The following is a 44,784-nucleotide window of genomic DNA, read 5'->3' on the forward strand; positions in this document are numbered from 1 at the left end:
TTTGCGATCCGTGAAGGTGGCCGTACAGTAGGTGCTGGTGTTGTTGCTAAGATCTTCGAATAATTCTTAGGAATTGTCGAAGATTGCTGAAAATCTTTGAATAAGATTTGACGAACCAGCAGCAAAAAGGGCATCATTTGATGCCCTTTTTCTGCGCTCAGCATAATGTTTGTTTGTTTCTTCTACAAGTGAACATTAAGTAAGCTCTTACTTTGAATCGTAAGTTATTGAGTCATAAAAAGAGCATACCAACCTAATACGTTGGTATTTCATGGATTTGCCCTGCAGCAGCGGGGTTGTTGTCGTCTATATTAAGACTTTTGACAGGTTGGTTTTATGAAAGCAAATAATGCTGAAACTCCTGATAGCTCAAATGGCGCAGATATCTTTAAGTGGATTGTCACTTTTGTTCTGCTAGCTGCCGCTGTTGTGGGTAATTACCTGTATGGTGAATTGTCTGTAGTGTTTCGCGTTGCCGGTGTTGTGGTATTAATTGCAGCAGCGCTAGGTGTGGCAGCTACAACAGTAAAGGGTAAAGCAGCGATTGATTTCGCTAAAGAATCTCGCATGGAAGTTCGCAAAGTTGTTTGGCCTACACGCCAAGAGACTATGCAAACTACCTTGATCGTTTTAGCTGTAAGTATTGTAATGGCTCTAGCACTTTGGGGCATCGACGGCATTATGGTCCGTCTTGTCAACTTTGTGACTGGGGTATAGAGGGTTTTAATTCATGAGTGAAGCTCCTAAAAAACGCTGGTATGTGGTTCAAGCCTTCTCTGGGTTTGAAGGCCGTGTCGCTCAGTCTCTTCGCGAGCATATTAAAATGCATAGCATGGAAGAGCTGTTTGGTGAAGTTCTTGTTCCTACTGAAGAAGTAGTAGAAATGCGTGCGGGTCAACGTCGTAAATCTGAACGCAAGTTCTTTCCCGGTTACGTCCTTGTTCAGATGATTATGAATGATGAATCATGGCACCTAGTACGCAGCGTACCTCGTGTCATGGGCTTCATTGGTGGTACCTCTGATCGTCCTGCGCCGATCACAGATAAAGAGGCTGACGCTATTCTTAATCGTCTTGAGAAAGCGAGTGAGTCACCTCGTCCACGTACTATGTACGAAGCAGGAGAGGTTGTACGTGTTACTGATGGTCCATTTGCAGACTTTAACGGTACCGTTGAAGAAGTGGATTATGAGAAAAGCCGCATGAAGGTGTCTGTTTCCATTTTTGGTCGAGCAACACCTGTGGAACTTGAATTTGGTCAGGTTGAAAAGCAGGACTAAACCTCGAGTTTACAGAGTATAAAAAAACACCTTTTTAGGCTTGTATGAGGCGCGAATTATGATTATAATTTCGCGCCTTTTTACTTCGATGAAAGTAGAAAGTTATTTATATGAACGGGGAGCTGATCGGCCGATTAGCGCTAGTACCCAAAATTAGGAAAAATCATGGCTAAGAAAGTTGAAGCTTATATCAAGCTACAAGTTGCTGCTGGTATGGCAAACCCAAGTCCACCAGTTGGTCCTGCTCTAGGTCAACACGGTGTTAACATCATGGAATTCTGTAAAGCATTTAACGCAAAAACAGAATCGATGGAGAAAGGTCTACCCACTCCAGTTGTTATCACTGTATACAGTGACCGCTCTTTCACTTTTGTTACTAAGACTCCACCTGCTGCAGTTCTTCTTAAGAAAGCGGCTGGCGTTAAGTCTGGTTCAGGTCGTCCAAACACTGAAAAAGTGGGTACGGTAACTGACGCTCAAATCCAAGAAATCGCAGAAACTAAAGCTGCAGATATGACTGGTGCTGACATCGAAGCAATGAAGCGTTCAATCGCTGGTACTGCTCGTTCAATGGGCCTAGTGGTAGAGGGTTAAGATCATGGCAAAACTAACTAAGCGCATGCGCGTAATCCGCGAAAAAGTTGACGTAACTAAAGAATACGAAATCAACGAAGCTGTTGCTCTTCTTCAAGAATTAGCGACTGCTAAGTTTGTTGAGTCTGTAGATGTTGCTGTTAATCTAGGCATCGATGCTCGTAAATCTGATCAGAACGTACGTGGTGCAACTGTACTGCCTCACGGTACTGGCCGCGAGATCCGCGTTGCAGTGTTCACTCAAGGTGCAAACGCTGAAGCAGCTAAAGAAGCTGGCGCAGACATCGTTGGTATGGAAGATCTTGCTGAGCAAGTGAAGAAAGGCGAAATGAACTTTGACGTAGTGGTTGCTTCTCCTGATGCAATGCGCGTTGTAGGTCAATTGGGTACTATCCTTGGTCCTCGCGGTCTAATGCCAAACCCTAAAGTTGGTACTGTAACTCCTAACGTTGCTGAAGCTGTTAAGAACGCTAAAGCAGGTCAGGTTCGTTACCGTAACGACAAAAACGGCATCATCCACACTACTATCGGTAAAGCAAACTTCTCTGCAGAGCAGATCAAAGAGAACCTAGAAGCACTTCTAGTGGCTCTGAAGAAAGCTAAGCCATCTTCTGCTAAAGGTACATTCCTGCAGAAAGTAAGCATCTCTACTACTATGGGTGCTGGTGTTGCTGTTGATCAGGCTAGCCTGAACACTCAAGCATAATATATTTGCTTAGGCGTGAAATTTATGTATAATTTTGCGCCTAATATTTGTGGTTGGGGCTGAACTTTGGTTCTACAAGAATTAAGACCCAGTCTCCGTCCAAGACCGTAGGTGTCTGTTTTAATGGACTTAATCTTCCTACGTAGATGGTGCCCGAACTGACAGAAAGCTCTATGTAAATAGTTACCTTTCTTCTGGGAAGCACCTCAATAGCTCTCACTGTTGTGATAATAGTGAGTGGTGTAACGACAACCAGGAGTAAATCCAAGATGGCTTTAAACCTTCAAGACAAAAAAGCAATTGTTGCTGAAGTCAACGAAGCTGCCAGTGGTGCACTTTCTGCAGTTGTAGCTGATTCTCGTGGCGTTGAAGTGGGCGCGATGACTTCTCTACGTAAACAGGCTCGTGAAGCTGGTGTTTATGTACGAGTGGTTCGTAACACTCTAATGCGTCGTGCGGTTGAAGGTACAGATTACGAGTGTCTAACAGACACTTTCACTGGTCCTACTCTAATCGCATTCTCTAACGAGCACCCAGGTGCTGCAGCGCGTCTTTTCAAAGACTTCGCTAAAGAGAACAAAGACTTCGAGATCAAAGCTGCTGCATTTGAAGGCGCGCTAACTGACGCTGAAGTACTAGCGACACTACCAACTTACGACGAAGCAATCGCACGCCTAATGATGTGCATGAAAGAAGCTTCTGCTGGCAAGCTGGTACGTACCTTCGCTGCTATCCGCGATCAAAAAGAAGAAGCTGCGGCATAAGCCTTGCTTTTTTCTGGTTGCTTAATAAACTTATTGTTGATTTAAAAGAGAATTGTTATGTCTATTACTAACGAGCAAATCCTAGATGCAGTTGCAGAAATGTCTGTAATGCAAGTTGTTGAACTAATCGAAGCAATGGAAGAGAAATTTGGTGTTTCTGCTGCTGCTGCTGTTGTTGCTGGCGGCGCTGCTGCAGGCGAAGCGGCTGCTGAGCAAACTGAATTTGACGTAATCCTAGAATCTGCTGGCGGTAACAAAGTTGCTGTAATCAAAGCGGTACGTGGTGCGACTGGCCTAGGTCTTAAAGAAGCTAAAGCCCTAGTTGACGGCGCTCCTGCACCTCTTAAAGAAGGCGTAGAGAAAGCTGAAGCTGAAGCTCTTAAAGCTCAGCTAGAAGAAGCTGGTGCAAGTGTTACTGTTAAGTAATTATTGCATAGTTTCTTAGCCTAACGGCTAATGGCTGGTGGTTTTATAACCACCGGCCTTTTTGCGCTGTAGGGGTTGGGTGATTTTTCCGCTGTTTGAGCACCCAAGTTCCTAGCAAAAAACATTTCATGACAGCTTTATGAAATGTCACTACAGTCAAACAGTTGTTAGTCACTGTCTAAGAATACTTCTAGACAGTTTGGGTCACTTATCAGCGAGCTGAGGAACCCCATGGTTTACTCTTATACCGAGAAAAAGCGCATCCGTAAGGACTTTGGTACTCGTCCACAAGTGTTGGACATTCCATACCTGCTATCGATCCAGCTCGATTCGTTCGAAAAATTTATCGATCAGGATCCTGAAGGTCAATACGGTCTTGAAGCTGCTTTCCGTTCTGTATTTCCAATTCAGAGCTATAACGGCAATTCCGAGCTGCAATACGTTAGCTACCGTCTTGGTGAGCCAGTTTTTGATGTTAAAGAATGTCAAATTCGCGGCGTAACTTACTCAAAACCACTACGCGTAAAACTACGCTTAGTTATCTTTGATAAAGACGCGCCAGCAGGTACTGTAAAAGACATTAAAGAACAAGAAGTCTACATGGGCGAAATACCGCTTATGACAGACAATGGTACCTTCGTTATCAATGGTACCGAGAGGGTTATCGTATCCCAGCTGCACAGAAGCCCAGGTGTATTCTTCGACAGCGATAAGGGTAAGACCCACTCTTCAGGGAAAGTTCTGTACAATGCACGTATCATTCCTTACCGTGGTTCATGGCTTGATTTCGAGTTTGATCCTAAGGATAACTTATACGTACGCATTGACCGTCGTCGTAAACTTCCTGCATCGATTATTCTTCGTGCATTGGGTAAGACAACAGAAGAAATTCTCGACATCTTCTTTGAGAAGGTGAATTTCGAGGTTAAAGATCAGACTCTACTTATGGAGTTGGTCCCTGATCGTCTACGTGGTGAAACCGCTTCATTCGATATTGAAGCCAACGGAAAAGTCTACATTGAGACGGGTCGTCGCGTAACTGCACGTCATATTCGTCAGCTTGAGAAAGACGGTATTGACCACATTGAAGTGCCAGTTGAATACATTGTAGGTCGAGTTGCTTCAAAAGATTATATCAATGAAGCAACGGGAGAAGTTATCGTTTCTGCTAACCAAGAAATTAGTCTTGAAGCACTAGCGAACCTATCTCAGGCGGGACACAAAGCGTTAGAAGTTCTATTTACGAACGATCTGGACCATGGTCCATTCATGTCAGATACACTGCGTATCGACAGTACGGTTGATCGTATTTCTGCTTTGGTAGAGATCTACCGCATGATGCGCCCTGGTGAGCCACCAACGAAAGAAGCTGCAGAAGCTTTATTTGATAGCTTATTCTTCTCAGAAGAGCGCTATGATCTTTCGACCGTTGGCCGCATGAAGTTCAATAGCTCGATCGAGCGTGAAGATGCCCAAGAGCAAGGCACGCTTGATGAGCAAGACATCATTGAGGTGATGAAGAAACTCATTGCGATTCGTAACGGTATTGGAGAAGTCGACGATATTGACCACTTGGGCAACCGTCGTATCCGTAGCGTTGGCGAAATGGCTGAGAACCAGTTCCGTGTTGGCCTTGTCCGTGTAGAACGTGCAGTGAAAGAGCGTCTAAGCTTGGGTGATCTTGATGCGGTTATGCCACAAGATCTCATTAACGCTAAGCCAATTTCTGCAGCCGTAAAAGAATTTTTCGGTTCTTCTCAGTTGTCTCAGTTTATGGACCAAAACAACCCACTATCAGAAGTTACGCACAAACGTCGTATTTCTGCATTGGGTCCTGGTGGTTTAACACGTGAGCGTGCGGGCTTCGAAGTTCGAGACGTGCACGTTACTCACTACGGCCGTCTATGTCCGATTGAAACACCAGAAGGTCCAAACATCGGCCTAATTAACTCTCTGTCTGCGTTCGCACGTTGTAATGAATATGGTTTCCTTGAGACACCCTATCGCCGCGTTGTAGATGGGGTTGTTACTGATGAAGTGGATTACTTATCTGCTATTCAAGAAGGTCAATATGTTATCGCTCAGGCAAATACAGTATTGACTGAAGAAGGCACATTCGCTGAAGAACTCATCACTGCTCGTCAGAAAGGTGAATCGGGTCTTCACCCACGTGATCATGTTGATTACATGGACGTTGCAACAAACCAGGTTGTATCTATTGCTGCTTCGCTTATTCCGTTCCTAGAACACGACGATGCGAACCGTGCATTGATGGGTGCAAACATGCAACGTCAGGCTGTTCCAACACTCAGAGCTGATAAACCTCTGGTTGGTACTGGTATTGAGCGTAATATTGCGGTTGATTCCGGTGTAACCGCGGTTGCCAAACGTGGTGGTACTGTTCAGTCAGTCGATGCGTCTCGTATCGTTGTTAAAGTCAACGAAGACGAATTGATTCCAGGCGAAGCGGGTATCGATATCTACAACCTCACTAAATACACTCGTTCGAACCAAAATACGTGTATCAACCAGCGTCCAACTGTGATGCCAGGTGAGCCTGTGGCACGTGGTGACGTGCTTGCTGATGGTCCTTCAACAGACCTAGGTGAGCTTGCACTTGGTCAGAACATGCGTATCGCGTTTATGCCTTGGAACGGCTACAACTTCGAGGACTCGATCCTTGTTTCTGAACGTGTGGTTCAAGAAGACCGTTTCACAACGATTCACATTCAAGAACTTTCTTGTGTGGCACGAGATACTAAACTTGGTGCTGAGGAAATCACGGCTGATATTCCAAACGTAGGTGAGTCTGCCCTCTCTAAATTGGACGAGTCAGGTATCGTTTACATAGGTGCTGAAGTGAAGGGTGGTGACATCCTTGTTGGTAAAGTGACACCAAAAGGTGAAACACAGCTAACTCCTGAAGAGAAGTTGCTACGTGCTATCTTTGGTGAAAAAGCATCAGATGTTAAAGACACTTCACTACGTGTACCAAACTCAGTTTCAGGTACTATCATCGATGTTCAAGTATTCACTCGTGACGGTGTTGAAAAAGACAAACGTGCGCTTGAAATTGAGCAGATGCAGCTTAAAGAAGCGAAGAAAGACCTTACGGAAGAATTCCAGATTCTCGAAGGTGGTCTTCTAAACCGCGTTAAAGCTGTGCTTGTCGACGGTGGCTACACTGAAGCTAAGCTTGATACCATTGAACGTAAGAAATGGTTGGAGCTAACGCTAGACGACGATGCTCAGCAGACTCAGCTTGAGCAACTTGCCGAGCAGTATGATGAGCTGAAAGCCGACTTCGATAAGAAGTTCGAAACTAAGCGTCGTAAGATCACTCAAGGTGATGACTTAGCCCCAGGTGTATTGAAGATCGTTAAAGTTTATCTTGCGGTTAAACGTCGTATTCAGCCTGGTGATAAGATGGCAGGTCGCCATGGTAACAAGGGTGTAATCTCTAAGATCAACCCTGTGGAAGACATGCCTTACGATGAGAAAGGTCAGCCGGTTGACATCGTGCTTAACCCGCTAGGTGTACCATCTCGTATGAACATTGGTCAGATCCTCGAGGTACACTTGGGTCTTGCAGCTAAAGGCATTGGTGACAAGATTAACCAGATGCTAAAAGAGCAGCAAGAACTGGCTAAGTTCCGCGACTTCCTGCAGAAGGTTTATGATCTTGGTGAGACTCGCCAGGTAGTAGATGTGGCTTCTTTGACTGATGACGAAGTGCGTACTTTGGTTAACAACCTTCGTGGTGGTCTACCAATCGCAACTCCAGTCTTTGACGGTGCATCTGAGCAATCCATCAAAGAACTACTGAAATTGGGTGAATTGCCAGAATCTGGTCAGCTAACTCTTTATGATGGTCGCACTGGTGATGCGTTTGAGCGTCCTGTAACCGTTGGTTACATGTATATGCTCAAACTGAACCACCTTGTTGATGATAAGATGCACGCGCGTTCTACAGGTTCATACAGCCTAGTCACTCAGCAACCATTGGGTGGTAAAGCTCAATTCGGTGGTCAGCGTTTTGGTGAGATGGAAGTATGGGCACTGGAAGCATACGGTGCCGCTTATACCCTACAAGAAATGCTAACCGTTAAGTCTGATGACGTTAACGGCCGTACCAAGATGTATAAGAACATCGTGGATGGCAACCATAGCATGGAACCTGGTATGCCAGAATCGTTCAACGTATTGTTGAAAGAGATCCGCTCGCTAGGTATCAACATCGAGCTAGAAGACGAAGAGTAATCCCCACGGGGTTATTTGGTTGAAGGTGCTCACTTTTGCGGGTGGGCTCCTTTTAACTCCTTACAGGAGCTGATTGTGAAAGACTTATTAAACTTTCTAAAAGCACAGCATAAGACCGAAGAATTTGATGCAATCAAAATCGGTCTATCTTCACCAGACATGATTCGTTCATGGTCTTTTGGTGAAGTTAAAAAACCTGAAACGATCAACTATCGTACGTTCAAACCTGAACGTGATGGTCTGTTCTGTGCGCGTATTTTTGGTCCAGTCAAAGACTACGAATGTCTTTGTGGCAAATATAAGCGTCTGAAACACCGTGGTGTTATCTGTGAGAAGTGTGGCGTTGAAGTTACACAAACTAAAGTTCGTCGTGACCGTATGGGCCACATCGAGCTTGCATCACCAGTTGCTCACATCTGGTTCCTAAAATCATTACCGTCTCGTATCGGTCTACTGATGGATATCCCTCTACGTGATATCGAACGTGTTCTTTACTTCGAAATGTACGTAGTAACAGAGCCAGGTATGACTGATCTAGAAAAGTCTCAGATGCTGACTGAAGAAGAGTATCTGGATCGTCTAGAAGAGTGGGGTGATGAATTCACGGCTAAGATGGGTGCGGAAGCGATCAAAGACCTACTTGCGTCTATGAATCTGCCTGCCGAAATCGAAGAAATGCGTGAAGAGCTTCAGTCTACTAATTCAGAGACTAAGCGCAAGAAGATCACTAAACGCTTGAAGCTCGTTGAAGCTTTTGTTCAATCTGGTAACAATCCAGAGTGGATGATCTTAACTGTGCTTCCGGTACTGCCGCCAGATCTACGTCCTCTAGTTCCACTAGACGGTGGTCGCTTTGCGACTTCAGATCTGAACGATTTATACCGCCGCGTGATCAACCGTAACAACCGTTTGAAGCGTCTATTAGAGCTTGCTGCTCCGGACATCATTGTGCGCAACGAAAAACGTATGCTGCAAGAGTCTGTTGATGCGCTGCTAGACAATGGTCGTCGTGGTCGTGCAATTACGGGTTCAAACAAACGTCCTCTAAAATCTCTTGCTGATATGATCAAGGGTAAACAAGGTCGTTTCCGTCAGAACCTTCTAGGTAAACGTGTAGACTATTCTGGTCGTTCTGTAATCACAGTTGGTCCATACCTTCGTCTACACCAGTGTGGTCTTCCGAAGAAGATGGCACTAGAGCTATTCAAACCATTTATCTATAGCAAGCTTGAGACTCGTGGTCTAGCGACAACGATCAAAGCTGCGAAGAAGATGGTAGAGCGTGAAGAAGCTGTCGTATGGGATATTCTTGATGAAGTGATTCGTGAGCATCCAGTGTTATTGAACCGTGCACCGACACTTCACCGTCTTGGTATTCAGGCGTTCGAACCTGTACTCATCGAAGGTAAAGCGATTCAGTTACACCCACTTGTCTGTGCGGCGTACAACGCGGACTTCGACGGTGACCAAATGGCGGTTCACGTGCCGCTAACTCTAGAGGCGCAGCTTGAAGCTCGCACATTGATGATGTCGACAAACAACATTCTGTCGCCAGCATCAGGTGACCCTATCATCGTACCTTCACAGGACGTTGTATTGGGTCTTTACTACATGACTCGTGAGAAGATTAACGTTAAAGGCGAAGGTATGTACCTTGCTAGCCCAGCAGAAGCTGAAAAAGCATATCGTACTAAGTCTGCAGAGCTACATGCTCGCGTTAAAGTTCGTATCACCGAGACGGTTAAAGATGAAGATGGCCACAGCACAACTGAGACCAAACTGGTTGATACTACGATTGGTCGTGCAATGCTATGGCAAATTGTCCCAGCAGGTCTACCTTACAGCATCGTTAACCAAAAATTAGGTAAGAAGCAAATATCTCACCTATTGAACGAGGCTTATCGTAAGCTGGGTCTTAAAGATACAGTTATCTTTGCTGACCAAATCATGTACACAGGCTTTGCTTATGCCGCACTTTCTGGTGTTTCTGTTGGTATCGACGACATGGTTGTGCCAGACGCGAAATACACTGAAATCGAAGAAGCAGAAGCGGAAGTTCGTGAAATTCAAGAGCAGTATCAATCTGGTCTTGTTACTGCGGGTGAGCGCTACAACAAAGTTATCGATATTTGGGCTTCAACCAACGATCGCGTTGCAAAATTGATGATGGAAAATCTGTCATCAGAAACCGTGATGAATCGTGATGGTGAAGATGAACAACAAGAGTCGTTTAACAGCATCTACATGATGGCTGACTCAGGAGCTCGTGGTTCTGCCGCTCAGATTCGTCAGCTTGCGGGTATGCGTGGTCTGATGGCGCGTCCAGATGGTTCTATCATAGAAACGCCAATCACTGCGAACTTTAAAGAAGGTCTGAACGTACTTCAGTACTTTATCTCTACGCACGGTGCTCGTAAGGGTCTTGCGGATACAGCACTGAAAACAGCGAACTCTGGTTATCTAACTCGTCGTCTAGTAGACGTTGCTCAAGACGTTGTTGTTCACGAGCACGATTGTGGTACCCATGAAGGTATTGACATGATGCCTCATATTGAAGGTGGTGATGTTAAAGTCGCGCTTTCTGAGCTAGCTCTGGGCCGTGTTGTTGCAGAAGATGTTCTAAAGCCAGGCACTGAAGATGTGCTGATCCCACGTAATACTCTGATTGATGAGAAGTGGTGTCAGATCATGGAAGACAACTCGGTGGATAAGATTCGAGTTCGTTCAGTGGTCACTTGTGACGCAGACTTTGGCTGCTGTGCTCAATGTTACGGCCGTGATCTTGCTCGTGGTCACCTCGTCAACCAAGGTGAAGCGGTTGGTGTTATTGCCGCTCAGTCTATCGGTGAACCTGGTACACAGCTAACCATGCGTACGTTCCACATTGGTGGTGCAGCATCGACAGCAGCAGCAGAAAACAGCATCCAAGTGAAAACGACAGGTACTGTGAAACTGCATAACGCTAAGTTCGTGACTAACAAACAAGGCAAGCTTGTGATCACATCTCGTGCGTCTGAGCTGACCATTATTGACGAGTTTGGCCGCACGAAAGAGAAGCACAAACTGCCATACGGTTCACTACTTAGCAAAGGCGACAACGAGGGTGTTGACGCTGGCGAAACAGTGGCGAACTGGGAAGCGCACACCATGCCAATCATTACCGAAGTGGCAGGTCGTATCCAGTTTGTAGATATGATTGATGGTGTAACGGTTTCTCGTCAAACTGATGATCTAACAGGTCTTTCTTCTAGTGAAGTGACGGAAGCTGCAGCTAGACCAGCGGCTGGTAAAGACATGCGTCCAGCTATTAAGTTGATTGATGCAGCAGGTAAAGATGTGATGATTCCTGGCACAGATATGCCAGCACATTACTTCTTGCCGGGCAAAGCGATTGTCAACATTGAAGATGGCGCAGAGGTCGGTGTGGGTGAAACACTTGCTCGTATTCCTCAGAAATCCGGCGGAAACCGAGACATCACCGGTGGTCTTCCACGAGTTGCTGACTTGTTTGAAGCTCGTAAGCCGAAAGAGCCTGCAATCCTTGCTGAGCACACAGGTACTGTGAGCTTTGGTAAAGAGACTAAAGGTAAACGTCGCCTAGTGATCACTCGTGAGGGTGGCGATACGTATGAAGAGATGATTCCTAAGCATCGTCAACTTAACGTATTCGAAGGTGAGAAGGTTGAACGTGGCGATGTGATTGCCGATGGTCCTGAGTCTCCACACGATATCTTACGCTTGCGTGGTATTCATGCTGTGACTCAGTACATTGCGAATGAAGTTCAAGAAGTATACCGTCTACAAGGCGTTAAGATTAACGATAAGCACATAGAGACTATCGTTCGTCAAATGCTTCGTAAGTGTACGATTACTTTCGCTGGAGACTCTGAGTTCCTTGCTGGTGAGCAAGTTGAGTATGCAAACGTTAAGATTGCAAATCGTCAACTAGAAGCAGAAGGCAAAGAGCCTGCTCGCTTTGAACGTGAGCTACTGGGTATTACCAAAGCGTCTCTTGCAACGGAATCTTTCATTTCTGCGGCATCATTCCAAGAGACAACTCGAGTACTAACAGAAGCAGCCGTTTCTGGTAAGCGTGATGAACTTCGTGGTCTGAAAGAAAACGTCATTGTTGGTCGACTCATTCCAGCAGGTACAGGTTTCGCATACCACCAAGAGCGCCAAGCTAAGCGTGTCGAAGAGCAAGAAGGTCCATCTGTTGAACAAGCAACGGATAATTTGGCAGCCTTGCTTAATGCAGGTTTCTCAGTTGATGAGTAATCAAAGCTAAAAGACGCTAAAAAGGCACCCTAGGGTGCCTTTTTTATACTATATTGGATCGTATTATTTTGAACAGCGCGCCCTTTCTTTGGGGTCATGCGCCAGGAGGTACGGCTAAACTGTCTGCAATCAACTGGATTAATTGGTCTTCTACCTCGAAGCGAGCCTCTAATATCTCACCAATCAATGACAAGTCACTATCGAAAGATTCAAGAGGGTCATCCTCTGCTACAGCAGCATACTTGTCGGTAAAATTAAGTAGAGGGTCCGTAGTTAGAACGATTCGCCCATAGGTGGTATTGATTTCTTCTGTCGCTTCAAAGCCTGTTGAGCGCCATTTGTCCATCACCATATCATAAATCTTGAAATGTCCTTCAGAGATATAATCAACCAAGTGTTGGCAGAATACTTGGAGCTCGTCAGGTGTAGGAAGTGAAGAAAGTGGCATTTTTACCGAGGTGGGTTGAAGTGCTGCGAGTTTACAATATTCGACTATGAGTGACTGTCTTGTTTCGAGCCAGTGATCAATGACTTCACTCGAGCCACCCCATTGTGCATGTGTTTGTTTGAATTTTTTCAGCATGACCATATCCTCATGATCGAGCCACTTTTGCAGTGACAATTACGCTTTGACTCCCAAAGCACGTGCAGAGCAAAACTTTCCGTTCTTACTAAAGTTTATAGCTAGAAATTTGCTCTACTACAAACTCTGGTATGAATTAAGATTGCCAGTAAAATGAATGAACTGCAAGTAAAGAGGGTCGGTAATGTTAAATGACAATGATAGAAAAAGCATCGACATTGCTTATTGGTGCCTTGTATCGAGAAGTGAAGTATGGTTAGTGAACAATGCGTTACCTTGTGGTAGTGCAAAAGAATTATCGCTTCCCCAAGCAATGGGAATAAAAATTGGTGAGTATCAAAATTTTCCTGTTGTGTGGTTAAATTCGGATGAAGTCGATCAGGACTTACCCATGACGTCCCTACGTGATTGCTTATTTTTGCCTGAGCCACTGTTTTTGCTCATTAGTAAAGCGATTCAATATGATCATATGACACAAACGCTTAGATTTTGCTCTATCTGTGGTGGTCGAAATCATCACAATAACAACCAGTTAGCAATGCAATGTGGTGATTGTCGCACTCTGCATTATCCACGAATATTTCCCTGTATCATAGTTGCAGTACGTAGAGATAAACAGATTCTATTGGCTCAGCATTCCCGTCATCGTAGTGGTATGTATACAGTGATTGCGGGTTTTGTGGAAGTCGGAGAGACGCTTGAGCAATGTGTCGCTCGTGAGGTGAAGGAAGAAACGGGTATTGATATTACTAATATTCGTTATTTTTCCAGCCAACCATGGGCTTTTCCTTCCAGTCTAATGGTTGGATTTCTGGCCGATTACCAAAAAGGTGATCTTAAACCGGATCATACAGAGCTTGATAGCCTTGGTTGGTTTTGTGCCGATACGTTACCACAGGTTGCGCCACATGGAACGATAGCAAGAGCCTTGATTGAGCAGACAATTAAAGACATTAACTTGGAAAAATGATGGTTTCACTTTTTATATCTGTTTGATAAGGCAGTGTATTATTTGGGAGTCAAAAAAAACCCTCCGAGAGGGAGGGGGTAAGTAAGATGTCGTTATGAGATGCTGAGTTACAGGTACTCAGTTTATAGTTATTATTTTCGCTAGCGGAGAGATTTTTAACATTGTTATGCATTGGGCGCAAATTAAGCGCTGATTTAAACGTTAATAACTTGATCCAGATTGCAAAGCATGCCGCTTTTGTTGGTCAAACAGTGTTAGAATAGCAGCGCTAAATAGAAGCTCAATAGTTGGAAATACGGAATGACTGAACTTAAAAATGATCGTTATCTGCGCGCGCTTTTAAAGCAACCAGTAGATTACACACCAGTGTGGATGATGCGCCAAGCAGGGCGTTATTTACCAGAATATAAAGCAACTCGAGCTGATGCTGGCGACTTCATGTCTTTGTGTAAAAATGCAGAGCTCGCTTCTGAAGTCACCTTACAACCACTGCGCCGTTTTCCACTTGATGCTGCGATTTTATTTTCAGATATTCTAACCATTCCAGATGCGATGGGGCTAGAACTGCGTTTTGCCGCGGGCGAAGGACCTGTTTTTGATCAGCCGATAACCTGTAAAGCTGATGTAGAAAAAATTGGTATCCCAGACCCTGAATGTGAGTTGCAATATGTGATGAACGCAGTACGTCAAATCCGTAAGGACTTAAATGGTGACGTGCCTTTGATTGGTTTCTCAGGGAGTCCATGGACACTGGCGACCTATATGATTGAAGGCGGGAGTTCAAAAGCATTTACCAAAATTAAAAAAATGATGTACGCCGAACCACAAACGCTACATCTTCTATTGGATAAACTGGCTGATAGCGTTATTGAATATTTGAATGCTCAAATAAAAGCAGGGGCACAATCTGTCATGGTGTTTGATACATGGGGTAGTGTGTTAACTCCAAGGGATTACAATTTATTTTCACTTCAATACATGGCGAAAATTGTTGATGGATTGATTCGAGAAAATGATGGACGTCGAGTTCCTGTTACCTTGTTTACCAAAAATGGCGGTATGTGGTTAGAAAAAATTGCGGCGACCGGCTGTGATGCTGTTGGTTTAGATTGGACCATTGACATTGAAGATGCCGTGAAGCGTGTTGGCGATAAGGTTGCATTACAAGGTAATATGGATCCTTCTATTTTGTATGCCGCACCGCAAAGAATTCGTCAAGAAGTTGCGGATATTCTGGCTGGGTTTGGAAATGCAGGGACTGGTCATGTGTTTAATTTAGGTCATGGGATCCATCTTGATGTACCACCGGAAAACGCAGGCGTATTTGTTGATGCAGTACATCAGTTATCTAAACCATATCATCAATGACAATATTCAAGTGTCTGGTCCAATCAGGCACTTATAGTTTTTGCTTAGCATAGTGATATGATTTTCTTATCTATCATTGTGTTATGCTTAAAATTTGTGATTTCTTAGTGTTGTGTATTGGTTTAATCTTGTACAGTGATGGCGTTAAATAACCAGAGTGATTTGTGTAAAGAATAGCTCAAAGGCCCAGTCAAGATAGGCTTAAAAGATCGAAAGTATACTGACATTACTATTTGCAGAGGATACGGGGAACGTATGAAGACACGCGACAAAATAGTGCTTGCCGCATTGAATCTTTTTAATGAACACGGTGAACGTAATATTACTACCAACCACATCGCTGCACACATTGATATAAGTCCTGGTAATCTTTATTACCATTTTCGTAATAAGCAAGAAATTGTGCGTGAAATCTTTGCACTATATTCCAATGAGCTCTTGGAGCGCTTTTCGCCTATTCATGGGCAACAAGAAAGTTTGGTTTTACTCAAACACTACCTTGATTCGATTTTTAAGTTGATGTGGAAATACCGTTTTTTTTACGCCAATCTGCCAGAGATTCTGCAAAGAGATGAGCAATTGCATGAGAGCTATATCCAAGTTCAAGAAAAATTGCAGGCTAATTTGGTCAACATTATGCGATCTTTCGTTGAGCTTGAGTTACTCGCGGTAGAAGAGCATGAAATGAAACCTCTAGTCACTACGCTACATCTGATCGCTTCTAGTTGGCTTAGTTACCGTTCCGCTATGTCACCCAAGACACAGATTACGGAGCAAATCATTCATCAAGGCATGTTGCAAATGATTACAGTGGTAAAACCTAGGGCAACTGAGCAAGGTCTTGAACAACTTCAGCTTTTAGAAGATGGTGTTAAAGCAATTCATGCTTAGCCATAACTAAATGTGATTGTTTCAGTTTGGTAAACCCCTTAAAGTGCCATAATGTTCTTTAAGGGGATTTTTATGCATTATGACGTGTTTAACGGTGATGCGGATGGCATCCTATCACTGCTGCAACTTAGGCTAGCTGAACCTAAGCAATCCACCTTAGTTACAGGCCTGAAACGAGATATAAAGCTTTTAGAAACTTTAGATTGCCAGTCAGGAGATACATTAACGGTATTGGATATCTCGATGCGAAGTAACATGGCTGGGCTAAAGCGAGTACTGGCTAGCGGCGCTTATGTGTTTTATGCCGATCATCATCAAGCAGGAGATATCCCCCAAGAGGTAACGTTGGATGCACATATAGATCTGGACGCCAACATATGTACAGCGTTGATCATTGACAGATTGCTTGGCGGGAAATTTCATCATTGGGCTATCGTGGCGGCCTTTGGTGACAACTTATTTGCTAAGGCTGAAGCGCTCGCTTTGGCTTGTGGGCTTACGCAGAAAGAAACAGCGCAGCTCAACGAACTGGGAAGCCTGATTAACTACAATGGCTACGGGGAAACATTGGCGGATTTAAATTTTGCTCCAGATGAGCTTTATTTGAGGCTATTGAACTACGATGATCCATTTGCTGTTATCCGCGATCCTGGCTCGCCTTATCCAGTCCTGCGGGCTTCGTACGAGCAAGATATGAATCAAGTGCTGGCCATTGAACCTTTGTATCTTAGCAATTACATTGCGCTCTTTGAGCTGCCAGATAAGGCCAGCTCGAGACGTATCAGTGGTGTATATGGTAATTGGCTTGCTAATCAAAGCCCTGATTTAGCTCACGCGGTACTGACGAAAAATCACGATGGCAGTTATAAAGTGTCACTACGTGCCCCAATTAACCATAAACATGGGGCTGGGGAGTTGTGCTCACAGTTTATTTCTGGAGGTGGTCGAGAAGCGTCTGGAGGAATCAATACTCTGGATAGAGATATGTTACCTGACTTCCTATCAAAGGTTGAAAATTATTATCGCCAATTTATCGATGCCGCCTATTGAGTCAGCCAGCTCTTAGGGTTTTGAGCTTTGCTGTTGCGTCTTATCTCAAAGTAGAGGGATGCTTTTGGCTGGCCACCCGTATCACCGGCTAGTGCAATCGTTTCTCCCGAGGACACTTTATCCCCCTCATTTTTAAGCAAACTTTGATTAAAGCCATACAAGGTCATGTCACCTTTGCCGTGGTCGAGCAAAATAACCAAACCATAACCCCTCAAATAGTCAGAAAATACTACGGTTCCTGAGTAAACGGCTTTGACTGCTTGACCATATTTGGCATCAATGACCATACCTTTCCAGTTAATTTGCCCAGTCTGACGAGAACCATAGTTATGTAAAATTCCCCCTTTTAGCGGCCAAGGAAGGCGCCCCTTGTGTTGAGCCAAACCATCCATTGGGATGGTAGCATTTCGTTTGGCTGCTTTGGCAATTTCCGCTTTCAGCCTAGTTTCATTACGCTGCAACTCTGTCAGATAGACTTGGTCATCGGAGATACTCTTTTTAATAGTGCTGAGCGTGCCCTTGCGCTGGGATTGTTGTTTAGTTAAGCGTTTGCGTGTTTGTTCTTGTTCATTCAGTAAACTGGTAATCTGCTGCTGTTCGAGTTTTAGTTGTGTTTCACTTTTGGTCAACTCGCTGACGGTTTTCTCAAGTTGCTCTATGGTTCTTGCTCTCTGCTTTGCTAAGTGTTGGAAGTATTGGCTTATTCGGTCTTCTTCGACACCTTGATTGAGCAAATTTGTTGAAGACTTTGCTCTTTGTGTCGCATAGTAAGTTTGTAAAAGTTCTGCAAGGACTTGAGTTTGTTGCTGTTTTTGTTTTTCTAATGAAGTGATTCGTTTCTCCAATGCGGAGATACTTTGGTTAGTCTTGTGCAGAGATGCTTTTGCTTGCTTAATCTCTTTTTCCAGTCGAACGATGCTCAGCTCTTGTTTCTTTAGTGATTCTTTAAGAGTGTCGAGTTTCTTTTGTTGAGAGCTTAATGCTTGTTTCTGTCTTGATATTTCATTGCTGACGCCCTTGAGTTCATTGGGCGATGAAGACCAAGATGGAAATGCTAAAGTAGCCAAAAGGACGCATACCAATCCAGCAAGTTTAGGTAAGGCTAATGTTGGTCTTGATTGCTGTATTGCCATGTGAAGAGTTGATCCTCAATCCTTGTTTGATGGTCAGTATAACTAAACACATTCCCATGAAGAAAGAGTAATGTCAAAACTTGTTTAACGAGAGATAAAAACGAATGTAGGGTCTGAGATAGCAGTGAATTTTCTGTGTGGTAATCGCAAAATTTTAGTGATGCAAAATAAGGTCGTTATAGCCTACACATAAGCACTATGCCTGCTGGGTCAATCATCACCGTGCACAGGCATTGTGCTTTGGCTGTTGGGTCTTATTTAACTAATACTTCCCCTGTCATTTCTTCAGGAATAGGCAGACCCGAAAGAGATAGCATAGTCGGTGCCAAATCAGAGAGTTTACCACCTTCTTTAAACTCAATGTGCTTTTCGCCGACATAAATGAGTGGTACTGGCAGGTTGGTGTGCGCGGTGTGTGTACCACCTGTTTCTGGATCAACCATCATTTCAGCATTACCGTGATCGGCGGTAATTAACATTTGTCCGCCGACTTCGCGTATTGCATCAACCACTTTGCCGACACTTACATCGAGTGCTTCAATAGCGGATTTGGCAGCATCGTAAACTCCAGTATGACCAACCATATCGGCGTTAGGGTAGTTACAAATAATGGTATCGTACTGGCCGGATTTGATCGCTGCGACCATTTTTTCAGTGAGTTCTTCTGAGCTCATTTCTGGTTGCAGATCATAGGTGGCTACTTTGGGAGATGCGACCAACTGGCGCTCTTCACCTTTGAATTCGGTTTCCACACCGCCATTAAAGAAAAACGTCACATGCGCATATTTTTCTGTTTCTGAAATACGCAATTGTGTATGTCCCTGTTTAGACAACCATTCGCCATATGTATTTTCTAGAGAGGCTGGTGGAAAAGCGATCGAAAGCGGTATATCCGCTGCGTATTGGGTCAGCATGACAAAGTTAAGGGTCGGGAACGCAGCACGAGTGAAGCCCGTAAATTCAGCAACGAAGGCTCGAGTGATTTGTCTAGCGCGATCCGCTCGGTAATTCATAAAGATAACAGAGTCACCGTCTTGCATGATGGCATCTGTTTGTGAATCGGTTTTTATCACCGTAGCTTTGACAAACTCATCGTTTTCGCCTCTTTCGTATGCGGCTTGTAAGCCAGACACTGCCGAAGTGGCATGGAAATCAGCTTTCGCTTGAGTTAACAAGTCATAAGCAACTTGCACGCGTTCCCAGTTGTTATCACGGTCCATCGCATAATAACGGCCCACAAGTGAGGCAATTCGTCCTTTACCTAGCTTTTCAAATAGTTCATCAAAACGCTTGAGAGAATTTTCTGCACTTCGAGGCGGTGTGTCACGTCCGTCTAAGAAACAATGCAGATAGATTTTGTCTGCGCCTCTGTTTGCTGCCATTTCAATCGCTGCATAGATATGATCTTCATGAGAATGAACACCACCTGGCGACATTAGCCCCATGATATGGACGGCTTTATCGGCCTTTACTGCGCTATCAATTGCTTCAACAAGTGCTGGTGTATGGGCAAATTCGCCGTCTGCAATAGACTTGGTAATTCGCGTGAGATCTTGGTACACCACTCGTCCTGCGCCAATGTTGGTGTGGCCGACTTCAGAGTTACCCATCTGTCCATCCGGTAGGCCGACATCAAGACCTGAAGCCGAGATTAAGGTGTTGGGGCTGTTTGCAATCAGATTGTCGATAACAGGTGTGTGAGCATTTGCAATCGCGTTGCTGTCGGTATCTTCTCGATGACCATAACCGTCAAGAATTACAAGAGCTAATGGTTTCTTTGCTGACATAGCAATGTCCTCGTCAAATTCGTAGTAACTTAGGAAACAAAATTAGCGTAATTTTACTACACTTTTAAGCCAAAACTGTAGGTAAAGATCAAAGATTAGTCGGGAAGAGGTGTTGTTATCTTTCATTTCTTCGCCTGTTTGTCTTTTTGTCAGCTATGGTTTCCTGTTTATTTATCTATTGTCGCCAAATGAGAGTAAATATAAAGCGGTAATTAACGATTATTCTGATAGTCAGTGACTAAGGAACTCATTAGCCTTGTTTGGATAGCGCTGCAGATCTTCTTGGGCTGCCGACTAGTTAGATCCCAAGAGAATAACACCAATATAGGTCATCAATAACCCCAGAGTACCAAGAAGAGCCCCTGTTTTGGCCATATCTTTACTCTCTATTAGCCCAGTTGAATACGCCAGTGAATTTGGTGGTGTTGATACCGGAAGAATCATGCCAAGAGATGCGGAGAAAGCCACCACAATCATGAGTCCTTGTAGACCGCCGACAGATGAGAGGTTAGTCATTGAGGTGCCAATAGCGGCGGCAATCGGCATAAGCAAATTGGCGGTTGCTGTATTGGACATAAAGTTAGCCATAAGCCAGCATACGATAGATATTGTTATAGTGAGGCCGATAGGCGAGAGTGATTGATAATCTATCGCATTGGCGAGCACGACTGCGAGCCCTGTTCTCTCAAGCGCCATACCGATAGCTATCCCCCCTGCAACTAACCAAAGTACATCCCAGTTAATCTGCTGCAGTTCCGTCTTGCCTATAATACCCGTCAACGTAAATACGACCAGAGGAACCATAGCCACGACGTAGGTATTCATCCCGTGTAGCTGGGTTGTCATCCAAAGTATTATTGTGCTGGCGAAGGTGATGTAGACGACGGTTGCCTGCCAACCGCGCTGAAACTGGCCCTCAAGTTCAAGGATCAGAAAATTGACTCGGGATGGAAATAGCTTTTGCAATAAAAACCAAGCAGCAATAAGTTGAAGAATCACAAAAGGCAATCCAATCATCATCCAATTGAGGAAGCTAATACTATTTTCTCCGGTCAAATATTGCAGGGCAATCGCATTTGGTGGTGAGCCTATTGGAGTCGCGATCCCTCCGGTGTTGGCTGCCACTGGAATGCATAAAATGAGTGCTTTTATCCCTACTTGCTCTTTTTGCGCTAGGCTGATGATGGGGCCAACTAAGGCGAGCATCATAACAGTGGTTGCTGTATTTGACATAAACATCGAAAAAACAGCAGTAATGAGCATCAAACCTAGCATTATAAATTTAGGTTGGGTTCCGAATGGACGAAGTAAAACCCGTGCTAGATTTTTGTCTAGATCGTACTTTGAAGCGGCAATGGCAAGCGTAAATCCGCCCATAAAGAGGATAATAATTGGTGAGGAAAATGTATTTAAGATATCCGTATAGTGAATTAGGCTGCCTAAGTTCTGACTGGCTTCACTGATACGAAAAACGTGCAATCCCTTGTCAGAGAGCATAATAAGTTCAAGAGCAATGATCAGTACTGAGGTCGCAAAAACAGGAACAGGTTCTAATATCCAGAGTAATGCTGCTAATAAGAAAATAGCCAAAAGCCGATGTTGCACAAGAGTCAGGCTCTCTATTGGCATGTGCTTGGCGGGGATAAGCAAAATTAATAGGGGAAGTACGAGGCAAAATATCAGCTTAGCAGTCAGTACTCGGGCGTGTTTGGGCATACAAAGGTAACCGCAAAAAATCAACATGCGTTTAGAATAAAGAATCTAAAGATTTCAGTTTTAGACTTAGCTAGAAATTTAGACACACCAGAGTCGGGTTTGGTTGATGAATTTGTTTTAGATCAAAAACGCCCTTAAATCAGGGCGTTAATTAAGAGAGTGTTCACTCTTTCTCTGTGGCGCAAGCGTAGGGGGTTCCCATGATGGTGGAATGTCCATTGGCCATTGAATCGTCGAACTTAACTCTGCCTTTAGCGAAAAGGTTAATCACGGTTGAGCCTAGCTTAAAGCGCCCCATTTCCTGACCTTTCTTCAACGTGATCGCCCTGTCTCCTTGACTTGGATAATCCCATTTGTAGATGGTATTACCACGTGGTGGTGTAATGGTTCCTGCCCATACTTGCTCTATGCTACCGACAATCGTAGCACCAACTAAGACTTGAGCTACCGGGCCGAATTCGGTGTCAAAAATACAGACTACACGTTCGTTTCTGGCAAATAGGTTAGGCACATTTTCGGCCGTCAGTGGGTTGACTGAAAATAGGTCTCCAGGAACATAAATCATTTGGCGCAATGTCCCATCACATGGCATATGGACTCTGTGATAGTCACGGGGCGAAAGATAGAGAGTGGCAAAATCGCCATCTGCAAATTCTGCCGCTAGTGTGGCATCACCACCAAGCAGTTCTTGCGCCGTGTATTTATGCCCCTTGGCTTGGATGAGTTTTCCATCTTGGATAGGCCCAAATTGGCTAACACAAGCATCGGCTGGATGAGTCAGTACATTATCTTGAGAGGATATTGGGCGAGCACCTTGCTTAAGTTCTCGAACAAAAAATTCATTAAAAGTTTTAAAATGCTTCGGGTCTGAATACTTTGCCTCATCCATGTTGACATTGTACTGCTTGATAAACCAGCGAATGACGGCTGTTGTCAAGCTACCAGCTTCGGCTGATGCCAACTTGCCGATTAAACGCGTCAAACCGTGTTGAGGAATCCAATACTGAAGTCCAACTTTGATTTTATCCATTGTCATATATTCCAATGCTAACTGAATGTTTGCTTACTTTGGGGCAGAGAATACTACTCAACTTTACCCGTAAAGTCAGCATCCTCAGCTGTTAATTTAACTCTAGAGATCGGCTTTTTTGTCACGTGAATATTGGCGGTTAGCCTTGACCTCTACCATGCTCTCGATAATTCGGTGGTAATTTTCGTATCGTGTCTCACTGATTTCCTGTTTGTCTACGGCTTCACGTAGTGCACATCCAGGATCATCTTTATGCTTACAGTCGCGGAATTTGCATCCGCCTAGATAAGGTCGAAATTCAATGAATGCTTTGGTCACTTCTTCTGGCGCCAAATGCCATAAGCCAAATTCTCGAACACCGGGAGAATCGATGAGGTTGCCACCTGTTGGAATATGGTATAGGCGAGAGGCTGTTGTTGTGTGTTGCCCCAAGCCAGAGTTTTCGGAAATTTCGCCTTCTTCGACATTAAATTCAGGTATCAATGCGTTGACTAAACTTGACTTCCCAACACCAGATTGACCAACAAAAATATTCACTTGATTTTTTAGCTTAGCCTCTAGCTCGGCAATACCTTCACCAGTTTCCTTGCTTACGAGCAATACATTATATCCTATACGTTGATACTCTTTTAATTGTTGGAGATACTCAATGCGTTGTTTTTCTTCTAAAAGGTCTATTTTGTTGAGCACTAATAGTGGTGCAATATGGAGTGTTTCTGCGGCGACTAAGTAGCGATCTATGATGTTAAGAGACAGCTCTGGGAGCACCGAAGACACGATAACCATTTGTTCAACATTGGCAGCAACTGGCTTTAAACCATCATAGTAATCTGGGCGAGTTAATACAGATTTACGAGGCTCAACCGCTTCAACGACACCATTAATACCTTCCATCGATTCGAGGCCCGGTCTCCATATGACGTTGTCACCAGAGACTAAAGTTTCAATCCCACGCCGTAAATTACAGCGATGTATCTCTCCACTCTCCAGGTCTTCAATATCAGCATGTTGCCCGAATCGAGTGATAACTAAGCCTTTTTGGGTTGTACCCAGCATCGATTCTTCCCACTGGAATGCATCATCTTTGGTCAGTTTACGTTTTTGATTGCTCCGTACTCGCCGGACTTGACCTTTGGTTAGCTTTTTCTTTTTTGCCACAATTGTCTACTTAACTATGATTGATCTAGATGACCCTAGGTTATCTATCCTGAGGATCAGAATTTGGGTATAGTACCTTTTTTAGCATAAAACCAATAGGCAACGATTTATGTCCTTTAGCGATCAAAATTTAATTTGGATTGATCTAGAAATGACTGGGTTGGATCCCCAAGCCCATAAAGTCATTGAAATTGCTACTATCGTTACAGATGGTGAGTTAAACATTCTAGCTCAAGGGCCAGTGCTTGCTATTTTTCAATCAGAACAAGAACTGGCTAAAATGGATGAATGGTGTACTCGGACACACACTGGCAGTGGCCTCGTTGCACGAGTTCGGGCAAGCCAAATAACTGAGCAAGAGGCAGTAGCTCAGACCATAGAATTTTTAGAAAAGTGGGTTCCTAAGGGCGCTTCGCCGATTTGTGGTAATAGCGTTGGTCAAGACAGACGTTTTCTTTACCAGCACATGCCGGAACTGGAAGAATATTTTCACTATCGTTATATCGATGTCAGTACTATCAAGGAGTTGGTACGTCGTTGGGATACCCAAGTGTTGAGTGGTTTCTCTAAATCTGGCAGTCACCTAGCGCTAGATGATATTCGTGAATCAATTGCAGAGTTAAAGTATTATCGGCAAACGGTTTTCAAAATATAAACGGCTCATTGTTTCCCACCGTGATAGAATATCAAACCGTCTTTATCGAAATAGGTCATCGTGATTTTGTGTTCTTTTTCATCAAACAGAAAAAAAACTGTTTTTTTTTACTGTAAGGACTTGCATCACAAAAAAATGCTCTTATAATTCGCAGCCCTACACGACATAAACGTTGTGAATGCGACACTAGCTCAGTTGGTAGAGCGCAACCTTGCCAAGGTTGAGGTCACGAGTTCGAACCTCGTGTGTCGCTCCAGATTTATAGTTGTCATCATACTTAATGGTGAATACGGACGCGGGGTGGAGCAGCTTGGTAGCTCGTCGGGCTCATAACCCGAAGGTCGTCGGTTCAAATCCGGCCCCCGCAACCAAATTTGCGACACTAGCTCAGTTGGTAGAGCGCAACCTTGCCAAGGTTGAGGTCACGAGTTCGAACCTCGTGTGTCGCTCCAATTTATAGTTGTCATCATGCTTAATGGTGAATACGGACGCGGGGTGGAGCAGCTTGGTAGCTCGTCGGGCTCATAACCCGAAGGTCGTCGGTTCAAATCCGGCCCCCGCAACCAAATTTGCGACACTAGCTCAGTTGGTAGAGCGCAACCTTGCCAAGGTTGAGGTCACGAGTTCGAACCTCGTGTGTCGCTCCAGATTTATAGTTGTCATCATACTTAATGGTGAAGCAAGCGACACTGGCTCTGTTGATAGAGCGCAACCTTGCCAAGGTTGAGGTCACGCCTTTTTATTATGAATAGGGAACCTCGTGTGTCGCTCCAATTTATAGTTGTCATCATGCTTAATGGTGAAGCAAGCGACACTCGCTCTGTTGATAGAGCGCAATCTTGCTAAGATTGAGGTCACGCCTTTTTATTATGAATAGGGAACCTCGTGTGTCGCTCCAGATTTATAGTTGTCATCATACTTAATGGTGAAGCAAGCGACACTCGCTCTGTTGATAGAGCGCAATCTTGCTAAGATTGAGGTCACGCCTTTTTATTATGAATAGGGAACCTCGTGTGTCGCTCCAGATTTATAGTTGTCATCATGCTTAATGATGAATATGGACGCGGGGTGGAGCAGCTTGGTAGCTCGTCGGGCTCATAACCCGAAGGTCGTCGGTTCAAATCCGGCCCCCGCAACCAAATTTTTCTTTTTTGTAGCTCAATGTATTTAAAATTTATCTATTCATAAGAAAAATAAGTCTTATCGATTGATAGTTGGTACCAGAAGCTAAATTCCTCTTAGACTAGATGCTAGAAGTGGCACAAAGTCATTGCTCTTTTTTATAATGCTGAGAAGCATAAACCACAAAATTGCCGAGTTTTCCAGCTAAGCCATTACATAAAGCGTTTTTAACGCTGAAGCAGTATTGTCTTTTGCTTCCTGCCTCCGCTAAAGCCACAAAATATCTGGATTTGATTAAAAAGCTAACAGACTTATCCACAGAATTTTTCTTGTGGATAAAGTGGTGAGTAACTTGAAAATTAATTCAATTTCAGAAGAACTATAAATGATCTTTTTGGCAATTGAAGGGTTTTTTTCTTATTATGAATCTCTATAACTCTATGTATATAAAAGATTTTGTTGGAAAATTTAATGCCGCTTGGAATTATTTACTTGATCATTAAGTGATTATTTATTGATCTTGGTCATAGGTACTAAATGTGATTAACTTCTGTTTCTGAAAGGAAACAATCAAGCAAATTTTGATTTTTCCACATTTACTATCTTTAGAGCCAGGTCATATTATTGCCAATGAATTTATGAAACTTTTACGCGTCTCTTGGCAATCCTTTCTGAACAATTCTTATCAGCCTATCCAGCTTAGTTGAAGAGTTAGGAATTTGTGTGACTTGCTGCTCAATTGCCCAATTAATATGTTCATCTAATGCCGTACTCATCCCTAACCGTTGTTTGAGTGCATCGATAATAGTAGTTGAATATGGGGCATTGCCCATCGCAATGGCTAAATTTCGCAGCCATTGCATGTGCCCTATTCTACGAATGGCTGATCCTTGCATGTTTTCCAAAAAGGTTTTTTCATCCCATGCAAAAAGAGCAACAAGATCTGGGGAAGATAAAACCGTGCGGCGGTGAAAGTCTTCTTCATGAGTCAATTTTGCAAAGCGGTTCCATGGGCAGACGAGCTGGCAGTCATCACACCCATAAATGCGGTTTCCTATAAGCTTGCGAAATTCCTCGGGAATAACACCGCTAAATTCAATGGTCAAATATGAAATGCAGCGCTTGGCGTTGACGACACCATCTGCAACTATAGCTTGGGTTGGGCAGGAAGTAATGCAGGAGGAACATTTACCACAGTCGCCTTGGTGAGGAGGATCAATAGGGAGAGGCAAGTCAACTAAGAGCTCCCCTAAGAAAAACCAAGAACCGCAGTCTTTGTCGAGTAGAAGTGAATGCTTTCCCGTCCAACCCAATCCAGCTTTTTGTGCTAAAGGACGCTCCAATATAGGGGCTGAGTCAACAAAGGGGCGATAGCCATAGTGCCCGACTTCTCGTTCAATCCTTTCTCCGAGCTTTTTTAATTGGTTACGGACGAGTTTATGATAGTCTCTGCCAAGTGCGTAGCGACTAATATAGGCATGATTTGGTTGTGCAAGGTTGGCGGCGAATTGAGCTTCTGGAGGCAGATAATCCATCCGGACACTGATTACTCTCATAGTGCCAGGAACAAGTTCACTAGGTCTTGCTCGCATCATTCCATGTCGAGCCATCCAGTCCATATCCCCGTGGTATCCAGCGTCCAACCAGTTTTGTAAGTTGGCCTCATGATCCCGTAAATCAATATCACATATGCCTGCTTTTTGAAAACCAAGCTCTTTTGCCCAGACTTTGATCTTGTTCGCTAGCTCTTGATAGTTCATTCTTATAGCTCTGTGAAATGGGGAGCGGATTTTACCGGATCTTTTTTATTGAATCTAGCAGCCAAAATAGAGAATTCATGCCAGAATAACAGGAATTTGGTTTTTACTTACACAACAGGTCTTGTCTGATAATTCCAACCCAGTTTACTATTCTTAATCTTTTTGTATTTACATCGTCACCCAGCAGAGATTGATCTTCATGACCACGAAACAGTTTGCCCTTAAAGATGAACAGGCCACTATTGACTTGGGAAAGCAGTTGGCAAATCTATGTACTAAGCAAACGACTATCTATTTACACGGGAGTTTAGGCGCGGGTAAAACGACGTTGAGCCGAGGCTTTGTGCGAGCTCTTGGCCATTCTGGTAATGTTAAAAGCCCGACCTATACCTTAGTTGAGCCATACCTTTTGGGTCAGTGGCAGGTTTATCACTTCGATCTTTATCGTTTATCAGACCCAGAAGAATTGGAGTTCATGGGAATTCGAGATTATTTTACTTCAGATGCTATTTGTCTTGTGGAGTGGCCTGAGAAAGGAGAAGGACTGCTTCCATGTGCAGATTTGGATATTGTGCTGAGTTATGATGGCGAGCAACGCAATGCAGAAATTGTTGCCAACAACGCTTATGGTTCTCAATTAGTTGAGCAATTAGAGTTATGACAACCAATATATTTTCGAAGCTTGTCTACGCTTTTTGTGTTTTGGTTATACCGGTATCTGTCTGGGCAAACGCTTTACAAGGTATACGAGTGTGGCCATCTCCTGATGAAACGCGAGTGGTTATTGATCTTGCTTCAGAAGCACAATACAGCTATTTCTCTCTTAGTAGTCCCCAAAGATTGGTCGTTGATCTTGAGCAGACGACTTTAAATACTAAGCTACCGATGAGTGTTTCTGATAGTCCGGTACTCAAGAATATTAGACGAAGTACCCCCCCAAAAAAAGGCACCTATCGTTTAGTGTTCGAGCTAAAACGTCGTGTTGATCCTCAGCTGTTTAAACTTGCCCCGACCCCTGGTGGACAATATGGACACAGACTGGTTATTGATATGCCCCATGGAGCCACGTCGCCTACCGCGCAAGTTACTTCTAAGGTTAGTACACCCAAAGTCAGTCGTGATGCATCACAATTGCTTGGGACAGCCGATATTGTGGTGGCCATTGATGCTGGCCACGGCGGCGAAGATCCCGGTTCGATAGGCCCCTCTCGTAAGTATGAAAAACATGCGACACTTGCTATATCAAAGAAAATTGCCGATCAGATCAATGCAGTGCCCGGAATGAAAGCAGTATTAACTCGTCGCGGTGATTACTTTGTTAACCTAAATAAACGCTCTGAAATCGCTCGAACAAATAAGGCCCATCTGTTGGTCTCTGTACATGCCGATGCGTTTAGTTCTCCTCAGCCACGAGGTGGGTCAGTCTTTGTTCTTAACACTCGCAGGGCTAACTCAGAAATTGCTCGTTGGGTTGAAAATCATGAGGAACAGTCTCAATTACTAGGTGGCGCAGGCGAGGTTCTGGCGAAAAACAACAGTGATAAAAATATCAGCCAGACTTTGCTGGATTTGCAATTTAGTCACTCGCAGAAAGAGGGATATAAAGTTGCTACACAGATCTTAAAAGAAATGGGTGGTGTTGGGATTAAGCTACATAAAACAGACCCTGTAAACGCTAGTTTGGCGGTGCTGAAGTCACCTGATATTCCTTCGGTGTTGGTAGAGACGGGCTTTATCTCTAATCCCAATGAAGAAAGACTGTTGTTTCAAGCAAGCCACCAAGACAAACTGGCGAGGGCTTTGGCGAAAGCAATTGTGCAGTATTTTGAAGCGAGTCCACCTGAAGGCACCTTGTTTGCTAATCGAGGTAAGTCGCTCAAACACAAAGTTCAGCGTGGAGAGTCATTGTCTGTTATTGCTAAAAAATATGGAACAGAGACTAAAGCTCTCATGCAAGCCAATAAATTAAAAAGCTCTAGTTTAGCGATTGGCCAGATATTGATTATTCCTAGAGCAAAAGGCTCAGTACCCATACCTAGACTTAGTAATCCGGTAGAAACGAAAACCATTACTCATACTGTTGATAGAGGTGAGTATTTGGGTAAGATTGCCGCCCATTATAAGGTTTCCGTAGCGGATATTAGGCGAGAAAACAACTTACGTACTGATACACTTAAGTTGGGACAAAAACTACGTATTACTGTCAGTATGAAAGATCAACCATTGACGAAGCATACCGTCAAACGTGGAGAGTTTTTGGGTAAAATAGCTCGTCAATACGGAGTGGGTGTCAGTACGATTCGTCAAGCAAACAATTTACGTTCTGATGAACTTGCTGTCGGGCAAGTCTTAATTATTCCTCACAAGTAGCGACTCGTATGACCATCAAGATTTTACCCGCTAGATTAGCCAACCAGATTGCAGCAGGAGAAGTGGTAGAAAGACCGGCCTCTGTTGTTAAAGAATTGGTGGAAAATAGTCTCGACTCTGGCGCTACTCGAATTGATGTGGATATCGAGAAGGGGGGAGCAAAGCTTATCCGCGTGAGGGATAACGGTAAAGGTATTGTCAAAGATGAGCTCAGCTTGGCACTGAGCCGCCATGCGACATCTAAAATCCACACTCTCGATGATCTTGAAGCGATCATGAGCTTGGGTTTTCGCGGAGAAGCCTTAGCGAGTATTAGTTCAGTATCGCGCTTAACACTAACATCTCGTCCTGCGACACAGGAAAAGGCGTGGTCTGCCTATAGTGAAGGGCGAGAGATGCAGGTAAAACTGCAGCCCACTGCCCACCCAATCGGTACTACGGTTGAAGTGTTAGACTTATTTTTTAATACTCCGGCTCGTCGCAAATTCCTGCGTACTGAAAAAACCGAGTTTACTCATATTGACGAGTTGCTCAAGCGTATCGCATTGAGCCGGTTTGAGGTGACAATTAACCTCAAACATAATGGTAAAATGATTAAGCAATATCGATCAGCTCAGACACAAGCACAAGAAGAAAAACGTATCGCTGCGGTTTGTGGCAGTACCTTTGTTCGTCATATGCTGAATATAAAACTTGAGCACAATGGATTGAAATTGCACGGCTGGGTTACTACTCCTGAGGGAGCGAGGCAACAAAGCGACCTTCAGTATTGTTATGTGAATGGGCGGATGATGCGTGATAAATTGATCAATCATGCAATACGGCAAAGCTATGAGAATAGCTTGCGCCCAGAACAGTTTGCCACCTATGTATTGTTTATTGAACTCGATCCTCACCAAGTCGATGTCAATGTGCATCCCGCGAAACATGAAGTGCGTTTCCATCAAGCACGTTTAGTTCATGATTTTATCTATCAAGCCCTCAGTGACGCCTTAGCCCAAAGTGCTCATATTGAAAAACCACCAGTCAATGTTTCCGCTTTCCATACTGAGAGTGAACCACAGCGACAAGCCGATAGATTTGTTTGTGAAACCGTCAACGAGGCCATTGAGCGTATACCTGCTTATCCTGGACAAATTGATTATGAAAAAAAATCTTCGTTTGATGGAAAGCCCAACCAGATCCGAGAGACGCGGCAAACCAATGAGTGGCATAGTCGAGATCGACAAGTCGCAAAGTCATCTGGTAAAGAACGATTTGGAGAGCCCGCTCCGAATAAACAACAAGTTGAAGCTTATGCGCAGCTGTTAAACACACCCGTCGAGAGTAGCTTTTGTCAGACAGTCGAATTAAACGACACCAAACATCATGAAAACATTGGTCTTCCTCCAATTCAGGAAAAAAGCGTAGAGACGCTGGGAAAAGCAATTTGTGTGATTCATGGTCAATACGTACTTATGGCAGATAAGCAGGGGGCAAGACTGGTATCTCTTGTCCAAGCTGAGCACATACGTATAAGTGGGCAACTTGCTGTTGATGAGAGAGAGTTGAAAACCCAACCATTACTTATCCCTCTATCACTAAGCTTAAATGAGCGTCAGATGGAGGCTGCCAAGGCGCATATGTCTATTTTGACGCGATTTGGTATTGATATTAAGTTACGTAATGCAGCATCACTTATAGTGATGGGGGTACCTCAACCACTTCGACAACAAAATTTACAACAACTGCTGCCAGATCTGCTATCTTATGCCGCCTCTCTTCCAGAGCAAGAGCAGGGCATGTATTTAGCACAGTTTTCTACTTGGTTGACAAACCAAATTACCCAGACCAAAAGTGACTACACTTTGTCGGAAGCTATCCATATCATTGCGGAAATTGAGCAACTTTGGCAAGGTGGATTACCTTTAGATGACCGTACGTTTGTTTGTCCGGTAGATTTTTCTGCAACGATTGCAGCGATGAATTTATGAAACAAGAATTACCACTAGCTCTGTTTTTAATGGGGCCGACCGCATCAGGTAAAACAGATTTAGCTATCCGGCTTCGAGAAAAATTTCCAGTTGAGATCATATCGGTTGATTCGGCGCTTATCTATCAAGGTATGGATATAGGTACGGCTAAACCAGACAATATTGAGTTGTCAAAGGCACCGCATCGTTTAATCAATATCTTGGATCCCATAGAAGCATACTCAGCGGCAGACTTTCGTCGTGATGCGCTTAAAGAGATGCATGATATTTCACAGCAGGGCAAAATTCCTCTTCTTGTTGGAGGGACAATGCTTTATTACAAAGCATTATTGGAAGGTTTATCACCACTACCCGCTGCAAATCCTGAAATACGTCAGCAAATTGAGCAAGAAGCATTGACGCACGGTTGGGATGTACTGCACGATCAACTTAAGCAAGTTGACCCCATATCTGCAAATCGTATCCACCCTAATGATCCCCAAAGATTGTCTCGGGCATTGGAAGTGTATAGAATTTCAGGTAAAACGTTAACTGAGCTCACACAAACCAAAGGCGATAGTCTTCCGTTTAGGGTGAAGCAGTTTGCGATAGCGCCCAAGGAAAGGGCAGAGCTCCATCGCCGTATAGAGCTGCGATTTGAGCAGATGATAAAAGCAGGGTTTGAAGATGAGGTTAGGAATTTATACGCTCGTGAGGGATTACATCCTGACCTTCCTTCGATACGCTGTGTCGGTTATCGGCAGATGTGGGACTATTTGGATGGGAATAGCACGCTTGATGAAGCTATTTTTAAAGGCATTTGTGCTACCCGCCAGTTGGCCAAGCGACAGATCACCTGGTTACGCAGCTGGGATGATTTAACTTGGTTAGATAGCGAAAACATAGAACAGGCATTGGAAACTGTATCAAATACGATAGTATCTGACGGTTTTAGCTGTGTATAATGTGATCGCTTTTGCGTGAATGCACCTTGTAAAAGATCCGTTACTTGAAATTTGGCGCTAAAGCCATCATAACAAGTAACGTCAGGGTGTTTTTTTATTCGTTTAGCTCAGATGCAAAGGCGCACCTAGTATTTCGCGCACCACTAGCTAAATAACTAGAACAAAATTACAAAATAAGGAAAATAAAATGGCTAAGGGGCAATCTCTTCAAGACCCATTCTTAAATGCATTACGTCGTGAACGTATTCCTGTATCAATCTACCTAGTAAACGGAATTAAACTTCAGGGTCAGATTGAATCTTTCGATCAGTTTGTTATTTTACTTAAAAATACAGTCAATCAAATGGTGTACAAACACGCTATTTCAACGGTTGTTCCTGCTCGTCCTGTCAGTCATCATACTGCTGAACGTCCTCAAGGTGGTGAGCGTCAATCAGAGAAATCAGAAGATTAAAAAACTGAACTCAAATATTTATATCATTTTAAGGAGTTGGTTGCTTGTTTGACCGTTATGAAGCCGGTGAGCGAGCCGTACTTGTTCATATCAACTTCACGCAAGAAGGGGAGTGGGAAGATCTCAGCGAATTTGAAATGCTGGTTTCTTCTGCTGGAGTATCCAGTTTACAAGTTGTAACTGGAAGTCGCCAGTCACCACACCCTAAGTACTATGTCGGTGAGGGTAAGGCTCAAGAAATTGCTCAGGTTGTGCAGTTATCAGGAGCTGATGTTGTTATTTTTAACCATGCTCTTTCTCCTGCCCAAGAACGTAACCTAGAATCTTTGTGTAAATGCCGCGTGCTTGATCGAACTGGGCTTATTTTGGATATTTTTGCTCAACGAGCTCGGACTCATGAAGGTAAACTTCAGGTAGAACTTGCTCAACTTCGTCATATATCAACTCGGCTGATACGTGGTTGGACCCACCTTGAAAGGCAAAAAGGTGGCATAGGTTTGCGAGGGCCAGGTGAGACACAGTTAGAAACTGACCGACGTTTATTACGTGAACGTATTAAAGCAATCTTACGTCGTTTAGAAAAAGTTGCAAAACAGAGAGAGCAAGGTCGGCGAGCTCGAAGCCGAGCACAAATTCCGACAGTTTCTTTGGTTGGCTACACCAATGCAGGTAAGTCGACCATGTTCAATCGTATTACCGATGCTGGTGTATACGCTGCCGATCAGTTGTTTGCTACGCTGGATCCTACGCTGAGGAAAATCGATCTTGCAGATGTTGGCCCCGCCATTTTGGCAGACACGGTTGGTTTTATAAGACATTTACCCCATGATTTGGTTGCGGCTTTTAAAGCAACACTGCAAGAAACACAAGAAGCTGACATTTTGTTACATGTTGTTGATGCCAGTGATGAACGTTTTCGTGAGAATATTGGGGCTGTTCACGAAGTATTAGAAGAAATCGATGCTCATGAAGTGCCGACTCTTCTTGTGATGAACAAAATCGATAACCTTGAATCCCAGACACCTCGTATTGAGCGAGACGATAATGGTGTTCCTCGTGCTGTATGGGTATCGGCGATGGAGGGGATTGGTATTGAGTTGCTATTTGATGCTTTGACCGAAAGGTTGGCAAGTCAAATGGTTCAATATCACTTACGTATACCACCCAAGTATCAAGGGCGGATGCGCAGTACATTTTCCCAAATGAAGTGTATTCAACAAGAAGACTATGATCAGGACGGTAATCTGTTAATCGATGTCAGAATGCAACAGGTTGACTGGTCTAGACTTGAAAAAAGAGAAGGGGCAGTTTTTCGTGACTTTATAGTTACTTAAATGACTGCTACAGTATAACGTCATATCAAATGATGGAGCTTTCTAATGGCGTGGAATGAGCCTGGTAATAACAACGGCAACAACGGCCGCGATAATGACCCTTGGGGTAACAATAATCGTGGCAACAAAGGTGGCCGTGATCAAGGGCCGCCAGACTTAGACGAAGTGTTTAATAAACTGAGTCAGAAACTGGGTGGAAAGTTTGGTGGCAGAAAAGGTGGCAATGGGGCCTCTATCGGTGGCGGAGGTGGAGCACTAGGTTTTGGTGTTATCGCGGTAATTGCGATCGCTATTTGGTTCTTTTCCGGTTTTTACACCATTGGTGAAGCGGAGCGTGGAGTTATATTACGTCTCGGAAAATATGAAGATAGAGTAGTAGGACCGGGTTTGAATTGGCGTCCACGTTTTATTGATGAGGTGAGACCCGTTAATGTTCAGGCGATACGCTCGTTACGCTCTTCTGGCCTTATGCTGACCAAAGATGAAAATGTGGTGACAGTTGCTATGGATATTCAATATCGAGTTGCCGATCCATATAAATACCTATTTCGTGTGACTAATGCTGATGATAGCTTGCGCCAAGCAACGGATTCAGCGCTGCGTGCTGTTATTGGTGATTCATTGATGGACAGTATTCTTACCAGTGGACGTTTATCCATTAGACAAAATACGCAAGTCACCTTGGAAAATATTGTTGATAGTTACGATATGGGGATTGAAGTGGTTGCGGTGAACTTTGAAGACGCTCGGCCTCCGGAAGAAGTGAAAGATGCATTTGATGATGCTACTGCGTCTCGGGAAGATGCTCAACGATTCAAACGCGAAGCTGAGGCGTATCGGAACGATATTATTCCTAAGGCGAATGGCCGTGCAGAACGTTTGCTCCAAGAAGCACAAGGTTACAGTGAGCGAGTGGTGAATGGGGCTTTGGGTCAAGTCGCTCAGTTTGAAAAGCTGTTGCCAGAGTACCAAGCATCTCCTGATGTTACGCGTAATCGTCTGTATCTAGATACAATGGAAAAGGTGTATGCCAATACGTCCAAGGTACTGATTGACTCTAAGTCGAGCGGTAATCTTTTGTATCTGCCAATAGATAAGTTAAAAGAAGGCCAAGCTAAGCCAAAAAGTCGCTCGATAAAAGAGACTTCAACTTATGATCAGATTGAATTGGAGCCACAATTGAACAATCAGAGTACTGATTCGTCATCTCGTTCTACCTCACGTCAAGGGAGATATTAATGATGCGTAAATTAATGATCCCTGTACTAGTTGTAGGCTTAGTGTTGTTATTGATGTCGTTATTTGTAATTCCTGAAGGTGAGCGTGGTATCGTTATTCGTTTTGGCCGCGTGCTTAAGGACAATAATGAGATTGCCAGTATTTACACACCTGGACTTCACTTTAAGATGCCATTATTTGATGATGTTAAGACGCTAGATGCAAAAATCCAAACCATGGATGGCCGCTCAGATCGTTTTGTGACCTTTGAGAAAAAAGACGTATTGATTGATTCATACGTTAAATGGCGTATTGAAGATTTTGGTCAGTACTATTTGGCGACAGGTGGGGGAGACGTTGGTACGGCTCAAACACTACTTGGCCGCAAAGTAACCGATGTGCTTCGTTCTGAAATTGGTGCGCGAGAGATCAAGCAAATTGTTTCTGGACCTCGCAATAACGATATTCTCCCTGATAGCGCGGATAGTGAAGAAGTGACTACTGAAGCGGCTAAAGAAGCGCTTGAAGTTGATGGCGAGCGTGACATCATTATGAAAAACGTACTCAATGGTACACGCAAAGATGCTTTGGAAGATTTGGGTATCCATATTGTGGATTTCCGGATGAAGAAAATAAACCTTCCAGACAGTATCAACCAGTCAATCTATAATCGTATGCGTGCTGAACGTGAGTCAGTAGCCCGTCAGTTCCGCTCTCAAGGTCGTGAGCAGGCAGAAGTCATTAGAGCTAAAGCAGAGCTTGAGGTCGCCACCATACTGGCAGAAGCAGATAAAACGGCACGAGTGACGCGAGGCGGGGCAGATGCTAAAGCAGCGAAAATTTATGCAGAGGCATACAATAAAGATCCTGAATTTTACAGCTTTTTGCGCTCTCTACGGGCGTATGAAGAATCTTTCAGTGATAAGAGTGATATCTTAGTTTTGGATCCAAACAGCGAATTCTTCCAGTACATGAATAAAGCGTCTGGTGTTGCTGCCAAATAGTATTACGATAACTCATTTAAAAGGCTCCATAAAGGAGCCTTTCTTTTTCGAGATAAGACAATGTCAAATTCTTTATGGTTGGCGATGGGATTGGTTTTAATTGTTGAAGGATTGGGACCCTTGATTGCCCCTAGTGGCTGGCGCAATATGGTTCGCCAGCTGAGTGAACAACAAGATAATCAGCTGCGCAGAATTGGTGGATGTTTAGTTGTTGCCGGCGTTGTAATTGCTTACGTTTTTATCTAGATGTTCGCTTTAGTAGTGGGGAGGAGGCGTTTCTTGAGCAGGATCGGCTAAGTTAGAAGAATCAAGGTTTTTGACCTTGCCAACGACATACTTCATCTGATCTTGCATTTTTGAGAGTAATAACTGCTGTTGACTCAGTGCCTCATTGAGAGATTCAACCGTCTGTTCTTGAAAGGCAAGCTGACATTCTAGATCATTGATACGGTTTTCCAGTTGTTGTATGTGCTTTTCTGTCATGGTTAATAATCTACTTTCCAAGCCTGAGCGATTCCGGCTGACGAGCCCGACACCACTCTATTTTTATCATCAAAGGCTGCATCATACACTACCGCACGGGGAGGGCGAGTATCTTTTAATGGTTCGGCCTCAAATCCATCCACTCTTTTACCTGACTTTGTACTCCAAACCATAATTCGGCTTGAAGGTGTTCCAGTCACAAGGTACTCACCATCGTCTGAAAAACGTGCGGTGGAGAAAATAAGCTGACGTGAAAAGCTGCGCAATTTAGAGATTTGCTTACCTGTTCTTAAATCCCAGACGATGGCTTGATTCCCTCCATCAGACGTAAAAGCAAACAGACCATCTCTTTGTAGTGCGACTCGATTGATGCGTTGCTCGTGCTTAAAGCTTCTGATAATCTGGCCAGTGCGGGTATCCCATAGGTAGGCGGTGTAATCATTGCCTCCTGATAGGGCAAAACGGCCGTTAGGAGATAAAGAAACTGAGTTGACTTTTTCATTGTGCGCGAGGAACTCTAAGCGTCTTCCGGTGACTAAGTTCACGTAGATGGCTTTGCCATTGGAGAGACCGAGTAATACTTGTTCGCCATTACTGCTGATGTCTATGTCTCGAATTAAACCGTCAGATATAGACCATAGCCCTTTGGCCTGGGTCCAAGCAAGATCCCACACCGCAAAGTTTATTTGTGTTGCTGTGACTGCATATCGACCATTATCCGAGATACGGATTCGAGAAACAGTACTTGCTTGAGCATCTTGTTCGCCCAATGAGGCAAGCTCTTTACCTTGGTTCAGATCCCATAAAACCAGTTGATGCTCTTTGGAGTACAATAAGGCGAATCGGGCGTCTCGACTTAAAGCGAAGCTAGTGGTGCCAAGACGTTCAATGACCCATCGTTGATCATCTTGAGTGGAGAAAAAGCAACCATTTAACGCCACGATGACAAACGTGAGTAACAGAGTGTGAAAAATAATTCGCATTAACTACAAAGATCCGCTTTAGTTAACGTTTAATTTAAACGCATATTGGTTATAGTGGTACAACATACTTGGATGCACCAGTCAAAATTGCAGATTTGTGCACAAAGACAAATGGTTAGCCATTAATTGGAGAGTTAAATGAAATCTATTTTTAAGGTGTCGCTTCTTGCAGCAACCGTCATGTTAGCGGTTGGTTGTCAAAAAGACGATGAAACGAAAGCCGATGCGGCGCCTGCAGTTGATCAAGCAGTAGTGAAAACCGTTGAGTTTAAAACGGACGATGACAAAGCAGCCTATGCAATAGGTGTTTCCTTTGCCAATTATCTAAACTCCAGTCTAGACAAGCCAAATGAAATTGGTATCAACCTCAATAAAGATCTCGTGCTTAAAGGTATTGAGCACGTCTTTGAAGGAAAACCAGAACTTAACGAGGAAGAAACTCGAACTGCACTTGAGTCCTTGGATAAGCGAGTCGCTGAAACAATGCAAAAGCAGTCAGCAGAGAAAGCCGCTGAAGCTAAAAAAGCGGGCGATGATTTCCGCAATGAGTTCGCCAAGCAAGAAGGTGTTAAGAAAACGGAATCTGGTTTGCTTTACCAAGTTGTGACTCCTGCAAAAGGTGAGCACCCTAAAGACACAGATACTGTTCAGGTGCACTACAAAGGGACGCTTATCGATGGCACTCAATTTGATAGCTCTTATGATCGTGGTGAGCCAGCAACCTTCCCTCTAAACCGAGTCATTTCTGGTTGGACTGAAGGCGTTCAACTTATGCCTGTCGGGGCTAAGTACAAGTTCGTTATCCCACCAGAGCTAGCGTATGGCGAGCAAGATACTCCAAGTATTCCTGCGAACTCTACGCTTGTGTTTGAAGTGGAACTACTGAAAATAGATAACGCAGAAGAAGCTGAGCAAGCAGTGCAGTAAGCACAATCTTTTTTGCTAAATAAAAGGCCTGATTTTTCAGGCCTTTTGTTTTTGTATTGGGTTAATAATTTGTTCTAAGTCACTAGATAATGGTGTGGTTAGATGTTCTATTCAAATTTTCTGATAAACTTACACCAATTTGTTGATTTTTCGCTCTAAGGCTTAAAAAGTGACAACGACAGAAACAGTGAATACGGACATGTTACTTGAAATGGAATCGGTAAATGTGATGCCATTTAGTGAGCACGATAAAATTATTCTCAGATCTTATGAGGCAGTAGTCGATGGGATCGCTAGTTTGATAGGCCCATTTTGTGAAATCGTGTTGCACTCATTGGAAGATCTGAATACGTCCGCAATTAAAATTGCTAATGGTGAAAATACAGGCCGTCAGGTGGGATCGCCAATCACAGACCTTGCGCTTAAGATGTTGCGTGATATTGAAGGCTCAGAGCGAAATTTTTCACGCTCCTACTTTACTCGTGCAAAAGGCGGCGTTCTGATGAAGTCAATCACAGTCGCTATCCGCAATGGTGAAAATCGTGTGATAGGTCTGTTGTGTGTGAATGTCAATCTTGATGCGCCATTTTCTCAAGTATTGCAATCTTTCATGCCGACAGAAGAAGCAAAGCAAGCCGCATCTTCGGTGAACTTTGCCAGTGATGTTGAGGAACTGGTGGATAAGACGGTTGAGAGAACGATTGAGGAGATCAATGCCGATAAATCAGTGTCAAACAATACGAAAAATCGCCAGATAGTGATGGAGTTGTATGATAAGGGCATCTTTGATATCAAGGATGCGATTAATCGAGTGGCAGACAGACTCAATATTTCTAAACATACGGTCTATCTCTATATCCGTCAGCGCAAAATAGAGGATGAAGAGAGTTGAGTCCTTTAACTTATACCTTGGTAGTCACTGGTTCTGTGTACGGAAACCAATCTGCACGTACCGCTTACCAATTCGCTTCAAGCCTTATCAATCAAGGCCATCGCTTGGTGAGTGTCTTTTTTTATCAAGATGGTGTAACCAATGGAACATCACTCAGTGTCCCTGCAAACGATGAATTTGATCTCGCCAATGCATGGCAGGTGTTAGCCCAAAAACATAATGTACGTTTGGAAACTTGCGTGGCGGCAGCATTGCGTCGTGGTGTTGTCAGTCAAGATGAGGCTAGTCAACATAACTTGAAACAACATAATCTTGCCAATGGATTTCATCAGGCTGGACTTGGCAGCTTAGCTGAGGCGATGTTGACTCAAAATAGGGTGGTGCAGTTTTGAGTAAGTTAACGTATTTATTTAGGACGGCGCCTCACGGATGCGCCTCTGGGCGTGAAGGGCTGGAAGCGCTTTTGGCCGCTTCTGCCTATTGTGAGGACATTAAAGTCATTTTTATAGGCGATGGCGTCTATCAATTGCTGGTCGGTCAGCAAACTGAAGGTATCCTTAGTAAGGATTACGCACCCATGTTTAAGCTATTCGAACTGTATGATATTGAACAAGTATTTGTGTGTAATGAATCCTTGGCACAAAGAGGCTTAACACAGGCTGATCTGATTATTGAGGCTAAAAGATTAGATGCACAGGGTATTCAGTCTCAGATTCATTGTTCAGATAAAATTCTTTTATTTTAGGATTACCATGCTACATATTGTGAAGTCGCCCTTGGCGTTGGAAGAGATAAACAAAGTCTACCTAGAAAGTGATGCCGTTATACTCATTCAAGATGCTGTATATGCTGCAAATCCACAACACAACCTTTACTCAGCACTAAACAGCTTCAATATTTTTGCCTTACAAAGTGATCTGGAAGCGAGAGGAGTGATTAACCAGGTCAGTTCGGCAGTGAACATCATTGATTATGATGGTTTTGTTACTCTTACTGCGAAGCATCGTAACTCTCTAACTTGGGATTAACTTCACGTAATACCGTCTTTGGTCGCTGGACTTTATCCATCCCTATCCGAGTTGGATAAAAAAGATTCGTATATTTCTTGACACACATCTCACTGCTGAATAGAATTTTGCGTCCCTAATTGTCTTTGATAATTGGGGATAGATTTTTCACAAAGCTTACTTTCAAGTAATTCAGGAGCTAGTTAATGGCAACTATTAACCAGTTGGTACGTAAGCCACGTGCGAAGCAAGTTGTTAAAAGCAACGTGCCAGCACTAGAAGCGTGCCCACAAAAACGTGGTGTATGTACTCGTGTTTACACTACTACACCTAAAAAACCTAACTCAGCACTTCGTAAAGTTTGTCGTGTACGTTTGACAAACGGTTTCGAAGTAACTTCGTACATCGGTGGTGAAGGTCATAACCTTCAAGAGCACTCGGTTGTTCTAATCCGTGGTGGTCGTGTTAAAGACCTTCCTGGTGTGCGTTACCACACTGTACGTGGTGCACTTGACTGTGCAGGCGTTAATGACCGTAAACAAGGTCGTTCTAAGTACGGTGTGAAGCGTCCTAAGTCTTAATGCCCTTCTTATATAAAGAAGCGTTAAGTAAGGCCAAACACCAAAAATTCATTATTAATTTTTGAAGAAACTGAAAAGTTTTGGATAACCTGAAGAATAAGACAACGGAGAAATACCATGCCACGTCGTCGCGTCATTGGTCAGCGTAAGATCCTTCCAGATCCTAAGTTCAAATCTGAACTGCTGGCAAAATTCGTTAACATCCTTATGGTTGACGGTAAAAAATCTACTGCAGAGAAAATTGTTTACACTGCACTAGACACTATGGCTGAGAAATCTGGTAAAGATCACTTAGCTGTATTTGAAGAAGCTCTTGAAAATGTACGTCCTGCGGTAGAAGTTAAGTCTCGCCGTGTGGGTGGTTCAACGTACCAAGTTCCTGTAGAAGTGCGTCCTGTTCGTCGTAACGCACTTGCTATGCGCTGGGTTGTTGAAGCTGCGCGTAAGCGTGGTGAAAAATCTATGGCTGCTCGCCTAGCTGCTGAAATGCTAGACGCTGCAGACAACAAAGGTACTGCTGTTAAGAAACGTGAAGACGTTCACCGTATGGCAGAAGCGAACAAAGCATTCGCTCATTACCGCTGGTAATACCTTTCAGTACCGCGAGGCTCCTCGCGGTACTCATTTAGTTCCTATGCGTAAGCCTAGGAACTATTGCTATATCTAGGGCATAGAAAAACACTGCATCAACTTAATGCAACTAGAAATAGCAATAGTCCCTAATTCAAGAGGATTCAATCGTGGCTCGTAAAACACCTATTGAGCGCTACCGAAATATTGGTATCGTTGCTCATGTAGACGCAGGTAAAACCACCACAAGCGAACGTATTCTGTTCTATACTGGCCTATCTCATAAAATTGGTGAAGTTCACGATGGTGCTGCCACCATGGACTGGATGGAACAAGAACAAGAGCGTGGCATCACAATCACCTCAGCAGCCACGACCACTTTCTGGCGTGGTATGGAAGCGCAGTTTCAAGATCACCGCATCAATATCATAGATACTCCTGGACACGTTGATTTTACCATTGAAGTAGAGCGCTCTCTACGTGTATTGGATGGTGCTGTTGTCGTATTCTGTGGCTCTTCTGGTGTTGAGCCTCAATCTGAAACCGTATGGCGTCAAGCCGATAAGTACCATGTTCCTCGTATGGTGTTCGTCAATAAGATGGACCGTGCTGGTGCAGACTTCCTGCGTGTTATTAATCAAATTAAAAATCGTCTTGGTGCAACGCCTGTTCCTATTCAGCTCAATGTCGGTGCTGAGGAAAACTTCAAAGGTGTGATTGATCTTATCAAGATGAAAATGATCAATTGGAACGAAGAAGACCAAGGTACGACCTTCACTTATGAAGACATCCCTGCTGACATGCTGGAAATGGCCGAAGAGTGGCGCAATAACCTTATTGAATCAGCGGCAGAAGCAAGTGAAGAGCTGATGGATAAGTACCTTGAAGAAGGTGAGCTTACTGAAGCAGAGATTAAACAAGCACTTCGTACCCGTACGTTAAACAATGAAATTGTATTGGCTACGTGTGGTAGTGCGTTTAAAAACAAAGGTGTTCAGGCAGTGCTAGACGCAGTGGTTGAATACTTGCCATCACCTGTTGACGTTCCGGCAATTAAAGGTGTTGATGAAAATGACAATGAAGTTGAGCGTCATGCAGACGATAGCGAACCTTTCTCTGCCCTAGCATTTAAAATTGCCACCGATCCTTTTGTTGGTACTCTGACTTTTATGCGTGTGTACTCTGGAGTCGTGAACTCTGGCGATGCCGTATACAACTCCGTTAAGCAGAAAAAAGAGCGTTTTGGACGTATCGTACAGATGCATTCTAATAAGCGTGATGAAATTAAAGAAGTTCGTGCGGGTGATATTGCCGCTGCGATTGGCTTAAAAGACGTAACGACAGGTGATACCTTGTGTGATCAGAATCATAAGGTGATTTTGGAGCGTATGGAGTTCCCCGAACCTGTTATTCAGATCGCGGTAGAGCCTCGCTCTGTTGCTGATCAAGAAAAAATGGCTATCGCACTTGGCAAGCTTGCAGCAGAAGATCCATCTTTCCGAGTCGAGACGGATAATGAAACGGGTCAAACCTTGATTTCTGGTATGGGTGAGCTTCACCTAGATATCATAGTTGACCGTATGAAACGTGAATTCAGCGTTGACTGTAATGTTGGTAAACCTCAGGTTGCTTATCGAGAAACTATCCGTGGTAGTGCGGAAGTGGAAGGTAAATTTGTACGTCAATCTGGTGGTCGCGGCCAGTATGGTCACGTATGGATCAAACTGGAGCCATCTGAACCTGGTGAAGGTTTTGTCTTTGTTGACGAAATTGTAGGTGGTGTTGTTCCAAAGGAATACATCAGTTCGGTAGCGAAAGGTATCGAAGAGCAAATGAACAGTGGTGTTCTAGCTGGTTATCCAGTACTAGATATTAAAGCAACATTGTTTGATGGTTCTTACCATGATGTTGACTCTAACGAGATGGCGTTTAAGATCGCTGGCTCAATGGCATTCAAGAAAGGATCACTAGAAGCACAACCTGTACTTCTGGAGCCGATGATGAATGTTGAAGTAACCACTCCTGAAGATTGGATGGGTGATGTTGTTGGTGATTTGAACCGTCGCCGCGGCATGATTGAAGGTATGGATGAAGGCGTGGCGGGTATTAAGATCATTCGCGCCCAAGTACCTTTATCTGAAATGTTTGGCTATGCAACTGATTTGCGTTCAGCGACTCAAGGTCGCGCATCATACTCAATGGAGTTCAATGAGTATGCTGAGGTGCCGAAAAACTTTGCACAAGCCATCATTGCAGAGCGTGGTTACTAATAAGGCGTATAAACCTTTAAAAATAGCAAGACTTTTTTGAAGATCAATACGTCCAAATATTGCGCTGACGGACGTTGGCGCATAAAATAGCAAATTCTGGCGCGTCGTGATCAATAACGTTCGCGGCGAATCATAACTAGGAAGGAACACGATCGTGTCTAAAGAAAAATTTGAACGTACTAAACCGCACGTAAACGTTGGTACTATCGGCCACGTTGACCACGGTAAAACAACTCTAACTGCT

41 protein-coding genes and 7 tRNA genes are annotated in these 44,784 nt (G+C 43.9%); 38 read left to right on the top strand and 10 right to left on the bottom strand.

Going from position 1 to position 44,784, the window contains the following annotated elements:
- Positions 1–336 precede the first annotated feature (336 nt).
- The 8 genes from secE to rpoC all read left to right on the top strand — a co-directional run bounded on the left by secE (position 337) and on the right by rpoC (position 12,307).
- Positions 337–717, top strand: coding sequence for a preprotein translocase subunit SecE (secE, locus tag QQK21_RS00475; protein ID WP_284190251.1), 381 nt, complete (start codon positions 337–339; stop codon positions 715–717).
- A gap of 13 nt (positions 718–730) precedes the next feature.
- Positions 731–1,279, top strand: a complete 549-nt coding sequence (gene nusG / locus QQK21_RS00480; protein ID WP_284190252.1) for a transcription termination/antitermination protein NusG — start codon at positions 731–733, stop codon at positions 1,277–1,279.
- A 165-nt stretch (positions 1,280–1,444) separates the two neighbouring features.
- A complete protein-coding gene (rplK, locus tag QQK21_RS00485) occupies positions 1,445–1,873 on the top strand; it encodes a 50S ribosomal protein L11 (protein WP_257084558.1) in 429 nt (142 codons plus the stop codon).
- A 4-nt stretch (positions 1,874–1,877) separates the two neighbouring features.
- Positions 1,878–2,579, top strand: coding sequence for a 50S ribosomal protein L1 (gene rplA, locus QQK21_RS00490; protein WP_045954529.1), 702 nt, complete (start codon positions 1,878–1,880; stop codon positions 2,577–2,579).
- 269 nt (positions 2,580–2,848) lie between these two features.
- The gene (rplJ, locus tag QQK21_RS00495; RefSeq protein ID WP_045954530.1) at positions 2,849–3,343 is read left to right on the top strand and encodes a 50S ribosomal protein L10; all 495 of its coding nucleotides are present in this window, start codon (positions 2,849–2,851) and stop codon (positions 3,341–3,343) included.
- A gap of 57 nt (positions 3,344–3,400) precedes the next feature.
- Positions 3,401–3,769, top strand: coding sequence for a 50S ribosomal protein L7/L12 (gene rplL / locus QQK21_RS00500; protein ID WP_275865765.1), 369 nt, complete (start codon positions 3,401–3,403; stop codon positions 3,767–3,769).
- Positions 3,770–4,000: 231 nt separating this feature from the next.
- Positions 4,001–8,029, top strand: a complete 4,029-nt coding sequence (gene rpoB, locus QQK21_RS00505; protein ID WP_284190253.1) for a DNA-directed RNA polymerase subunit beta — start codon at positions 4,001–4,003, stop codon at positions 8,027–8,029.
- Between the two features lie 75 nt (positions 8,030–8,104).
- A complete protein-coding gene (gene rpoC / locus QQK21_RS00510; RefSeq protein ID WP_284190254.1) occupies positions 8,105–12,307 on the top strand; it encodes a DNA-directed RNA polymerase subunit beta' in 4,203 nt (1,400 codons plus the stop codon).
- Between the two features lie 94 nt (positions 12,308–12,401).
- Here rpoC and rsd read toward each other — a convergent pair whose 3' ends face one another.
- On the bottom strand, positions 12,402–12,896 hold the full coding sequence (gene rsd, locus QQK21_RS00515) for a sigma D regulator (RefSeq protein WP_284190283.1): 495 nt from the start codon (positions 12,894–12,896) through the stop codon (positions 12,402–12,404).
- Positions 12,897–13,074: 178 nt separating this feature from the next.
- Between rsd and nudC the strand changes: the two genes are divergently transcribed.
- The 4 genes from nudC to QQK21_RS00535 all read left to right on the top strand — a co-directional run bounded on the left by nudC (position 13,075) and on the right by QQK21_RS00535 (position 17,169).
- A complete protein-coding gene (gene nudC, locus QQK21_RS00520; protein WP_284190255.1) occupies positions 13,075–13,860 on the top strand; it encodes an NAD(+) diphosphatase in 786 nt (261 codons plus the stop codon).
- Positions 13,861–14,160: 300 nt separating this feature from the next.
- The gene (gene hemE, locus QQK21_RS00525) at positions 14,161–15,228 is read left to right on the top strand and encodes a uroporphyrinogen decarboxylase (RefSeq protein WP_284190256.1); all 1,068 of its coding nucleotides are present in this window, start codon (positions 14,161–14,163) and stop codon (positions 15,226–15,228) included.
- A gap of 255 nt (positions 15,229–15,483) precedes the next feature.
- Positions 15,484–16,119 (top strand): TetR/AcrR family transcriptional regulator, encoded by a 636-nt coding sequence (locus QQK21_RS00530; protein ID WP_284190257.1) that lies wholly within the window; start codon positions 15,484–15,486, stop codon positions 16,117–16,119.
- A gap of 72 nt (positions 16,120–16,191) precedes the next feature.
- Positions 16,192–17,169, top strand: a complete 978-nt coding sequence (locus QQK21_RS00535) for a DHH family phosphoesterase (RefSeq protein ID WP_284190258.1) — start codon at positions 16,192–16,194, stop codon at positions 17,167–17,169.
- On the opposite strand, the gene QQK21_RS00540 is transcribed toward QQK21_RS00535, so the two are convergent.
- The 5 genes from QQK21_RS00540 to rsgA form a co-directional block, all read right to left on the bottom strand.
- A complete protein-coding gene (locus tag QQK21_RS00540; protein ID WP_284190259.1) occupies positions 17,163–18,302 on the bottom strand; it encodes a murein hydrolase activator EnvC family protein in 1,140 nt (379 codons plus the stop codon). The genes QQK21_RS00535 and QQK21_RS00540 overlap by 7 nt on opposite strands.
- A 254-nt stretch (positions 18,303–18,556) precedes the next feature.
- On the bottom strand, positions 18,557–20,089 hold the full coding sequence (gpmM, locus tag QQK21_RS00545) for a 2,3-bisphosphoglycerate-independent phosphoglycerate mutase (protein WP_284190260.1): 1,533 nt from the start codon (positions 20,087–20,089) through the stop codon (positions 18,557–18,559).
- 294 nt (positions 20,090–20,383) lie between these two features.
- Positions 20,384–21,805, bottom strand: coding sequence for an SLC13 family permease (locus tag QQK21_RS00550; protein WP_284190261.1), 1,422 nt, complete (start codon positions 21,803–21,805; stop codon positions 20,384–20,386).
- Between the two features lie 163 nt (positions 21,806–21,968).
- Positions 21,969–22,835 (bottom strand): archaetidylserine decarboxylase, encoded by an 867-nt coding sequence (gene asd / locus QQK21_RS00555; protein WP_284190262.1) that lies wholly within the window; start codon positions 22,833–22,835, stop codon positions 21,969–21,971.
- A gap of 102 nt (positions 22,836–22,937) precedes the next feature.
- A complete protein-coding gene (gene rsgA, locus QQK21_RS00560) occupies positions 22,938–23,993 on the bottom strand; it encodes a small ribosomal subunit biogenesis GTPase RsgA (RefSeq protein WP_284190263.1) in 1,056 nt (351 codons plus the stop codon).
- 109 nt (positions 23,994–24,102) lie between these two features.
- Between rsgA and orn the strand changes: the two genes are divergently transcribed.
- The 8 genes from orn to QQK21_RS00600 all read left to right on the top strand — a co-directional run bounded on the left by orn (position 24,103) and on the right by QQK21_RS00600 (position 25,787).
- A complete protein-coding gene (gene orn / locus QQK21_RS00565) occupies positions 24,103–24,648 on the top strand; it encodes an oligoribonuclease (protein ID WP_284190264.1) in 546 nt (181 codons plus the stop codon).
- A 180-nt stretch (positions 24,649–24,828) separates the two neighbouring features.
- Positions 24,829–24,904, top strand: a tRNA-Gly gene (locus tag QQK21_RS00570).
- 38 nt (positions 24,905–24,942) lie between these two features.
- Positions 24,943–25,019: transfer RNA gene (locus QQK21_RS00575), tRNA-Met, on the top strand.
- Positions 25,020–25,024: 5 nt separating this feature from the next.
- A tRNA-Gly gene (locus QQK21_RS00580) sits at positions 25,025–25,100 on the top strand.
- A 37-nt stretch (positions 25,101–25,137) separates the two neighbouring features.
- Positions 25,138–25,214 (top strand) — tRNA-Met (locus QQK21_RS00585).
- Between the two features lie 5 nt (positions 25,215–25,219).
- A tRNA-Gly gene (locus QQK21_RS00590) sits at positions 25,220–25,295 on the top strand.
- 36 nt (positions 25,296–25,331) lie between these two features.
- Positions 25,332–25,421: transfer RNA gene (locus QQK21_RS00595), tRNA-Gly, on the top strand.
- A 289-nt stretch (positions 25,422–25,710) separates the two neighbouring features.
- Positions 25,711–25,787 (top strand) — tRNA-Met (locus tag QQK21_RS00600).
- 128 nt (positions 25,788–25,915) lie between these two features.
- Here QQK21_RS00600 and QQK21_RS00605 read toward each other — a convergent pair.
- Positions 25,916–26,089: a hypothetical protein gene (locus tag QQK21_RS00605; RefSeq protein ID WP_284190265.1), complete on the bottom strand. Its 174-nt coding sequence runs from the start codon at positions 26,087–26,089 to the stop codon at positions 25,916–25,918.
- Between the two features lie 328 nt (positions 26,090–26,417).
- Positions 26,418–27,530, bottom strand: a complete 1,113-nt coding sequence (gene queG, locus QQK21_RS00610) for a tRNA epoxyqueuosine(34) reductase QueG (RefSeq protein ID WP_284190266.1) — start codon at positions 27,528–27,530, stop codon at positions 26,418–26,420.
- A gap of 199 nt (positions 27,531–27,729) precedes the next feature.
- Here queG and tsaE point away from each other — a divergent pair, with 199 nt between their 5' ends.
- The 9 genes from tsaE (at position 27,730) to QQK21_RS00655 (ending at position 37,073) form a co-directional block, all read left to right on the top strand.
- A complete protein-coding gene (gene tsaE / locus QQK21_RS00615; RefSeq protein WP_284190267.1) occupies positions 27,730–28,191 on the top strand; it encodes a tRNA (adenosine(37)-N6)-threonylcarbamoyltransferase complex ATPase subunit type 1 TsaE in 462 nt (153 codons plus the stop codon).
- Positions 28,188–29,900, top strand: coding sequence for a LysM peptidoglycan-binding domain-containing protein (locus tag QQK21_RS00620; protein ID WP_284190268.1), 1,713 nt, complete (start codon positions 28,188–28,190; stop codon positions 29,898–29,900). The genes tsaE and QQK21_RS00620 overlap by 4 nt, the downstream gene beginning before the upstream one ends.
- An 8-nt stretch (positions 29,901–29,908) precedes the next feature.
- Positions 29,909–31,873, top strand: coding sequence for a DNA mismatch repair endonuclease MutL (mutL, locus tag QQK21_RS00625; RefSeq protein WP_284190269.1), 1,965 nt, complete (start codon positions 29,909–29,911; stop codon positions 31,871–31,873).
- A complete protein-coding gene (gene miaA, locus QQK21_RS00630) occupies positions 31,870–32,817 on the top strand; it encodes a tRNA (adenosine(37)-N6)-dimethylallyltransferase MiaA (protein ID WP_284190270.1) in 948 nt (315 codons plus the stop codon). Before mutL ends, miaA begins: the two co-directional genes overlap by 4 nt.
- 187 nt (positions 32,818–33,004) lie before the next feature.
- Positions 33,005–33,271, top strand: coding sequence for an RNA chaperone Hfq (gene hfq / locus QQK21_RS00635; RefSeq protein ID WP_284190271.1), 267 nt, complete (start codon positions 33,005–33,007; stop codon positions 33,269–33,271).
- Between the two features lie 44 nt (positions 33,272–33,315).
- Entirely contained in the window at positions 33,316–34,605 is a 1,290-nt protein-coding gene (gene hflX, locus QQK21_RS00640; RefSeq protein ID WP_284190272.1) for a ribosome rescue GTPase HflX, read from the top strand.
- Positions 34,606–34,650: 45 nt separating this feature from the next.
- Positions 34,651–35,844 (top strand): FtsH protease activity modulator HflK, encoded by a 1,194-nt coding sequence (hflK, locus tag QQK21_RS00645; protein ID WP_284190273.1) that lies wholly within the window; start codon positions 34,651–34,653, stop codon positions 35,842–35,844.
- Positions 35,845–35,846: 2 nt separating this feature from the next.
- On the top strand, positions 35,847–36,827 hold the full coding sequence (hflC, locus tag QQK21_RS00650; RefSeq protein WP_284190284.1) for a protease modulator HflC: 981 nt from the start codon (positions 35,847–35,849) through the stop codon (positions 36,825–36,827).
- Between the two features lie 60 nt (positions 36,828–36,887).
- Entirely contained in the window at positions 36,888–37,073 is a 186-nt protein-coding gene (locus QQK21_RS00655) for a DUF2065 domain-containing protein (RefSeq protein WP_284190274.1), read from the top strand.
- A 9-nt stretch (positions 37,074–37,082) separates the two neighbouring features.
- On the opposite strand, the gene QQK21_RS00660 is transcribed toward QQK21_RS00655, so the two are convergent.
- Positions 37,083–37,310 (bottom strand): SlyX family protein, encoded by a 228-nt coding sequence (locus QQK21_RS00660; RefSeq protein WP_284190275.1) that lies wholly within the window; start codon positions 37,308–37,310, stop codon positions 37,083–37,085.
- A 2-nt stretch (positions 37,311–37,312) separates the two neighbouring features.
- On the bottom strand, positions 37,313–38,293 hold the full coding sequence (locus QQK21_RS00665) for a WD40 repeat domain-containing protein (RefSeq protein WP_284190276.1): 981 nt from the start codon (positions 38,291–38,293) through the stop codon (positions 37,313–37,315).
- A 138-nt stretch (positions 38,294–38,431) separates the two neighbouring features.
- Here QQK21_RS00665 and fkpA point away from each other — a divergent pair, with 138 nt between their 5' ends.
- The 9 genes from fkpA to QQK21_RS00710 all read left to right on the top strand — a co-directional run.
- The gene (gene fkpA / locus QQK21_RS00670; RefSeq protein ID WP_284190277.1) at positions 38,432–39,220 is read left to right on the top strand and encodes an FKBP-type peptidyl-prolyl cis-trans isomerase; all 789 of its coding nucleotides are present in this window, start codon (positions 38,432–38,434) and stop codon (positions 39,218–39,220) included.
- Between the two features lie 169 nt (positions 39,221–39,389).
- On the top strand, positions 39,390–40,112 hold the full coding sequence (locus QQK21_RS00675; protein WP_284190278.1) for a helix-turn-helix transcriptional regulator: 723 nt from the start codon (positions 39,390–39,392) through the stop codon (positions 40,110–40,112).
- The gene (gene tusD, locus QQK21_RS00680; RefSeq protein ID WP_284190279.1) at positions 40,109–40,504 is read left to right on the top strand and encodes a sulfurtransferase complex subunit TusD; all 396 of its coding nucleotides are present in this window, start codon (positions 40,109–40,111) and stop codon (positions 40,502–40,504) included. Before QQK21_RS00675 ends, tusD begins: the two co-directional genes overlap by 4 nt.
- A complete protein-coding gene (gene tusC / locus QQK21_RS00685) occupies positions 40,501–40,857 on the top strand; it encodes a sulfurtransferase complex subunit TusC (RefSeq protein WP_284190280.1) in 357 nt (118 codons plus the stop codon). The genes tusD and tusC overlap by 4 nt, the downstream gene beginning before the upstream one ends.
- 7 nt (positions 40,858–40,864) lie before the next feature.
- A complete protein-coding gene (tusB, locus tag QQK21_RS00690) occupies positions 40,865–41,140 on the top strand; it encodes a sulfurtransferase complex subunit TusB (protein WP_284190281.1) in 276 nt (91 codons plus the stop codon).
- 185 nt (positions 41,141–41,325) lie between these two features.
- Positions 41,326–41,700 carry a 30S ribosomal protein S12 gene (rpsL, locus tag QQK21_RS00695; RefSeq protein WP_004399892.1) on the top strand — a complete coding sequence of 125 codons (375 nt, stop codon included), beginning with the start codon at positions 41,326–41,328 and terminating at the stop codon, positions 41,698–41,700.
- Between the two features lie 117 nt (positions 41,701–41,817).
- A complete protein-coding gene (gene rpsG, locus QQK21_RS00700; RefSeq protein WP_114788003.1) occupies positions 41,818–42,288 on the top strand; it encodes a 30S ribosomal protein S7 in 471 nt (156 codons plus the stop codon).
- Positions 42,289–42,440: 152 nt separating this feature from the next.
- On the top strand, positions 42,441–44,540 hold the full coding sequence (gene fusA, locus QQK21_RS00705) for an elongation factor G (protein WP_284190282.1): 2,100 nt from the start codon (positions 42,441–42,443) through the stop codon (positions 44,538–44,540).
- A gap of 154 nt (positions 44,541–44,694) precedes the next feature.
- Positions 44,695–44,784 (top strand): GTP-binding protein (locus QQK21_RS00710; RefSeq protein ID WP_001982298.1); only part of this gene is annotated, 90 nt, incomplete at its 3' end.

The sequence above is a fragment of the Vibrio zhanjiangensis genome (assembly GCF_030161235.1).
GTDB classification, from domain to species: Bacteria; Pseudomonadota; Gammaproteobacteria; order Enterobacterales; family Vibrionaceae; genus Vibrio; species Vibrio zhanjiangensis.

Bases quoted from the DNA above. Each gene is read 5' to 3' on its own strand.
- secE (WP_284190251.1), top strand. From the start codon at position 337: ATGAAAGCAAATAATGCTGAAACTCCTGATAGCTCAAATGGCGCAGAT.
- nusG (WP_284190252.1), top strand. From the start codon at position 731: ATGAGTGAAGCTCCTAAAAAACGCTGGTATGTGGTTCAAGCCTTCTCT.
- rplK (WP_257084558.1), top strand. From the start codon at position 1,445: ATGGCTAAGAAAGTTGAAGCTTATATCAAGCTACAAGTTGCTGCTGGT.
- rplA (WP_045954529.1), top strand. From the start codon at position 1,878: ATGGCAAAACTAACTAAGCGCATGCGCGTAATCCGCGAAAAAGTTGAC.
- rplJ (WP_045954530.1), top strand. From the start codon at position 2,849: ATGGCTTTAAACCTTCAAGACAAAAAAGCAATTGTTGCTGAAGTCAAC.
- rplL (WP_275865765.1), top strand. From the start codon at position 3,401: ATGTCTATTACTAACGAGCAAATCCTAGATGCAGTTGCAGAAATGTCT.
- rpoB (WP_284190253.1), top strand. From the start codon at position 4,001: ATGGTTTACTCTTATACCGAGAAAAAGCGCATCCGTAAGGACTTTGGT.
- rsd (WP_284190283.1), bottom strand. From the start codon at position 12,896: ATGGTCATGCTGAAAAAATTCAAACAAACACATGCACAATGGGGTGGC.
- nudC (WP_284190255.1), top strand. From the start codon at position 13,075: ATGTTAAATGACAATGATAGAAAAAGCATCGACATTGCTTATTGGTGC.
- hemE (WP_284190256.1), top strand. From the start codon at position 14,161: ATGACTGAACTTAAAAATGATCGTTATCTGCGCGCGCTTTTAAAGCAA.
- QQK21_RS00530 (WP_284190257.1), top strand. From the start codon at position 15,484: ATGAAGACACGCGACAAAATAGTGCTTGCCGCATTGAATCTTTTTAAT.
- QQK21_RS00535 (WP_284190258.1), top strand. From the start codon at position 16,192: ATGCATTATGACGTGTTTAACGGTGATGCGGATGGCATCCTATCACTG.
- QQK21_RS00540 (WP_284190259.1), bottom strand. From the start codon at position 18,302: ATGGCAATACAGCAATCAAGACCAACATTAGCCTTACCTAAACTTGCT.
- gpmM (WP_284190260.1), bottom strand. From the start codon at position 20,089: ATGTCAGCAAAGAAACCATTAGCTCTTGTAATTCTTGACGGTTATGGT.
- QQK21_RS00550 (WP_284190261.1), bottom strand. From the start codon at position 21,805: ATGCCCAAACACGCCCGAGTACTGACTGCTAAGCTGATATTTTGCCTC.
- asd (WP_284190262.1), bottom strand. From the start codon at position 22,835: ATGGATAAAATCAAAGTTGGACTTCAGTATTGGATTCCTCAACACGGT.
- orn (WP_284190264.1), top strand. From the start codon at position 24,103: ATGTCCTTTAGCGATCAAAATTTAATTTGGATTGATCTAGAAATGACT.
- queG (WP_284190266.1), bottom strand. From the start codon at position 27,530: ATGAACTATCAAGAGCTAGCGAACAAGATCAAAGTCTGGGCAAAAGAG.
- tsaE (WP_284190267.1), top strand. From the start codon at position 27,730: ATGACCACGAAACAGTTTGCCCTTAAAGATGAACAGGCCACTATTGAC.
- QQK21_RS00620 (WP_284190268.1), top strand. From the start codon at position 28,188: ATGACAACCAATATATTTTCGAAGCTTGTCTACGCTTTTTGTGTTTTG.
- mutL (WP_284190269.1), top strand. From the start codon at position 29,909: ATGACCATCAAGATTTTACCCGCTAGATTAGCCAACCAGATTGCAGCA.
- miaA (WP_284190270.1), top strand. From the start codon at position 31,870: ATGAAACAAGAATTACCACTAGCTCTGTTTTTAATGGGGCCGACCGCA.
- hfq (WP_284190271.1), top strand. From the start codon at position 33,005: ATGGCTAAGGGGCAATCTCTTCAAGACCCATTCTTAAATGCATTACGT.
- hflK (WP_284190273.1), top strand. From the start codon at position 34,651: ATGGCGTGGAATGAGCCTGGTAATAACAACGGCAACAACGGCCGCGAT.
- hflC (WP_284190284.1), top strand. From the start codon at position 35,847: ATGCGTAAATTAATGATCCCTGTACTAGTTGTAGGCTTAGTGTTGTTA.
- QQK21_RS00655 (WP_284190274.1), top strand. From the start codon at position 36,888: ATGTCAAATTCTTTATGGTTGGCGATGGGATTGGTTTTAATTGTTGAA.
- QQK21_RS00660 (WP_284190275.1), bottom strand. From the start codon at position 37,310: ATGACAGAAAAGCACATACAACAACTGGAAAACCGTATCAATGATCTA.
- QQK21_RS00665 (WP_284190276.1), bottom strand. From the start codon at position 38,293: ATGCGAATTATTTTTCACACTCTGTTACTCACGTTTGTCATCGTGGCG.
- fkpA (WP_284190277.1), top strand. From the start codon at position 38,432: ATGAAATCTATTTTTAAGGTGTCGCTTCTTGCAGCAACCGTCATGTTA.
- tusB (WP_284190281.1), top strand. From the start codon at position 40,865: ATGCTACATATTGTGAAGTCGCCCTTGGCGTTGGAAGAGATAAACAAA.
- rpsL (WP_004399892.1), top strand. From the start codon at position 41,326: ATGGCAACTATTAACCAGTTGGTACGTAAGCCACGTGCGAAGCAAGTT.
- rpsG (WP_114788003.1), top strand. From the start codon at position 41,818: ATGCCACGTCGTCGCGTCATTGGTCAGCGTAAGATCCTTCCAGATCCT.